The organism is Tardiphaga sp. P9-11 (genome assembly GCF_008329525.1).
Classification (GTDB): Bacteria; Pseudomonadota; Alphaproteobacteria; order Rhizobiales; family Xanthobacteraceae; genus Tardiphaga.
This window is the reverse complement of sequence record NZ_NPKQ01000004.1, coordinates 338559-395732: the sequence shown is the minus strand read 5'-3', so window position 1 is coordinate 395732 and position 57174 is coordinate 338559. Positions and strand designations below refer to the sequence as shown.

55 protein-coding genes (1 of these 55 cut by a window edge) are annotated in these 57174 nt (G+C 61.2%); 26 read left to right on the top strand and 29 right to left on the bottom strand.

The window, feature by feature from the left end:
* From pdxR to CIW50_RS17260, 3 genes are all read left to right on the top strand, one after another.
* Positions 1-739: the 3' end of a MocR-like pyridoxine biosynthesis transcription factor PdxR gene (gene pdxR, locus CIW50_RS17265; protein ID WP_149532432.1), read on the top strand. The gene continues 761 nt to the left of window position 1, outside the view; the window shows 739 of its 1500 coding nt (coding positions 762-1500); the start codon falls outside the window, past its left edge; it ends in the stop codon at positions 737-739.
* 118 nt (positions 740-857) lie between these two features.
* Entirely contained in the window at positions 858-1010 is a 153-nt protein-coding gene (locus CIW50_RS29090; RefSeq protein ID WP_165826841.1) for a hypothetical protein, read from the top strand.
* A 13-nt stretch (positions 1011-1023) separates the two neighbouring features.
* Complete coding sequence (locus CIW50_RS17260; RefSeq protein ID WP_149532431.1) at positions 1024-1269, top strand: DUF6719 family protein; 246 nt, start codon at positions 1024-1026, stop codon at positions 1267-1269.
* A 30-nt stretch (positions 1270-1299) separates the two neighbouring features.
* Here the strand turns inward: CIW50_RS17260 and CIW50_RS17255 are convergent, their stop codons facing one another.
* From CIW50_RS17255 to CIW50_RS17235, 5 genes are all read right to left on the bottom strand, one after another.
* Positions 1300-2130: an SDR family NAD(P)-dependent oxidoreductase gene (locus tag CIW50_RS17255; RefSeq protein WP_149532430.1), complete on the bottom strand. Its 831-nt coding sequence runs from the start codon at positions 2128-2130 to the stop codon at positions 1300-1302.
* Positions 2131-2135: 5 nt separating this feature from the next.
* Entirely contained in the window at positions 2136-2585 is a 450-nt protein-coding gene (locus CIW50_RS17250; RefSeq protein ID WP_149532429.1) for a nuclear transport factor 2 family protein, read from the bottom strand.
* A 177-nt stretch (positions 2586-2762) separates the two neighbouring features.
* Positions 2763-3149 carry a hypothetical protein gene (locus tag CIW50_RS17245; protein WP_149532428.1) on the bottom strand — a complete coding sequence of 129 codons (387 nt, stop codon included), beginning with the start codon at positions 3147-3149 and terminating at the stop codon, positions 2763-2765.
* 47 nt (positions 3150-3196) lie between these two features.
* Positions 3197-3358 carry a hypothetical protein gene (locus CIW50_RS29085; RefSeq protein WP_172980358.1) on the bottom strand — a complete coding sequence of 54 codons (162 nt, stop codon included), beginning with the start codon at positions 3356-3358 and terminating at the stop codon, positions 3197-3199.
* Positions 3359-3956: 598 nt separating this feature from the next.
* Positions 3957-4451, bottom strand: coding sequence for a CreA family protein (locus CIW50_RS17235; protein ID WP_246664331.1), 495 nt, complete (start codon positions 4449-4451; stop codon positions 3957-3959).
* Between the two features lie 346 nt (positions 4452-4797).
* On the opposite strand from CIW50_RS17235, the gene CIW50_RS17230 reads away from it, so the two are divergent.
* The 4 genes from CIW50_RS17230 (at position 4798) to CIW50_RS17215 (ending at position 8677) form a co-directional block, all read left to right on the top strand.
* Positions 4798-6342: a L,D-transpeptidase gene (locus CIW50_RS17230; protein WP_246664330.1), complete on the top strand. Its 1545-nt coding sequence runs from the start codon at positions 4798-4800 to the stop codon at positions 6340-6342.
* 96 nt (positions 6343-6438) lie between these two features.
* On the top strand, positions 6439-7014 hold the full coding sequence (locus CIW50_RS17225) for a glutathione peroxidase (RefSeq protein ID WP_149532522.1): 576 nt from the start codon (positions 6439-6441) through the stop codon (positions 7012-7014).
* Positions 7015-7164: 150 nt separating this feature from the next.
* Positions 7165-8097 (top strand): polysaccharide deacetylase family protein, encoded by a 933-nt coding sequence (locus tag CIW50_RS17220; RefSeq protein ID WP_149532425.1) that lies wholly within the window; start codon positions 7165-7167, stop codon positions 8095-8097.
* Positions 8098-8167: 70 nt separating this feature from the next.
* Positions 8168-8677: a dihydrofolate reductase gene (locus CIW50_RS17215; protein ID WP_246664305.1), complete on the top strand. Its 510-nt coding sequence runs from the start codon at positions 8168-8170 to the stop codon at positions 8675-8677.
* A 7-nt stretch (positions 8678-8684) separates the two neighbouring features.
* Here the strand turns inward: CIW50_RS17215 and CIW50_RS17210 are convergent, their stop codons facing one another.
* The 3 genes from CIW50_RS17210 to aspS all read right to left on the bottom strand — a co-directional run bounded on the left by CIW50_RS17210 (position 8685) and on the right by aspS (position 13485).
* Positions 8685-9140: a DoxX family protein gene (locus tag CIW50_RS17210; protein ID WP_149532423.1), complete on the bottom strand. Its 456-nt coding sequence runs from the start codon at positions 9138-9140 to the stop codon at positions 8685-8687.
* Between the two features lie 198 nt (positions 9141-9338).
* Positions 9339-11648, bottom strand: a complete 2310-nt coding sequence (locus CIW50_RS17205) for an NADP-dependent malic enzyme (protein WP_149532422.1) — start codon at positions 11646-11648, stop codon at positions 9339-9341.
* Between the two features lie 64 nt (positions 11649-11712).
* On the bottom strand, positions 11713-13485 hold the full coding sequence (gene aspS / locus CIW50_RS17200; RefSeq protein ID WP_149532421.1) for an aspartate--tRNA ligase: 1773 nt from the start codon (positions 13483-13485) through the stop codon (positions 11713-11715).
* A gap of 507 nt (positions 13486-13992) precedes the next feature.
* Between aspS and CIW50_RS17195 the strand changes: the two genes are divergently transcribed.
* The 3 genes from CIW50_RS17195 (at position 13993) to rnd (ending at position 18448) form a co-directional block, all read left to right on the top strand.
* The gene (locus tag CIW50_RS17195) at positions 13993-15672 is read left to right on the top strand and encodes a methyl-accepting chemotaxis protein (RefSeq protein WP_153280260.1); all 1680 of its coding nucleotides are present in this window, start codon (positions 13993-13995) and stop codon (positions 15670-15672) included.
* Between the two features lie 50 nt (positions 15673-15722).
* Entirely contained in the window at positions 15723-17198 is a 1476-nt protein-coding gene (locus CIW50_RS17190; protein WP_149532419.1) for a protein adenylyltransferase SelO, read from the top strand.
* Positions 17199-17299: 101 nt separating this feature from the next.
* The gene (gene rnd, locus CIW50_RS17185) at positions 17300-18448 is read left to right on the top strand and encodes a ribonuclease D (protein ID WP_149532418.1); all 1149 of its coding nucleotides are present in this window, start codon (positions 17300-17302) and stop codon (positions 18446-18448) included.
* A 94-nt stretch (positions 18449-18542) separates the two neighbouring features.
* On the opposite strand, the gene CIW50_RS17180 is transcribed toward rnd, so the two are convergent.
* From CIW50_RS17180 to CIW50_RS17160, 5 genes are all read right to left on the bottom strand, one after another.
* Positions 18543-18836, bottom strand: a complete 294-nt coding sequence (locus CIW50_RS17180) for a hypothetical protein (RefSeq protein WP_089263970.1) — start codon at positions 18834-18836, stop codon at positions 18543-18545.
* A gap of 132 nt (positions 18837-18968) precedes the next feature.
* Positions 18969-20474, bottom strand: a complete 1506-nt coding sequence (gene ppx / locus CIW50_RS17175; protein ID WP_149532417.1) for an exopolyphosphatase — start codon at positions 20472-20474, stop codon at positions 18969-18971.
* Between the two features lie 12 nt (positions 20475-20486).
* Entirely contained in the window at positions 20487-22688 is a 2202-nt protein-coding gene (locus CIW50_RS17170; protein WP_149532416.1) for an RNA degradosome polyphosphate kinase, read from the bottom strand.
* 154 nt (positions 22689-22842) lie between these two features.
* Positions 22843-23520 (bottom strand): P-loop NTPase family protein, encoded by a 678-nt coding sequence (locus CIW50_RS17165; RefSeq protein WP_149532415.1) that lies wholly within the window; start codon positions 23518-23520, stop codon positions 22843-22845.
* Positions 23521-23578: 58 nt separating this feature from the next.
* Positions 23579-24133, bottom strand: coding sequence for a CDP-alcohol phosphatidyltransferase family protein (locus CIW50_RS17160; RefSeq protein ID WP_149532414.1), 555 nt, complete (start codon positions 24131-24133; stop codon positions 23579-23581).
* Between the two features lie 180 nt (positions 24134-24313).
* Between CIW50_RS17160 and purM the strand changes: the two genes are divergently transcribed.
* Positions 24314-25387, top strand: a complete 1074-nt coding sequence (gene purM / locus CIW50_RS17155) for a phosphoribosylformylglycinamidine cyclo-ligase (RefSeq protein ID WP_149532413.1) — start codon at positions 24314-24316, stop codon at positions 25385-25387.
* Positions 25388-25391: 4 nt separating this feature from the next.
* On the top strand, positions 25392-26045 hold the full coding sequence (gene purN / locus CIW50_RS17150) for a phosphoribosylglycinamide formyltransferase (RefSeq protein ID WP_172980357.1): 654 nt from the start codon (positions 25392-25394) through the stop codon (positions 26043-26045).
* A 57-nt stretch (positions 26046-26102) separates the two neighbouring features.
* On the opposite strand, the gene CIW50_RS17145 is transcribed toward purN, so the two are convergent.
* The gene (locus CIW50_RS17145; RefSeq protein ID WP_149532411.1) at positions 26103-26927 is read right to left on the bottom strand and encodes an alpha/beta fold hydrolase; all 825 of its coding nucleotides are present in this window, start codon (positions 26925-26927) and stop codon (positions 26103-26105) included.
* Positions 26928-27262: 335 nt separating this feature from the next.
* On the opposite strand from CIW50_RS17145, the gene CIW50_RS17140 reads away from it, so the two are divergent.
* Together CIW50_RS17140 and CIW50_RS17135 are read left to right on the top strand one after the other, a co-directional pair.
* Positions 27263-28300, top strand: coding sequence for an alpha/beta fold hydrolase (locus tag CIW50_RS17140; protein WP_149532410.1), 1038 nt, complete (start codon positions 27263-27265; stop codon positions 28298-28300).
* Between the two features lie 19 nt (positions 28301-28319).
* Positions 28320-29270, top strand: a complete 951-nt coding sequence (locus tag CIW50_RS17135) for a fatty acid desaturase (RefSeq protein WP_149532409.1) — start codon at positions 28320-28322, stop codon at positions 29268-29270.
* On the opposite strand, the gene CIW50_RS17130 is transcribed toward CIW50_RS17135, so the two are convergent.
* Both CIW50_RS17130 and CIW50_RS17125 read right to left on the bottom strand, forming a co-directional pair.
* Positions 29271-29861, bottom strand: coding sequence for a TetR/AcrR family transcriptional regulator (locus tag CIW50_RS17130; protein WP_149532408.1), 591 nt, complete (start codon positions 29859-29861; stop codon positions 29271-29273).
* 93 nt (positions 29862-29954) lie between these two features.
* Positions 29955-31877, bottom strand: a complete 1923-nt coding sequence (locus tag CIW50_RS17125) for an adenylate/guanylate cyclase domain-containing protein (protein WP_149532407.1) — start codon at positions 31875-31877, stop codon at positions 29955-29957.
* 316 nt (positions 31878-32193) lie between these two features.
* Here CIW50_RS17125 and CIW50_RS17120 point away from each other — a divergent pair, with 316 nt between their 5' ends.
* Positions 32194-32568, top strand: coding sequence for a hypothetical protein (locus CIW50_RS17120; protein ID WP_149532406.1), 375 nt, complete (start codon positions 32194-32196; stop codon positions 32566-32568).
* A 120-nt stretch (positions 32569-32688) separates the two neighbouring features.
* Here the strand turns inward: CIW50_RS17120 and CIW50_RS17115 are convergent, their stop codons facing one another.
* Positions 32689-32892 carry a cold-shock protein gene (locus tag CIW50_RS17115; protein WP_068731081.1) on the bottom strand — a complete coding sequence of 68 codons (204 nt, stop codon included), beginning with the start codon at positions 32890-32892 and terminating at the stop codon, positions 32689-32691.
* A gap of 463 nt (positions 32893-33355) precedes the next feature.
* Here CIW50_RS17115 and CIW50_RS17110 point away from each other — a divergent pair, with 463 nt between their 5' ends.
* Positions 33356-34522: an autotransporter outer membrane beta-barrel domain-containing protein gene (locus tag CIW50_RS17110; RefSeq protein ID WP_149532405.1), complete on the top strand. Its 1167-nt coding sequence runs from the start codon at positions 33356-33358 to the stop codon at positions 34520-34522.
* A 74-nt stretch (positions 34523-34596) separates the two neighbouring features.
* On the opposite strand, the gene CIW50_RS17105 is transcribed toward CIW50_RS17110, so the two are convergent.
* Positions 34597-35430, bottom strand: a complete 834-nt coding sequence (locus tag CIW50_RS17105; RefSeq protein ID WP_149532404.1) for a TerC family protein — start codon at positions 35428-35430, stop codon at positions 34597-34599.
* A 101-nt stretch (positions 35431-35531) separates the two neighbouring features.
* Complete coding sequence (gene ndk / locus CIW50_RS17100; protein WP_068731078.1) at positions 35532-35954, bottom strand: nucleoside-diphosphate kinase; 423 nt, start codon at positions 35952-35954, stop codon at positions 35532-35534.
* Between the two features lie 279 nt (positions 35955-36233).
* Between ndk and CIW50_RS17095 the strand changes: the two genes are divergently transcribed.
* From CIW50_RS17095 to CIW50_RS17085, 3 genes are all read left to right on the top strand, one after another.
* The gene (locus CIW50_RS17095; protein WP_149532403.1) at positions 36234-36497 is read left to right on the top strand and encodes a sulfur globule protein precursor; all 264 of its coding nucleotides are present in this window, start codon (positions 36234-36236) and stop codon (positions 36495-36497) included.
* Between the two features lie 176 nt (positions 36498-36673).
* A complete protein-coding gene (locus CIW50_RS17090; protein ID WP_149532402.1) occupies positions 36674-36859 on the top strand; it encodes a hypothetical protein in 186 nt (61 codons plus the stop codon).
* Positions 36860-36937: 78 nt separating this feature from the next.
* Complete coding sequence (locus CIW50_RS17085) at positions 36938-38800, top strand: ABC-F family ATP-binding cassette domain-containing protein (RefSeq protein ID WP_149532401.1); 1863 nt, start codon at positions 36938-36940, stop codon at positions 38798-38800.
* Positions 38801-38839: 39 nt separating this feature from the next.
* Here the strand turns inward: CIW50_RS17085 and CIW50_RS17080 are convergent, their stop codons facing one another.
* From CIW50_RS17080 to CIW50_RS17070, 3 genes are all read right to left on the bottom strand, one after another.
* Complete coding sequence (locus CIW50_RS17080; RefSeq protein ID WP_246664304.1) at positions 38840-39433, bottom strand: hypothetical protein; 594 nt, start codon at positions 39431-39433, stop codon at positions 38840-38842.
* An 84-nt stretch (positions 39434-39517) separates the two neighbouring features.
* A complete protein-coding gene (locus tag CIW50_RS17075; RefSeq protein ID WP_093758304.1) occupies positions 39518-39970 on the bottom strand; it encodes a DNA polymerase III subunit chi in 453 nt (150 codons plus the stop codon).
* 9 nt (positions 39971-39979) lie between these two features.
* Positions 39980-41482: a leucyl aminopeptidase gene (locus CIW50_RS17070; RefSeq protein WP_149532400.1), complete on the bottom strand. Its 1503-nt coding sequence runs from the start codon at positions 41480-41482 to the stop codon at positions 39980-39982.
* A 515-nt stretch (positions 41483-41997) separates the two neighbouring features.
* On the opposite strand from CIW50_RS17070, the gene lptF reads away from it, so the two are divergent.
* From lptF to CIW50_RS17035, 7 genes are all read left to right on the top strand, one after another.
* Positions 41998-43167, top strand: coding sequence for an LPS export ABC transporter permease LptF (lptF, locus tag CIW50_RS17065; protein WP_149532399.1), 1170 nt, complete (start codon positions 41998-42000; stop codon positions 43165-43167).
* Positions 43164-44261, top strand: a complete 1098-nt coding sequence (gene lptG, locus CIW50_RS17060) for an LPS export ABC transporter permease LptG (RefSeq protein WP_149532398.1) — start codon at positions 43164-43166, stop codon at positions 44259-44261. Before lptF ends, lptG begins: the two co-directional genes overlap by 4 nt.
* A gap of 104 nt (positions 44262-44365) precedes the next feature.
* The gene (locus CIW50_RS17055) at positions 44366-46747 is read left to right on the top strand and encodes an LPS-assembly protein LptD (RefSeq protein ID WP_246664329.1); all 2382 of its coding nucleotides are present in this window, start codon (positions 44366-44368) and stop codon (positions 46745-46747) included.
* Between the two features lie 91 nt (positions 46748-46838).
* Positions 46839-47771 carry a SurA N-terminal domain-containing protein gene (locus tag CIW50_RS17050; RefSeq protein WP_149532397.1) on the top strand — a complete coding sequence of 311 codons (933 nt, stop codon included), beginning with the start codon at positions 46839-46841 and terminating at the stop codon, positions 47769-47771.
* Positions 47772-47812: 41 nt separating this feature from the next.
* Positions 47813-48817, top strand: a complete 1005-nt coding sequence (gene pdxA / locus CIW50_RS17045) for a 4-hydroxythreonine-4-phosphate dehydrogenase PdxA (RefSeq protein ID WP_149532396.1) — start codon at positions 47813-47815, stop codon at positions 48815-48817.
* Positions 48814-49686 (top strand): 16S rRNA (adenine(1518)-N(6)/adenine(1519)-N(6))-dimethyltransferase RsmA, encoded by an 873-nt coding sequence (gene rsmA / locus CIW50_RS17040; RefSeq protein WP_149532395.1) that lies wholly within the window; start codon positions 48814-48816, stop codon positions 49684-49686. The genes pdxA and rsmA overlap by 4 nt, the downstream gene beginning before the upstream one ends.
* Before the next feature lie 230 nt (positions 49687-49916).
* A complete protein-coding gene (locus tag CIW50_RS17035; RefSeq protein ID WP_149532394.1) occupies positions 49917-50975 on the top strand; it encodes an alcohol dehydrogenase in 1059 nt (352 codons plus the stop codon).
* Positions 50976-50999: 24 nt separating this feature from the next.
* Here CIW50_RS17035 and CIW50_RS17030 read toward each other — a convergent pair whose 3' ends face one another.
* From CIW50_RS17030 to CIW50_RS17000, 7 genes are all read right to left on the bottom strand, one after another.
* On the bottom strand, positions 51000-51824 hold the full coding sequence (locus CIW50_RS17030; protein WP_246664302.1) for an ABC transporter permease: 825 nt from the start codon (positions 51822-51824) through the stop codon (positions 51000-51002).
* Between the two features lie 72 nt (positions 51825-51896).
* The gene (locus CIW50_RS17025) at positions 51897-52976 is read right to left on the bottom strand and encodes an extracellular solute-binding protein (protein ID WP_149532393.1); all 1080 of its coding nucleotides are present in this window, start codon (positions 52974-52976) and stop codon (positions 51897-51899) included.
* A gap of 11 nt (positions 52977-52987) precedes the next feature.
* A complete protein-coding gene (locus CIW50_RS17020; RefSeq protein WP_149532392.1) occupies positions 52988-54028 on the bottom strand; it encodes an ABC transporter ATP-binding protein in 1041 nt (346 codons plus the stop codon).
* Positions 54025-54813 (bottom strand): ABC transporter permease, encoded by a 789-nt coding sequence (locus tag CIW50_RS17015; protein ID WP_149532391.1) that lies wholly within the window; start codon positions 54811-54813, stop codon positions 54025-54027. The genes CIW50_RS17020 and CIW50_RS17015 overlap by 4 nt, the downstream gene beginning before the upstream one ends.
* A gap of 85 nt (positions 54814-54898) precedes the next feature.
* On the bottom strand, positions 54899-55522 hold the full coding sequence (locus CIW50_RS17010) for a TIGR00725 family protein (RefSeq protein ID WP_149532390.1): 624 nt from the start codon (positions 55520-55522) through the stop codon (positions 54899-54901).
* 4 nt (positions 55523-55526) lie between these two features.
* On the bottom strand, positions 55527-56201 hold the full coding sequence (gene gmk / locus CIW50_RS17005; protein ID WP_149532389.1) for a guanylate kinase: 675 nt from the start codon (positions 56199-56201) through the stop codon (positions 55527-55529).
* 2 nt (positions 56202-56203) lie between these two features.
* Positions 56204-57091, bottom strand: coding sequence for a YicC/YloC family endoribonuclease (locus tag CIW50_RS17000; protein WP_149532388.1), 888 nt, complete (start codon positions 57089-57091; stop codon positions 56204-56206).
* Positions 57092-57174: the final 83 nt, after the last annotated feature.

Below are 57174 nucleotides of genomic sequence, written 5' to 3'. Positions count from 1 at the left end.
CTATGTGACCCCATCGCATCAGTTTCCATTGGGCGTGCAGATGGCGATGCCACGTCGGCTCGAACTGCTCGATTGGGCACGCGAAGCAAATGCCTTTGTGTTCGAAGACGATTACGACAGCGAGTTTCGCTATGACGGCGCGCCGCTGCTGTCGCTGGCCGGCATCGATCATTTGCAGCGCGTGATCTATATGGGCACCTTCGCAAAGACGCTGTTTCCCGGCCTGCGCATAGGCTACTGCGCCCTGCCCGAGCGTCTGATCGGTCCGGTCACGACGGCGCGCGCGGCGATGGATCGCTTTCCCGGTACACTGATGGAAGGCGCAGTCGCGGATATGCTGAATTCAGGTGCCTTCGCAGCCAACCTGCGCAAGATGCGCGGCGTCTATCGCGAGGCGCGCGATGCGCTGGCCGCGACGTTGACGCAGGCTTCGGACGGCCGGCTGTCAGTACCCGTGCCGTCGCAGGGCCTGCATCTGGTCGCGAAATTTGCGCCAACAACGCCGCTTGAGGTAGCTGCCAAAGCCAAGGCCGCTGCCGGCGTCGAAGGCTGGCTCCTGGCCGACACTTATCTGCGCGCTCGCCCAGCCCCGGGATTTGTGCTCGGCTTCGCCGGCCATCCCATTCGTGAGCTTGTCACATCGGCGGAAAGACTGGCGAAAGCCACAGCGGCGAGTTTGCGCGCGGACCGCAAGCCTGCGGCAAAGACGCGTGGAACCCACACAGGGTCTAGAACTTGAGGCTGGCTGGCACTCAATGCCGGCAACCGCTGCGCTTCTAGAATCGGATGCACATCCCTACAATCAAGGCAGACAGAATGCCCGGCAGGCAGATCTGCCCCCAACGGAGACCCGCTTGATGTCCGGCAATCGCAACGTGCTCTATCTGATTATCGGCGCGCTGATCGTCGGCATTGGCGTGCTCGGCTACAATCTCTACCAGACCAAGAAGGAACCGAGCGGGCTGCAGATCAATGTCGGTCCCGACGGCCTCAAGATCCAGAACAAGTAACAAAGGTCGCACGATGCGTTCGGCACTCTGGCTATCAGGAATTCTGGCTTCGCTTGCGCTGACAACGCCGGCGCTGGCGATCGATCAGGTCAGTCGCGAACAGGACATTGTCGGTCTCCGCCTCGGCCAGCGCATTCAGGTCGATGACGGCTCTTGCCCGACCGGCCAGATCAAGGAAGTTTCCGGCACGACACTGAGCACGTCTGGTGTCACACGAGTTCGGAAATGCGTTCCCCGCGCAGGCACCAAGACGCGGTAGTCCAAGATATGCGAGTCCAAAACATTCTCATCAGTGCCGCAGCGGCTCGCTTGGCGGCACCGGTGAACCGGTCTGGCCCACACTCGCACCGCCATCGATCGCCAGCGTGATCCCTGTGATCCAGCGCGCCTCGTCGCTGGCAAGAAACAGAACACCATACCCGATATCCCAGCCGGTCCCTTCGGTGCCCAGTAGTGTGCCAGCTGCGCGCGCCTTGCGCATCTCATCGCTCATGCCACGCGACGCCACCATCGGTGTATAGACCGTGCCGGGAGCGATGCAGTTGACGCGAATGCCATCGCGGCCGTGATGTGCCGCCATCGCTCTGGTGAGACCGATCACCGCCGATTTCGACGTCGGATACAGCAGGCTCGGATGGCCACCGCGCAGGCCGGCGATCGACGTCAGATTGATGATCGAGCCGCCGCCGGACTTGATCATTTCCGGAATGGCATATTTCGCCATCAGCATCATCGAGGCGACGTTAACCCGCATGGCACTGTCCCAGGCGAGATCATCGACCTCGATGGCATCGCCGCGCGGCCCGGTGAGGCCGACATTGTTGACGAGGATGTCCAGCCGTCCGAAGCCTTCGACGGTGCGTTCGACGATCGCTTCGCACGACGCGCGGTCGCTGACATCGCCATCATAGATCTGCGTGACGCCGCCCTCCGCAGCGATCAAACGCGCCGTTTCCTCGGCGGCGTCTACGTCGGTATCGACCAGCGCGACACGCGCGCCGTGCCGCGCAAGCAGCACCGCTGCGGCGCGTCCGTTGCCGATACCGTCTCCGCGGGACCCCGCGCCGGTAATGATGGCAACCTTGCCTTCCAATCGATCGTCACGCTGGGGCCGGGCCATGTCCATCAGAACATGCCGTTGCTGTTGGCGGACTTTTCCGGGATCGGTTGAACGGCATCCCAATGCTCGACGATCTTGCCGTTCTCCAGCTTGAAGATGTCGATGATGGCGTTGCCTCGCGTGCCCTTCTCGCGCACGGCGTGGACATGCAGGATCACATAGTCGCCGTCGGCGAACACCTGCTTGATCTCGCTATGCGAGTCCGGGAATTTCTCCCGCAGGAAACCGATGAAGCCTTTGAAGCCCTCGATGCCGTCAGCCGCATTGGGATTATGCTGAACATAGCGCGGACCGAAATATCTGGATGCCGCCTCGAAGTCTTTTTGATTGAGGCCCTTTTCGTAGAATTCGACGACAACCTTCTTGTTAGTTTCCTGGGTGCTGGTGTCTGCGGCCAGTGCCGCGCCGGTCAGAAATATTGATACACAAGAAAAACAGATCAGAACAAATCGCATAAAAATCCCTCGGTTCCCGCCGGCCCAATTTATAGCGAATCCCCCTCACCCAACGATGGTGAGGCAAAACGCTATCATCGGCCGTAACGGGATGACGAGAGGGAAAGATAGAAATCCGCGATCATTTTGGCGCGACGGGACGGCGCAAAAAGATCTCGCGAGCATTAACTAACCGGTTCAATCCAGCGGCGCCGGATCATACATGCATTGCAGGGTCGGCTTGGCGATCTGCGTGAAGGTCGCGCTGATCATCGACTGCTTCGATGCCGGAATCCAATCTTTCTCGATGGTTGGCACGCCGCGCTCGCTGATGCCGCGCAGCAGCGCCTCGCGCAAATCAGTGTCTTCCACCGTTGCCACGGCGTGGTCGTGCAGGCAGCCGCAAACTTCTTCCGGATGCGCCCAGCGCCCAACCATATGCGGCGAACACAGACGGACGAACTCACCACGCTGGTCCGGTAGTTTTCGCCACGACCAGATCTGCGCCTGCGCCGCACTTCCCGTAACGGAGCCTGCAAGGCTGGCGGCAACAGCGATAACGGTCAGAAGACGTGGTCGAGTCATTTCAAAACTTTTCTTGTTGTTTCTCAGGTGTCCATCCGCGATCGAAATCAGCGTGCGTAGGCCACAGCCATCGGCGCAGCTGCACTGATCACGGGCGAACCGGTAAAGGCGAAGGTGCCGATACCCGGCAAGTTGCCATCGGTGGAACCGGCCATCGACGGGCCTGCCAGGAAGAAGACGAAAGCGAGGATGAAGCTGATGGTGCGCATCTGACGTCTCCGGGTTGGCAGCGCTGTCCGCCATGTCGTTGGCAAATGGATAGCCAATGGCGGTTTCGGCACGTCTGCGGCCCAAGAGGAAAATGGTTTCGTCCCCTGCTGAATTATTTCGTGACGCCCATGCCGACGACACAATCCGGGCGGCAAATCTGCAAACGCCTTGGAAAGGATGTCTTGAAAGTTCGTCTGGCTGTCGCACGCCTTTAACAAAATTGAACTGAAACGGAGCTAAAGCGACTTCAGGAGAGCGTATGCAACCTTTTCAGGCGACTGCGCGTTTCTGTTCACCTCGAAGAGAAGGAATGCAGTCGTGGGAACTGGCAACAACGACGTTGGCAAGGATACCCCGATCAGCGCATCCGGACGGCCACTCATCTCCACGGTCCGCCCGCGCGCAACATGCCAGGGCGCCATGTCGCAGCAAGGCTACGGCTCGCACGGCAACGAATGCTATCCGCAGAAGCTTGTGCAGCTCGTGGGCCACCGCGACCCGCAGTCCCGACAGTCCTGGGACCGTCTTCGTACGAAGCGCACAATGACTCACCCGGTCGAATAGCGGCAGCCTATCGATCCTGATCGACTGATGCCGCTATTTGATGAAGTCGCCGCATTTCTCGATGGCATCCGCCTGCCCCCAAGGCATGATCGGAACCGATGACGTCGAGTTCTTCGGCGAACCTTCGATGATCCTGTCCGAGTACACCATATAGACCAGCACGTTTCGCTTGGCGTCGCAGCCGCGGACGATCTGCATCTTCTTGAAGAAGAGCGACCGGCGCTGCCGGAACATGTCCTCACCTTGATCGCTCTTGGCCTTGAACTTGATCGGGCCGATCTGCCGACAGGCCAGCGATATGTCCGAGACCTCCTCGGCCAGACCAAGCCATCCCTTGAAGCCGCCCTTTTCAGGCACCGTGAAGTGACAGGCGACACCCTCGACCTCGGGATCGTCGACGCCGTACGTCGCCAGCTTGTCGTTGGGACTGATCCATTTGAACACGGTGGAGCGCCGGAAGATCAGATCCGGCTCATCCGCAGCCTGGGCCGGGATAGAAGCGAACACTGCCAGTGCCGAAAGCGCCATAACGCTGCGCCGCAGCGCCTTGGTCAGCGCGCCAGATCCATTAAACGTCATGCAACTCTCCGTGAGCGATTTGAAATATGTAGGCATTCCAACCGGATTCGGAAGCCGCGATCGGCTGCCGTTAATTCAATGTGAGGCTTTTTTGCTACCCTAGTCCCGACTCAGCGGTAGCCAGATCAGTCGTGCTGGTGAACCCATCTCGCGTCTGCGAGACTAATGTTTTCAGATGGATTCGAGGATACCGGGCGTGGGTGCATTTCAGTTGTCGCGTGAACCGGCGGACAAGAGCCGTTTTCTGAGCAGCACGATTTTCTCCAGCAGTTTCTTGCGAATCGCGCTCGTCGCCATGGCCGGTTTGGCCGCGGCGACACCTGCCAGTGCTGCAGTGTTCTGGACCGACGAAAACCCGATGATCATGCGGGAGATCGAACCGCCGGCGCCGCAGCCGCAGCAGCGCCAGAAAAAGCTGAAGCGCCTTGGCGCCAAACTCGAGAAACAGGTCAAGGAACACGCCAAGCCGGTCGGGCCGCTGGTGATCAACATCTCGATCGAGCGGCAAACGCTGCGGGTGTTTGATGCCAATGGCCTGTTCGCGGAAACGCCGGTCTCGACGGGCATGCGTGGCCATTCGACACCGATGGGCGTGTTCAGCATCATCCAGAAGAACAAATGGCATAAATCAAACATCTATAGCGGCGCGCCGATGCCTTACATGCAGCGGATCACCTGGTCGGGCATCGCTCTGCATGCTGGCGCATTGCCGGGCTATCCAGCCTCCCATGGCTGCATCCGCATGCCGATGGCCTTTGCCACCAGGATCTGGGGATGGACCCGCATGGGAGCCCGCGTGATCATCACTCCCGGCGAAATCTCGCCCGCGGAATTTTCGCACCCCCTCCTCGCTGCTCAGAAGCCAGCGCCGGTTCCGGTCGCCGCGGCAGCGCCTCAGGATGTCCAAGCGACACCGAAGGCCGACAAGGTCTCTGCGGATGCCAAGCCCGAGAATCTCGGCCTGAAGACGTCGGCCACCGAGCGCGCCAAGATCCAGGACAAGACCCAGACCGCCGACGCCAGCAACGCGATGACGCCGCCAGCGCCAAAGACCGTAATGTCTGACGCTGCCCCCGCAAAGATCGAGAGCGCCATCAAAACGGCGGAGCCCGAAATCATGACGCGCCGCGATCTCGACGCCGCGATTGCCAAAGTCGTCGAATTGCCGACACCCGAGGTCAAATCGGTTGAGACCGTCGCGGAAGCACCAGCCAAGATTGAGGTTGCCAAGACGGAAGCACCGAAGTCTGAAGTTGCAAAGGCAGACGTCTTAAAGCCTGGCGCGACACCGATCACTGCCCCCATGCTCGACACCAAAAAGGACGAAACGCGCCCCGCCGATTCAGCCAAGGCCGAGATGCCTGCGGCGCCTGCTGCCGATGCGACGCCGAAGCGTATCGGCCAGATCGCCGTGCTGGTCAGCGGCAAGGACGGCAAGCTCTATGTGCGACAGAATTTCGCGCCGCTGTTCGAGACGCCGATCGCTATCAAGCCCAGCGATCGCCCGCTCGGCACTCACATCTTTACCGCCCGCACCGACAAGGATGACGCCAAGGCGTTTCACTGGACCGCCGTGTCGTTGCCTGCCGTCCCGCGTCGCGCCGACGAGGACGACAATGTCTCGCGCCGCCGCAAATCCACCGGTGCGGTTGAAGTGAAAACCCGGCCGCTGCCAAACAGCGCCGCCGAAGCGCTCGACCGCCTGAGCATTCCGGCGGATGCCATGGCCCAGATCACCGACGCGCTCGCGAGTGGCGGCTCCATCGTGGTCTCCGATCAGGGCATCGCTGCCGGCGGCGAAACCGGTCAGGGCACAGAATTCGTGGTGCCACTACGCTAACCTCGTTAGCCCAGGCCTTGTAACAGCTTGTTGAGTGCGTCATCCGAGAGATGACGCTACTCTGCAGGCGCAACAGGCTGGACTACGACGATGGCGATGATCGATCGCAGGCAAATACTGACAACGATACTCGGCGCAGCAGCTGTCGCTGCATTGCCACGTCGGGCATCGGCGCAAGGCGCCGTAAGCCGCATGACCGCCTATGGCTTCTCGTTTCCCGGCCTCAAAGGCGGCGACATAAAACTTACCGATTACGCGGGGCGCCCGATCATGGTGGTCAACACCGCATCGCAATGCGGCTTCACGCCACAATATGCCGGGCTGCAAACGCTGTGGACCGAGTTCCGCGAGCGTGGGTTGATGATCATCGGCGTGCCTTCCAACGACTTTGGTGGGCAGGAGCCGGGCGGCGCAAAGGAGATCGCCGACATTACCGAGGGACATTTCGGTATCGGCTTCCCGATAGCCGCCAAGACCGTCGTGAAGGGACCGAACGCGCATCCGTTTTACAAATGGGCGGCAGAGGCACGGCCGCGCGACCTGCCGCGCTGGAATTTTCATAAATATCTGGTTGGCCGCGATGGCTACCTCACCGACTCCTTTGCCTCCGAATTCGAACCGACCGATACACGCATCAAGACCGCCGTCGGACGCGCCCTTACCGCCGCTTGAGCGGTTCAATGTCGATCCCGGCGCTGACTGGGGATAAAGGCCGTTGCCATAGCGGTACCGCCTGAAATCGCGCTAGAATTGTGGTCACAACCATCTGGATCAGCCCGGCTACCTCGCTGACGACGTTGGTCGCAGGTCAAGGGGAACGAGATGCGCAGTGCGGCAGGTCTGATTTTTGCGAGCGCGGTTTCATTGTGGGCAGCAAGCGCACAGGCGCAGGCGCCCAAGGCCGCTGTTGGAGCCCCGGCGGCAATACCCGCGCCGGCCCCCGCGGCCGCGCCTGTTCCCGCCAAATCCACCTGCGCCAATCCCGATGCACTCGGCATCAGCCGCACTGTCGAGATCGACACGACGGGTGGTCCAGGCTTCGGCTTCGAGCATTTCAAACAGCTCGACTTCCTGCGTGACAAGGAAGTGGTGCTGACCTTCGACGACGGCCCATGGCCGGTAAACACGCCTGCAGTGCTGAAAGCGTTGGCCGACGAATGCACCAAGGGCGTGTTCTTCCCGATCGGCAAGCATGCGACCTACCATCCGGAAATCCTCAAGCAGGTCGCGGCCGCCGGCCATACCGTCGGTGGACACACTTGGGCCCATATCGCGCTGACCAGCAAGAAGCTGACCGAGCAGCAGCGCATCGATGAAATCGAAAAGGGCTTCAGCGCCGTGAAATGGGCGCTCGGCAGTGCACCTGCACCGTTCTTCCGCGCGCCGGCGCTGCAGCATCCGCCGGAAATCGTGACCTATCTCGGCACCCGTAACATGGCGATCTTCTCCTGCGACATCGACTCCTTCGACTTCAAGACGCGCAAGTCCGAACAGGTCATCACCAATGTGATGACCAAGCTCGACAAGCTCGGCAAGGGCATCATCCTGATGCACGACTTCCAGAAGCACACCGCCGAGGCGCTGCCGACCCTGCTGCGCAAGCTCAAGGCCGGTGGCTACAAGGTCGTGCATATGCGCGCCAAGGCCCCCGTCCAAACCATCGCCTCCTATGACGAAGCCATCGTCAAGGACGCCAAGCTGCCGACCGTGAGCTCACGCCCTGTCAACAGCGTCGTTCAGACGGTCGCGGAATAATCAGGATTCGTCTGCACCTCCAATGCCCGCATTTCGATTCAACGGTTACGTCATTGTCTCGGCGGACGGCATGCTCGCCGACGCCAGCGGGGTGATGCCCGATACCCTCAAATTTCCCGGCGACCTCGCCTTTTTCACCGCCGGTCTCGACCGCGCCGACCTTATCGTACACGGGAAACATTCATTCGAGGATCAGCCAAACTCACCAAAGCGGAAGCGCATCATCGTCAGCCGCAGCATCGCTGCTGTAGAGCCCGATCCCACGAACAACAAAGCCACGCTGTGGAATCCAGTCGGTGCATCCTTCGAAGACGCTTGCGCACACGCGAACATTCATGCCGGTACCGTCGCCATCATCGGCGGCCCCAGCGTGTTCGAGATGTTCTTTGACCGTATCGACGTATTCTGGTTGTCGCAGGCCCCGCATGTCCGCCTGCCCGGCGGCGAAGGATGTTTCCCTGGCGTCCCCGAACGATCGCCGCAGGACATTCTCTCCGGTCACGGCCTGCAAGCGAGCGAGGTTCAGATCCTCGACGCCGCACATGAAGTCACAGTAACGGCCTGGCGGCGAGTAACCTGAACGAGGACTACACTTCGTTGTAGCCACCCGGCAGCCGCGCGCTGCGGCCGATACCGGCGATCATGAAGAGGCCACCGATCAGCGACAGGTTCTTCAGCGCGTGGATCATCTGGTTCTTGGCCTCAGGACCGGTCAGGTTCCAGAAGTCGTGGAAGTAGAACGTCGCGGCCATCACGAACAGCACCAGCACCAGGGCGAAGAAGCGCGCGCCCAGGTTCAGCGCGACGAAGATACCGCCAATCAGTTCCAGTGTTGCAATGGCGATCGCGAGAATCTGTTTCAATTCCATGCCCGCCAACCCCTCGAGCTGCGTCGCATAGGGCGTCACCATCGCGGGGATCGTCGGGATAACCTTGTTCGCGATCGCATCTGCCGTTGCGCTGAGGTCGAGAAACTTGGATGCCCCGGACGCAATGAAGATCACGGCAAAGAGAATGCGCCCGAAAGTAATAAACGCTGGCATTGGTCGGCCTCGCTGGACTGCAATGAATACTTGTCGAAATACGTGACGAGTATGATCATTCCACCACATTTTTCAAACGAACAAATGGATGACCTCGTTGGCGTCATCCATTTGTCGCGATGCTTTTCAGATCGGCGAACTATCCAAAAGCGCAATGGCCGGGTAAGCATCCAGCCAGCGCGAGGCTGACTGAACGCGCTAGCCGAACAGGCTCGCCTGCGGACGCCCTGCCCGCTCCTGCGCTTCAACGGCGGCCACGGCTGTCATGTTGAGGATACCACGCGCTGTCACCCCCGGCGTCAGGATATGCGCCGGACGCGCCGGGCCGATCAGGATCGGGCCGACCGGGAGCGCATCGCCCAGCGTCTTGATCATCTGATAGGCGACATTGGCGGCATCGAGCGTCGGCATGATGAGGACATTCGCCGAGCCTTCGAGCTTCGAATGCGGGAGCACGATCTTGCGGGCCGCTTCCGACAGCGCGGTGTCGCCCTGCATTTCGCCATCGGACTCGATTTCCGGATGCTTCTCACGCAGCAATGCCGCGGCGCGGCGCATCTTGCGCGAAGAGTCCGTGTCGTAGCTGCCGAAGTCAGAATGCGACACGAAAGCGATCTTCGGCTTCATGGCGAAGCGTTGCACGTGGTTCGCAGCGAGCGCCGCGATTTCCGCGAGTTCTTCCGCGCTCGGATTCGGTCGCACCTGCGTATCGGCGATGAAATGCGCACCCTTGCTGGTGATCATCAGCGACAGCGCTGCAAAATCGCTGACGCCCGGCAGGAAGCCGACGATCTCGCGCACATGGCGCAGATGGCTCATGTAGCGGCCTTCGACGCCGCAGATCATGGCATCCGCCTCGCCGCGGATCACGGCGAGCGCGGCGATCACCGTCGCATTGGTGCGGACGACCGTGCGTGCCGCATCCGGCGTCACGCCGCGACGGCCGGCGACATCGATATAGGACTGCACGTAGGAACGATAGCGCGGATCGTCCTCAGGATTGATGAGGTCAAAATCCTGCCCTGGCTTGATCGACAGGCCAAAGCGCTTGATGCGCGCTTCCACGACCGACGGGCGACCAACGAGAATCGGGCGCGCCAGCTTCTCCTCCAGCACGACCTGCACGGCGCGCAACACGCGCTCGTCTTCGCCTTCGGCATAGATCACGCGCACCGGCTGGGTCTTTGCCTTCGCAAAGACCGGCTTCATCACCAGACCGGAGCGGAATGCGAAACGCTCGAGACCTGCGGTGTATTCCTCGAAATTGGCGATCGGGCGCGAGGCCACGCCGGATTCCATCGCCGCTTTGGCGACCGCAGGCGCGATACGAAGGATCAGACGCGGATCGAACGGGCTCGGGATCAGCGAGCCCGGGCCGAAACCTTGGGTCTCGTTGTCGAAGCCGGCGGTCACAGCATCCGACGGCGGGTCTTGCGCAAGCTGCGCGATGGCATCGACGGCAGCGATCTTCATCGCCTCATTGATCGCCGTCGCCCCGCAATCGAGTGCGCCGCGGAAGATGAACGGGAAACAGAGGACGTTGTTGACCTGGTTCGGAAAGTCCGACCGGCCGGTGCAGATCATCGCGTCCGGGCGCGCCTTGCGCGCTTCGTCCGGCATGATCTCCGGCGTCGGATTGGCCAGTGCCATCACCAGCGGCTTGTCAGCCATCGCCTTGACCATCTCGGGCTTCAGCACTCCCGGAGCTGAGACGCCCAGGAAAATATCGGCGCCGGCGATGACATCGCCCAGCACGCGCGCATCAGTCTTCTGCGCATAGACCGCCTTCCAGCGATCCATCAGCGTGTTGCGGCCTTCATGCACGACACCGTCGATATCGCAGACCCAGATGTTCTTTTTCTGCGCGCCGAGCGACACCAGAAGATTGAGACAGGCGATCGCTGCAGCGCCAGCACCAGAGCAGACGATCTTGACGTTCTTGATATCCTTGCCGTTCAGCAGCAACGCATTCTTGATTGCGGCGCCAACGATGATGGCCGTGCCATGCTGGTCGTCGTGGAACACCGGGATCTTCATGCGCTCCTTGAGTTGCGCCTCAATCTCGAAACACTCCGGACCCTTGATGTCCTCAAGGTTGATGCCACCGAAGGTCGGCTCCAGCGCCGAGACGACCTCGACCACGCGCTCGATGGTGTCGGCGGCGATTTCGATGTCAAACACATCAATGCCGGCGAATTTCTTGAACAGGACCGCCTTGCCTTCCATCACCGGCTTCGAGGCCAGCGGTCCGATATTGCCGAGACCAAGCACGGCCGTGCCGTTGGAGACGACAGCCACGAGATTGGCGCGTGAGGTCAGCGACGCCGCTTCATTGGGGTCGGCAGCAATCGCGAGACACGGCGCCGCCACGCCCGGCGAATAGGCCAGCGCCAGATCGCGCTGGTTAGCGAGCGGCTTGGTGGCCTGGATTTCGAGCTTACCCGGCCTGGGAAGGCGATGATAGGCAAGCGCCGCGCGCGAGAGATCGTCAGAAGATGAAGAAGACATACGTGCTCCCGCGCGTCATAAAACAAGAGTTAGGTAGAAGAGCGTTTCTTGTTGGTTTTATAGATCACTTGTCTTGCAGATTGAGACGGATATGCGCTTCACGCAACTGCTTCGGCGAAGCCTCTGACGGAGCGCCCATCAACAAATCTTCAGCACGCTGGTTCATCGGGAAGAGCGAGATTTCGCGCAGGTTGTTGGTGCCGCAGAGCAGCATCACGATGCGATCGACGCCCGCCGCCATGCCACCATGCGGAGGCGCACCGTACTGGAAAGCGCGATACATGCCGCCGAAGCGCTCGACCACCGTCTCCTCGCCATAGCCGGCGATCTCGAACGCCTTCACCATCGCTTCGGGCTTGTGGTTGCGAATGCCACCCGAGGCGATCTCGTAGCCGTTGCAGGTGATGTCGTACTGGAACGCCTTGATGGTCAGCGGATCCTGCCCGACCAGCGCATCCATGCCGCCCTGCGGCATCGAGAACGGGTTGTGCGAGAAGTCGACCTTCTTGTCGTCCTCGTTGTATTCGTACATCGGGAAATCGACGATCCAGGCCAGCGCAAAGCGCTCCTTGTCGATCAGGTTCAATTCCTCGCCGACCTTGGTGCGTGCGAGCCCGGCGAACTTGTAGAACTTCTCGGGATCACCCGCGACGAAGAACGCCGCATCGCCGGCCTTCAGGCCGAGCTGCTGACGGATCGCTTCGGTACGCTCCGGTCCAATGTTGTTGGCCAAGGGACCAGCGCCCTCGCCGCCCTCGCGCCACATGATGTAACCAAGGCCCGGCTGGCCTTCGCCCTGCGCCCAGGAATTCATGCGATCGCAGAATGCACGGCTGCCGCCACCGGGGCCGGGGATCGCCCAGACCTGGTTCTTGTCGTCTTCGAGCATGCGCGCGAACACCTTGAAGCCGGAGCCGCGGAAGTGCTCTGCCGTGTTCTGCATCTCGATCGGATTGCGGAGGTCCGGCTTGTCGGTGCCGTATTTGCGGAGCGACTCCGCATAAGGGATCTTCGGCCAGTCCTTGTTGACCGGCTTGCCCTTGGCAAACTCCTCGAACACCCCCGTGATGACAGGCTGCACGGCCGCGAACACATCTTCCTGCTCGACGAAGCTCATTTCGAGATCGAGCTGATAGAACTCGCCCGGCAGACGATCGGCGCGCGGATCTTCGTCGCGGAAACAGGGCGCGATCTGGAAATAGCGGTCGAAGCCCGACATCATCAGCAGTTGCTTGTACTGCTGCGGCGCCTGCGGCAGCGCGTAGAACTTGCCGGGATGGATGCGCGACGGCACCAGGAAGTCGCGCGCGCCTTCAGGCGACGACGCGGTGAGGATCGGTGTCTGGAATTCGAAGAAGCCCTGCTCCTTCATCCGCTTGCGCATCGAATCGACGATGGCGCCGCGGGTCATGATGTTCTGGTGCAGCTTCTCGCGACGCAGGTCGAGGAAGCGGTACTTCAGCCGGATGTCTTCCGGATAGTCCTGATCGCCGAACACCGGCAGCGGCAGTTCGGCCGCGGGGCCAAGCACCTCGATGGCATCGATATAGATCTCGACATCGCCAGTCGGCAGCTCGGCATTCTCGGTGCCACCGGGACGGCGACGCACCTTGCCGTCGATCTTCACGACCCATTCGGAACGCAGCGTCTCGGCGACCTTGAAAGCCGGCGAGTCCGGGTCGGCGACGCATTGGGTCAAGCCGTAATGGTCGCGCAAATCGATGAAGAGCACACCGCCATGGTCGCGGATACGATGGCACCACCCCGACAGGCGAACGGTCTGGTCGATATGGCTGTCGCGGAGCGCGCCGCAGGTGTGAGACCGGTAGCGATGCATGGGTATCCTGGAAATACGTCAGAGGGCGGAATCGGGTTCGCGATCAAGCGCGAAGCGCAGGGTTTACCCGACCGTACCCGACGCGGCAACCAAAGCTCGGCGATCAGATCGCCCGAATTTGCGACCCGCCACTGCGTCATCGGCGGGGGCCAGACGAGAAATTTGAGATCCTCATTTCGAATCGCAATCAGGCGATAAGAAAATCTCCCGCAATGCGGGAACTGCATGATTGTACAAGAAATAATCATCTACCTGAGATCGCATACGACGGGTAACCAAGTGTGCGCCGTCGGTATTTCAGCACCAAACTCAATCACTTAAGGTGGTATTTGTTGCAAAATTTACTGAACGTTGACGACCGCCCTTCACTGTCGTGTCGTGAACCCTGCTCGTTTTGAAGGCAGGCCCTTCAACTGGAAATTGCCGCTTGCAGCCCAGCCGCAACCCAAGGCAGCCACCATTTAGGCTGACCGGCGTCGCAGCCTTAGAACCACCGAGGATATGTTCGTGCTCGCCAGATATTCGATCAGCACCAAGCTCTTTGTCATTGTCGCCTTTCTCTTCGTCGTGATTGCAGGCATCGGCACCCTCGCATTCATGCAGATGCGAGCCATCAACGCAGCAACCCAGGACATCCAGACGCAATGGCTCCCGAGTGTCCGCTGGATCGGCGAGATGCGCGTCCAGTCGGCGCGGTACCGCGCTGTGCTGCGCGACCACCTGATCGTGGCCGATGCTGACCGTCCGGATGTCGACAAGAATCTCGCCGCCCGCAAGTCGGATTTCGACAAGGCCGCGAAGGCTTACGCCCCGCTGGTATCGTCGCCGGCCGAACGCGAACTGGCCGACAAGCTTAATGCGGAATGGAAGGCCTTCATCGCCGCGGGCAACGACGTCCAGGCCCTCGCCAACAAGGGCGACGTGGCGGCAGCCAAAGAGATCAACGCCAAGAAGGTGGTTCCGACCGGCCGCACTATGGACGGCACGCTGGCGAAGCTCGTCGAGTTGAACGACAAGGGCGCCGAAGCTGCCGGCCACAACGCCAACGCCACCTATTCCGGCGCCATCTGGATGATGATCGCTATCCTCGGCACATCCGTCGTCCTCGGCCTCGGCGCTGCCGTGTATCTGGTGCGCGACATCTCAGGCGGCATCGCCTCGATCCTGAAGCCGATGGGCCAACTGACCGATGGCCAGCTGGAGGCCGTTATCCCGCATCAGGGCGAGAGCACCGAGATCGGACGCATCGCCAGTGCGTTGCAGATATTCAAGGACGCCCTCATCGCCAAGCGTGCGGCAGATCAGGCAGCCGGCGCCGAAGCCGCCATCAAGGCTGCGCGTGCGGAAACGATCACGAAGGCAACCAGCAACTTCGAGTCGATGATCAGCGAACTGGTTAGTTCGCTGTCTTCCGCCTCGACCGAACTCGAAGCCTCTGCCACCACACTGACCCGTACGTCGGATATCACCATGAGCCTCTCCGGTTCGGCCGCATCCGCATCGCACGTCGTGTCGAACAACGTGCAGTCGGTGGCTGCCGCAACGGAAGAGATCACGTCCTCAGTCAATGAAATCGGCCGCCAGGTCCATGAGTCCAACCGCATCGCCTCGACCGCCGTGCTGCAGGCCGAGAAGACCAATGAGAGCATCGCCAAGCTCTCGCAGGCCACCGCACGCATCGATGACGTCGTGAAGCTCATCACCGCCGTTGCCGAACAGACCAACCTGCTCGCGCTCAATGCCACCATCGAAGCAGCGCGTGCCGGTGAAGCCGGTCGTGGCTTCGCCGTTGTCGCCGCCGAGGTGAAGGCGCTGGCGTCGCAGACCGCGAAGGCCACCGACGAAATCAGCATGCAGATCGCCGGCATGCAGGCGGCCAGCGCGGAGACCGTCGAGACCATCAAGGAGATCGGTTCGACGATCACGTTGATCTCAGAGGTCTCGTCGGCCATCGCAGCGGCCGTCGAAGAACAGGGAGCCGCGACGCAGGAAATCGCGCGCAACGTCCAGCAGTCGGCCCAGCTCTCGACCCAGGTTGCGAGTGAAGTCACCGAGGTCAATCGCGGCGCCAGCGAGACCGGTTCCGCATCAACTCAGGTGTTGGCCGCAGCGCAGTCGCTGTCGCTCGAGAGCAATCGCCTGAAGGGCGAAGTCGACCGGTTCCTCGACACGGTTCGTGCCGCCTGAGGTCACTTTCAGCGGTTGCCTAACACGTCATGGCCCCCCATCTTGGGGCCATGACAGTCCACTTTCCGTTCGACAACAGCTATGCCGCCCTGCCAGCGAATTTCTTTGCCCGCGTCGCGCCGACGCCGGTGGCGGCGCCGCGGCTGATCAAGCTAAACCGCGCACTGGCCGACCAACTCCGCATCGATTCCGATTGGCTGGCCAGTCCCGAGGGTGTCGAGGTCCTTGCCGGCAAGCGTGTGCCGGATGGCGCGGATCCCCTGGCGATGGCCTATGCCGGACATCAGTTCGGACATTTCGTGGCCCAGCTCGGCGATGGTCGCGCGATCCTGCTTGGCGAGGTCATCGACCGCAACGGCGTACGCCGCGACATCCAGCTCAAAGGCTCCGGTCCGACACCATTCTCGCGCCGTGGCGATGGCCGCGCTGCGCTTGGTCCGGTGATCCGGGAATACATCGTCAGCGAAGCCATGGCGGCCTTGGGCATTCCGACCACGCGCTCCCTCGCCGCAGTCGTTACCGGCGAACGGGTTCAGCGCGAGACAATGCTGCCCGGCGCCGTACTGACGCGCGTGGCTTCGAGCCATATCCGGGTCGGCACGTTTCAGTTTTTCGCCGCACGCGAGGATATCGCCGGGGTGAAACAACTCGCCGATCATGTGATCGCCCGGCACTATCCCGACGCAGCCAAAGTCGAACATCCCATTCGCGCGCTGCTCGATGCGGTGATCCGTCGTCAGGCCGAACTTGTCGCACGCTGGCTGCATGTCGGCTTCATCCACGGCGTGATGAACACCGACAACTGCTCGGTATCCGGTGAGACCATCGATTACGGCCCCTGCGCCTTCATGGACGCCTACGATCCCGCGACAGTGTACAGCTCAATCGACGAGATGGGCCGCTACGCCTATGCGAACCAGCCGCGCATCGCGCTGTGGAATCTGACGCGCTTCGCCGAGACGCTGCTGCCTCTGATCGACAGCGACGAGAAGACCGCCATCGAGATCGCGCAGGCCGCATTGGGCGAATTCTCCGATATTTTCGACACGGCCTATCAGGCCGGTCTGCGTCGGAAGCTCGGGCTGCTCACCAGTCAGCCGGATGATGCTGCATTGGCGCAGGATCTGCTGACCGCCATGACCGCCAATCAGGCCGATTTCACCCTGACCTTCCGCCGCCTCGGCGCCGCCGCGGTTGACGCAGACAACGACGAAGCCGTGCGCGGCCTGTTCATCGATCCGACGGCGTTCGATGCCTGGGCGGTGAACTGGCGGCAGCGACTCGGCCAGGAGTCGCAGGACGCGGACACCCGCTATCAGGCCATGCAGACCATCAATCCAGCCTTCATTCCCCGCAATCATCGCGTCGAGGCGGTGATCCAGGCGGCGCTGGCCGACGACTACGCGCCGTTCGAGAAATTGCTGGCCGTGCTGGCGAAACCCTATGAAGATCAACCGGAGATGGCGGAGTACGCCGAGCCGCCGGAGCCGGATCAGCGTGTATTGAAGACCTTTTGCGGCACCTAAACACCCTCATTCTGCCGGAGCAGACCTCCAGTCTGCCCGAAACACCTTGACTCAACAGGTTTTTCGGCCGAACGCCTTGGCTAAAGCGTTATGGACCGTCCATGGAACTGATCACCACCACTGCCCAGCTGACCGCCGCCTGCGAGCGTCTCGCCAAGCACCCTGTCATTACCGTCGATACGGAATTCCTCCGCGAGACCACCTATTACCCGCTGCTCTGCGTGGTTCAGATGGCCAGCGCGGAAGATGCCGTGGTGGTGGACACGCTGGCCGAGGGCATCGACCTCGCGTCGTTCTTCGCGCTGATGGCCAACGAGGCCGTGCTGAAGGTCTTCCATGCTGCACGGCAGGACATCGAAATCATCGTGCACCGCGCCGGCGTGGTTCCCCATCCGATCTTCGACACCCAGGTCGCGGCCATGGTGCTCGGCTATGGCGACAGCATTGCTTACGACCAGCTCGTCGAGCGGGTCACCGGCCATCGCCCCGACAAGACCCACCGTTTCACCGACTGGTCGCGCCGCCCGCTGACCGAAGAGCAGCTGCATTACGCCGTCTCGGACGTCACCCATCTGCGCGATGTGTTCGCGGCACTGGATGCCGATCTGAAGAAGCGCGGGCGTAGCGACTGGGTCAGCGAGGAGATGGAAGTTCTCACCTCGCCCAAGACCTACGATTTCCATCCCGAGCGCGCCTGGGAGCGGCTGAAGACCCGCGTCCGCAAGCCGAAGGAGCTCGCGGTGCTCATGGAAGTCGCCGCGTGGCGTGAACAGGAAGCCCAGAGCCGCGACGTGCCGCGCTCGCGCGTGCTCAAGGACGATGCGGTCGGCGACATCGCGACCCACGCGCCGACTTCGCTGGAGAAGCTTGCCAATTTGCGCTCGCTGCCGAAGGGCTTTGATCGCTCCAAGTGGGGCAGCGACATTGTCGCCGCCGTCCAGCGCGGCGTCGCCCGCGACCCCAACACGTTACCAAAGATCGAGAAGCCGCGCGGCAATTCCAACGGTGCCGCCACCGTCGAACTGCTGAAGGTGTTGCTGCGGATGACCTCTGAACGTCACGCCGTCGCCAGCAAGGTCATCGCCACCGTCGATGATCTCGAACAGATCGCCACCGACGACAATGCCGATGTCGGCGCCCTGCACGGCTGGCGCCGCGAGCTGTTCGGCGAAGCCGCGCTCGCGCTCAAACACGGCCGTCTCGCTTTGGCGATGGAAAAAGGCCGGGTGATCCGGGTCGACCGCGCGTAGGCTGCGTCGTCCAAAGTAGCGTTCTAATTGCCTGTCGCGAACAGCAGGACGGGGCGTACCATACCTCGCCCTGCGAGACGCAATGATGATCGCTTTACGCCGCCGATCTGTTCTTGATGGCTCCGACGATTGCCGTCAGCACCGCACCCGCGACACCGCCTCCGGCCACCTGACCTATCAGCGAACCGATATCGGTGGTCGCCGATGCGTTTGAAAGCATAGGAATCAGCATTCCGAGAATTTGACCGCCAACGCCGCCACCTATTGCACCTGCGATCGTGTTGCCGATTGTACCAAGATCGACAGACTTCGATGCACCGCCGGCAACATTTCCGCCAATCGCGCCGCCAATCAGTTGAACGATAAGGTTGATCAGAAGGGCTGACATTTCGACTCTCCCGGTCCGGAAATCGTATGTACTTGCCGCGTGGACCAAAACGGCCGCACGGGAAAATAGTATACGCACGGAAACCGAGAGTCACGCCGCGCTGCAATCAGTAGTAACATTCGGAATGAGCAGTTATCGCCTGACGATCGAACCTGACTTCCCGACCAATCGCGCGAGCTGCTTGAAGCGGCTGCCGACCCGGTCGGCAACGAGATCGACCATGCGATGCTCGAAGACGAGCATCATCTTGCGATCCTTGGTGGCGAAATGCGTGGCGGGCAGTACGCCCGGCCGCGCCGCCGAAATGAGATGCGCGACCCTGAACAGCGCACCGAGCAAACGGGCGCGTTCGACCTGTGCCGGCGAGACAAGCGCGCGGACCAGCTCCGGCGGCTCGTTCTCGGCGCCGAATCCTGCGTAGCGGTAGTACACACAGAGCGCGAGGAACGCGCGACCGTGATGATCGACCGAGCCGAAATTTCCGTTCGTGATCAGACTGAGCGTCTGCTCGCCGCGATGATCCGGATGGACGCGCCAGCCGATATCGGACAACAGACACGCCACGCGGCGTAACCGACGATCCTCGTCGGTCTCTTTGAGCTTGGCGACACGGGCGAACCGATCACTCCAGTCACTCAGCTCCTGCGCGTGGCGGGCCGAACGCGACAGCAACTCGTTCATGGTCTGCGCGGCGCCGACCAGGCCATCTTGCATGCGCTGCGCTTGCGGCAGCATTTCGTACAGCAGGCCTTCACGGACGCCATAGGTCGAGAACACGATGGTTTTCGGCTTGGCAGTACGAATGACATATTCAAGCACGAGCGCAGCGTAGACCAGCAGCGGCTGGCGCTGTTCGGCGATGGATTCGATATTGGCAAGAATGTTGGCTGTTGCGAGCCGGCGCAAGCGGCGCACGAAATCGAGCGCCTCGTTGGCCGGGATCGAATAGCCGTGCATCACTCGTAGCGGGTAGCCGCTCTGGATGATGTGCAGCCGCGCCAATGCACGCCAGGTGCCGCCGACCGCATAAAAATTGCGACCCACACCCGCCTTGAGCTGCGCGACGTCGGCCAGCGCCAGCTTGACGATGCGTTCTGCCTTTTTCGGTGATTTCTGTGAGGCGTCCTGCAATGCGAGACTACCGAGCGGCAGCGTCACACCCTGCCGGACAGCATTGCCTTTGACATCGATTAGTTCGAGCGAACCGCCCCCGAGATCGCCAACCAGACCATCCGGCTTATGCACGCCCGAAATCACACCCAACGCCGAGAGCTTCGCCTCCCGCGGCCCCGATATGATCTGGATCTCGCAACCGCAGATTTTCTCGGCTGCCGCGATGAAGGCGGGGCCGTTGCTCGCATCACGCGCCGCGGCGGTCGCGATCGCATAGACCCGGCCGACTTTCATGACCTTGCACAGCGCATGGAAGCGCCGAAGTGCCGTCAGTGCCTTGTCGACGGCGTCCTTGGCCAGCAGCCCCGTGCTCTGCACTTCTCGGCCGAGACCGCACAGCGCCTTTTCATTGAAGAGCGTGACGAGGCTTCGCGTCAGCGACTCGTAAACAACGAGACGCACCGAGTTGGAACCAATATCGATGACGGCGACGCTGGTCGCGCGTTGATTGGCACGCGCTACCACGCAGCTGGTTCCTTACGAGGATTGGTGACGTTCCGAACGGCGGGTGAGCCGGCGCGGGGATGATTTCTCAAGCGACTTTCCACGGCCAGACAGACTCGGATTCGTCATGAAGTAATTGTGCACATTGAAGGGTTCCTCGCCCTTCGCTGCCTTCATACGCGTTGACGACCCATCCGGCAACAATTGCCAGCTCTGTTCGGTGTCCTTGAGATTTGCCACCATGATCTGCTCGAGCACCTGGGTATGCACCGTGGGGTTCTGCAGCGGGCACAGAACCTCGACGCGGCGATCCAGATTGCGCGGCATCATGTCAGCCGACGAGATATATACCGCCGCCTTCGGGCTTGGCAGGCCATTGCCCATGCCGAAGCAGTAAATTCGACCGTGTTCGAGGAAGCGGCCGATGATCGACTTGACGCGGATATTCTCGGACAGGCCGGGCACTCCGGGCCGCAAGCAGCAGATACCACGCACGACCAGTTCGACAGAAACGCCGGCATTCGATGCTTCATAGAGCGCATCGATAATTTCCGGATCGACCAGCGAATTCATCTTGAGCCAGATCGCGCCGGGCTTGCCGTTGCGGGCAAACGCCGCCTCACCGCGGATGTGTTCGAGCATGCGTCTGCGCAAGGTCAGCGGCGACACGGCCATCTTCTCGATGTCGCTGGGCTCGGCATAGCCGGTGATGTAGTTGAAGACGCGCGCAGCATCGCGACCGATGATCGGATCGGATGTGAAATATGACAGATCGGTGTAGATGCGCGCTGTGACCGGATGATAGTTGCCGGTGCCGGTGTGGACATAGGTCGTGAGCGAACCGCCCTCGCGGCGCACCACCAGCGACAGCTTGGCGTGGGTCTTCAATTCCAGGAAGCCATAGACCACCTGGACACCGGCACGTTCGAGATCGCGAGCCCAGCGGATATTGGCCTCTTCGTCGAACCGCGCACGTAGCTCGACCAGCGCCGTCACCGACTTTCCGGCTTCGGCAGCCTCGACCAGCGTGCGGACGATCGGCGAGTTGTTGGAGGTGCGATACAGCGTCTGCTTGATCGCCACGACATCCGGATCGCGCGCGGCCTGCTGCAGGAACTGCACGACGACGTCGAAAGACTCGTAGGGGTGATGGACGACCAGGTCCTTCTGGCGGATCGCGGCGAAGATATCGCCGCCATGGTCGCGGACTCGCTCGGGGTGTCGTGGCACGTAAGGCACGAATTCGAGATCAGGTCGATCAAGGCGTGTCAGCTGCGAGACCTCGTTCATGGCGAGAATGCCATCGACGAGCAGGATTTCGTCGTCAGAGGTTGCCAGCGCGCGCTGCACAAAGGCACGGAGTTCTGCCGGCATGCTGGCCTCGATTTCGAGGCGGATCACCGACCCTCTGCGGCGACGCTTCAGCGCGGTCTCGAACAAGCGGACCAGATCCTCGGCCTCTTCTTCGACTTCCAACTCGCTGTCGCGGATGATGCGGAAGGCACCCTGCCCCTGCACGGTGTAGCCCGGGAACAGCCGGGCGATGAACAGGCCGGTGGCCTGTTCCAAAGTGATCAGGCGGACCGCGCCGTCCTTGCCGGGGGTCGGCAGACGGATGAAGCGATCTATCTTGCCGGGCATGCGGATCAGCGCGTTCATCATCTTGCCGTCGGACACCCGCGAGAGATGCAGCGCGATGGTGAAGCCTAGGCTTGGAATGAACGGGAATGGATGCGCCGGATCGATCGCCAGCGGCGTCAACAGCGGGAAAATGTTGTGGAGGAAATGATCTTCGATCCAGGTCCGGTCGGCCTTGCTGACCTCCTTGCCGTCGAGCAGCACGATGCCGACATCGGCCAGCATACCGCGCTGGTCACGCCAGATCGCCTGCTGATCGGACCCAAGCTTGGAGACCGCGCTGTTGATCAACACCAGCTGCTCAGCCGGGGTTAGCCCGTCCGGACTGCGCTCCGTGATTCCCTCGCGGACCTGCGCCTTGATACCCGCAACGCGGACCATGAAGAATTCATCAAGGTTGTTTGCGGAAATCGACAGGAAGCGAACGCGCTCCAGCGCCGGGTGCCCCAGATTGACGGACTCTTCGAGGACACGACGATTGAAGTGCAGCCAGGACAGCTCGCGATTAATGAAGCGCTCGGGACCTGATGCTACCACCTCCGCAGGTTTCGCTTCGCCCTTTTTCTCTTCAATAACAATCTCTTCCGCGGAGTCCATGAGACAGCAATCCATCCAGTTCAAGCAGCGCTATAGTGCCGGCAAATCACAGCGGACATTGCGTCAGTTACGTGACACTTCAATGACATTGAGGAACCTGCCCATCGCGCCGTCAAGGCACAGTTTGATGCGCCTCTTGGGCTCAGAGGCTAAGTCAGGCGTCGCGCAGGAGTTCCGCGGCCAATGCGCGGGTCACCGGGCGCCCAAGCCGGAGCGCCTCGCTATCCAGCAGTTCCACCGTCTGGCGGGCGGCGGCGAATGACCGCTCGATACGACTGGCGATATAGCTGACCACGCTCTCATCGATGCTGAGCTGGCGGTCAGCGCAGAATTTGACGATCAGCGCTCGAAACAGCCCGTCATCAGGCGGCATCAAATTGACCACCGGGATTGCTCGGAGCCGCGACCGTAGATCGCGCAATTCGACCTCCATCGCGGCCGGGGCGACCCGTGCCGTGATCAGCACATAGGCGTTGTCCTGACGTGCCAGGTTGAGAAGGTGGAACATCGCCCGCTCATCGAAGGCACCGGCGTTAAGATCCTCGACCACCAGCGCGTTGGTCACCAGTTCGGCGGGGACCGTCGCGGCGCCAAGACTGCGGGCCATGGTGGAGCGCGCCCCGGCCTCCTCGGCCCAGATCGCCGCCAGATGGCTCTTGCCGGAGCCCTCGGGGCCCTCCAGCAGCATCACCCGGTTCGGCCAGTCCGGCCAGCAGTCAATCAGTCCCAGCGCCTTGGCATTGGCTGGACCCTCAAGGAAATTGTCGCGGGACAGACTCTCCGCATGGGGCAGCGCGAACGCCAATTGACGGGGTTGGACGCGGGCGACCACGCAAATACTCCTGCCGGCTCGGCCGGCGAACGTTACGAATACAAGTTACTTGTACTGGTTACCTGGACTCTTGGCCGGGTTCGATGGTGCTCATGTGACGCATCCACTCGACGAGATAGAAGGACACCGAGAGCAACGTCAAGATGGTCACAAAACCCATTAAAATCAAATCGTAAGGCGAAGATCTGAAACCAAATCCGAGGGCAGCAAGGACCAAGGCCGCGAAGGCCACCTGCGCCACCGTATTGAGCTTCGATACCATCAGCGGCTTCATCGGAATCGGCTTGCCGAACAACCACGACACAATGACGGCGCCGACGATCATGATATCCCGCGACACCACGAGAATCACGATCCAACGTGGAACTGCCCCCCATATCCCCAGGGAGACATAGATCGAGACCAGCAGTGCCTTGTCGGCCAAGGGGTCCAGCAGCGCACCGAGTTCGCTGGCCATGTTGAAACGCTTGGCGAGAAAGCCGTCCACGGCATCGCTGACCCCCGCAATCACGAAGATTGCAAAGGCGATTTCCATCTGGTTCGAGGCAATCGCCCAGACGATCACGGGCACCAGCAGGATGCGCCCAAGGGTGATTAAATTGGGGATACTCACGCGGCGCTTCCCGGCTCCGGCCTGTTTCGCAATCCGAGCCGAAAGATCGGAGCTGGGGCTCCAACCGGCTTACCGCCTACATAGTAATCGGGATAGCGTTTACGAGCCATTGCGCAGGCGGAGATTCCGACGTAACCAGCCGAAAATACACAGTTTCGCAGCTTCGCCAGGATACCCGGCATGACCGACCAGAAAAAAGGCCTCACTTACGCGGACGCAGGCGTCGATATCGATGCCGGCAACCGTCTGGTGGACCTCATCAAGCCGATGGTTCGCGCAACTGCCCGTGCCGGCGCTGACGCCGAGATCGGCGGTTTCGGCGGTTTGTTCGATCTCAAGGCCGCCGGCTTCAAGGACCCCGTTCTCGTCGCTGCGACCGATGGCGTCGGCACCAAAGTGAAGATCGCCATCGAGGCCGGCGTCCATAACGGCATCGGCATCGACCTTGTGGCCATGTCCGTCAATGATCTCGTCGTCCAGGGCGCCGAACCGCTGTTCTTCCTCGACTATTTTGCCTGCGGCAAGCTCGACCCGGAGGCCGCGGCCTCGATCGTTGCGGGCGTTGCCGAGGGCTGCCGTGAATCCGGCTGCGCCCTCATCGGCGGCGAGACCGCCGAGATGCCCGGTCTCTACAAGGATGGCGACTACGACCTCGCCGGCTTCGCGGTCGGCGCCGCCGAACGCGGGACACTGCTGCCGACCAAGGACATCGGCCCCGGTGATGCGGTGATCGGCATGGCCTCCTCTGGCGTGCACTCCAACGGCTTTTCGCTGGTCCGCAAGATCGTCGAGCGCACCGGCTTGTCTTATGCCGACAAGGCGCCGTTCTCGCCCGTCATGACACTGGGCGGCGCGCTGCTGACCCCGACCCGCCTCTATGTGAAGTCGTGCCTGCGCGCGATCCGCGAGACCGGCGCCGTGAAGGGCCTCGCCCATATCACCGGCGGCGGCTTCACCGACAACATCCCGCGCGTGCTGCCGAAGAACCTCGGCGTCCGCATCGACCTGCCGGCCCTTACCGTTCTGCCGGTGTTCAAGTGGCTGGCCGCCGAAGGCGATATCGCGGAACTCGAACTGCTGCGCACCTTCAACTGTGGCGTCGGCATGATCGCCATCGTCAAACGCGAGGCCGTGCAGGAGGTAATGGACATCCTGCGCGAGGGCGGCGAGACCGTGTCGCTGCTCGGCGACGTCATAGAGGCCACAGGTGACGAGCGCGTCGTCTATGACGGGCATCTCGAACTCAAACTGTGAGGCCGTGATGCGTCGCGTTGCCATCCTGATTTCCGGGCGCGGATCGAACATGACCGCGCTGATCGAGGCGGCCGCAGCCGACAGCTTCCCCGCCGAAATCGCCCTCGTGATGTCCAACAAGGCCGACGCGCCGGGCCTCGCCATCGCGCAGGCCAATAGCGTCAAGACTCTGGTGATCGAAAGCAAGCCGTTCGGCCAGGACCGCGCCGGCTTCGAGAAGCTGCTGCAAGCCGCCCTCGACGAGCACAAGATCGAGCTGATTTGCCTCGGCGGCTTCATGCGCCTGTTCACGGCGGAGTTCGTTCAGCACTGGTATGGCCGGATGCTGAATATCCACCCGTCGCTGCTGCCGTCCTTCCCCGGCCTCGATCCGCATGGCCAGGCCCTGCGCGCAGGCGTGAAGATTTCCGGCGCCACGGTTCATTTCGTGATTCCGGAGACCGATGCCGGCCCAATCGTGATGCAGGGTGCCGTGCCGGTCTCCGATGACGATACGCCGGACACGCTCGCGGCCCGCGTGCTTGGCATCGAGCACAAGATCTATCCGCAGGCACTGCGATTGCTGGCGACTTCAGGCGTTCAGATCGTGGGTGAAGCGACCCGGAGTAGCGCCGGCGTCTGCAGCGATGACAATCTCATCGCGCCGTCGGTAATCTAGTCACCTACCGGGATATAGCGGACGAGGCCTTCGCCTCGCCCGCCATGACACAGTCGATCAGCTCTTCACGAAAGCCAGCAGATCCGGATTGAGCACATCCGCATGGGTGGTCAGCATGCCGTGCGGAAAGCCTGGATAGGTCTTCAACGTGCCGTTTTTCACCAGCTTCGCTGACAGCGGGCCGGAATCCGCATAGGGCACGATCTGGTCATCGTCACCATGCATGACAAGCACCGGCACATCGATCGCCTTCAGGTCGTCGGTGAAATCGGTTTCCGAGAAGGCCTTGATGCAATCATAATGCGCCTTGGCGCCGCCCATCATGCCCTGGCGCCACCAGTTGTCGATAACGCCCTGATAGACTTTCGCGCCCGAGCGGTTGAAGCCGTAGAATGGCCCGGCCGGGACATCGACATAGAACTGCGCGCGGTTGGCAACAAGCGCAGAACGGAAGCCGTCGAATACTTCAAGCGGCAGGCCGCCGGGGTTGTTCTCGGTCTTGAGCATGATCGGCGGCACGGCGCTGACCAGCACGGCCTTGGCGACGCGCCCCTTCTTGGCACGCGCGACGTAACGCGCAACTTCACCGCCTCCGGTCGAGTGGCCGATATGGACAGCGTCTTTCAGGTCGAGTGCGTCGGTCAGTTCAGCGACGTCGGCCGCATAGGTGTCCATCTCGTTGCCGGTCGCAGTCTGGCTGGAGCGGCCATGGCCGCGGCGGTCATGTGCGATGACGCGATAGCCATTGTTCCGAAAGAACATCATCTGGGCATCCCAATCGTCCGCGCTCAGCGGCCAACCATGGTGGAACACGATCGGCTGCCCGGTGCCCCAATCCTTGTAGAAAATCTCGGTGCCGTCCTTGGTGGTGATGGTTCCCATGATCCAGACTCCTTTGAGTGGGTTGCGGGCAAATGATGTCGAGTGCACAGCGGGGAATGTGGATAACCGATCCGCCTATCCACCACCGCGCCGATGACTGGCTGATGCATAGACCAGCGTGAAGCAAATCTCTTGTACGTTTCGAATACAAAACCGTGATGTCGCCCCGCCACAAATAAATGGCGGCAACTGCACGTTATTCGGGCGGCAATGCCGAAGTTTCGGCATTGCGCTGCCCCTAATTTAATGTACCATTAGTACAGTTATTTAATTCTGTCGAGTGGGTTGCTTGTCGTATCGTCGGCAAGTGTCGAATGATCTTCCGGAGTTCCTGCATGAACGCGTCGAGCGACTACCAGATATTCGAGGCCGGAGAGGTGCTGCTGCAGTCCGGCGACCGACACCCTCGCCTGCAACTGGCCTACAAGACCTATGGCGCACTCAATGCTGCCAAGGACAACGTCATCCTCTATCCGACCTCGTTCGCCGCACAACATTACGATACCGAATGGCTGATTGCGCCGGGTGCGGCGCTCGATCCGGAGCGCTACTTCATCGTCATCCCCAATCTGTTCGGGAACGGGCTGTCGTCGTCTCCCTCGAATTCTTTGGAAGCCCTGGCTGGCGCTCCCTATCCGAACATCAGCTATCACGACGCAATTTCGATCCAGCATCGCCTGTTGACCGAGCAGTTCGGCGTTACCCGTCTGGCACTGGTCTATGGCTGGTCGATGGGAGGCATGCAGGCCTATCACTGGGCCGCCCGCTATCCGGACATGGTGGCGCGCGCTGCAGTCGTCTGCGGCAGCGCCCGATGTTCGCCGTTCAACGCCGTATTTCTTGAAAGTGTGCGGGCCGCTTTGATCACCGACCCGGCCTTTGTCGACGGCCGCTTTGTTTCGAAACCATCTGCCGGTCTTCGCGCCGTGGGGCGTGTCTATGCAGGCTGGGCGATGTCTCATGGCTTTTACCGCGACGAAATCTGGCGTGAGGCCGGCTTCACCTCGCTGGAAGATTATCTGACACGATCATGGGATGTCGCGTTTGCGCATCGTGATGCCAATAATCTACTGGCCCAACTTTGGACCTGGCAGAATGGCGACATCAGCCGCTGCGACGCTTTCGGCGGCGACTTCCGCAAGGCTATGGCTGCGATCACCGCGCGCGTTCTCCTGATGCCCGGACAAACCGACAACTATTTCCAGGTCGGTGACAACGAAGACGAACTCCCTCTGCTGACCAGCGCACGCACGGCCGAACTGTGTCCGATCCCTTCGCTGCACGGACACCGCGCCGGCAATCCGGTCAAGATTCCCGCCGACGCAGCCTTCATCAATGCGCAGGTCTCGGCGCTGCTGGCAGCTCACGACTGAACCGAAAGAGAATGACCAGATGACGATAGATGCTATTGGCCATGGCAAGATTGAAACCCGTGCCTTGACGCCTGCACAATTGAAGGACCTGTCGGTTCGGGCCAATCTTCCGGGGGTCATTCGCGCGCTTAGCCACTATGCCCTGATCGCTTTGGTCGGAACGCTGATCTGGCAGGTCGCTACTCGATATGGCGTCATGTGGACCATCCCACTGATCGTCATCCAGGGCTATCTCATCGCTTTTCTGTTTATGGCGGTGCATGAAGCCGCGCACAAGACCGTGTTTACCAGCCGTCGGCTGAACGAGGCCCTCGGCCATGTCTCGTCGCTGATGATCGTGCTGCCCTATGAGCACTATGCGCTGTTTCACTGGGACCATCATCGCTTTACGCAAGATCCCGACCGCGACCCGGAGCTCGTCACCGCGACGATCCCCTCGTCCGACACCAGACTCGCTATTGCCTATACCGGCATCGTGCAGCTCACCAACCGGATCCGCCTGCTGGTCCGGCGTGCTCTGACCGGGCATGCTGTGGCACCGTGGATCCCGGAGGCCAAGCAAGGCATGGTAGTGCGGGAGGCACGCATCTATGCCCTCGTCTATCTCGCGCTGCTGATCGCTTCCATCGCCTTCGCGAGCGCGCTGCTGCTGTGGTGCTGGCTCGTCCCGCTCTATGTCGGCCAGCTATTCCTGCGGCCCTATCTCTATGCCGAACATACCGGCTGCGAGCGCACCCGCAGTGCCTATGAGAACACACGCACGACCTACACCGACAGGCTGACCAAGTGGTTCACATGGAACATGCCATTTCATGTCGAGCATCATGCCTATCCGTCGGTGCCCTTCCACGCGCTGCCCAAGCTTAATACGATCATCGACGCGCGCATTGCGCATCGCGGCCTGGGCTACCGAGCGGTCACGCGGGAGACATGGCGCTGGTTTCGCCGTGCGCGGCAAAGCGGCATCTGACTATCGCGCCGACAGCACGGATTTGACGAGTTTGCGCGCATGGTCGGCCGTCAACGGCCGGAATCTAAAAACATACTCATAGAACAAGGTACCGTAGATCCGGTCATAGAGATCGCCGGCAGGTTCCGTAGCATTGATGCTGCCATCCTTCTGACCATCCTTGATGATCGCCAGCGATATGTCCCGGCGGATTGCGAGATAGCGCTCGGAGAAAATCTTTGCCGAGCCGGTACGCGCGATACATTCGGCAATGACAGCGAGCTGCACCTTGCCGAAATCGCCGTTCAGCGCCATGACATAGGCGGCGGCATGCTTGGTCACGCGCGTCAGTGGATCGCCGCTCTCGGAAAGCGGCAGCATGGTCGACGCCTGCCGCAGGAATGCGTCGATCAGCACTGCCTCACGCGACGGCCACCATTTGTAGATCGTCATCTTGGAGACGCCGGAATCCCGCGCGATCGCATCGATGGTCGTGGCGGCGAGCCCCTCGGCGGCCATCATGCGATAGGCGCTTTCCAGGATTGCATCCTCGGTCTCGACCGATCGAGGACGACCTCGCCGCACCGGCTTCGCTTCAGTCATCGTCGTCATTTTTCTCTATCGGCTGCTATTCGTCCACTATATCGCGACCCCCGATGATCGGACAAAGAAATCGGCACGTCGATCGGGCGACGCGACGAAATGTCAGCTTCGCGCCCCGAGCAGCTCGTAGACCTGAACCTCTGCGGCGAACCCCTTGGGCTTGATCAGGGCGACACTGCGAAACAGGAACAACGAGTCTACCCGCTGCTTGACGGCCTCGCTGACCAGAACGCTCGTCCCGTAGTCCTTGTTGAGCGTCTCCAGTCGCGAAGCGAGATTCACGGTAGCTCCGAGCGCCGTGTAGTTCATACGATCGGGTGACCCGATATTGCCGATCATGACATCGCCCACATGCAGGCCAAACCGGGTTTTGTAGACCGGCCAGCCCTCGCGCTCGAATTCCTCGTTGAGCTTCCGATTGGCTTCGACGCAATCGAGCACGGCGGCGCAAGCCTGTGCCACGTGGTTCGTATGTTCGATCGGCGCGTTCCAAAGCCCCATGACGGCGTCGCCGATATATTTGTCGACTGTTCCCTGGTGGGTAGCGATGACGTCCGAAATCGCTGCGAAGTAGCGCGACGTGTAGAGCATCACCCGTGTCGGATCTTCGTTCTCCGTCATCCCCGTAAAATTCTCGACATCCGTGAACAGGATGGTCGCCTCCCGGCGCTCTCCGCCCAATTGCATGGCGGTTCCGGTTTCCACCAGTTGCTGAACCAGGCGCTTGGGGACGAAATTCGAGAATGTCTGCACCAATGTGCGCATGGTGAAGACGGATCGCCCGAGATCGTCGATTTCGCGGATCGGCGAATGCAGCTGCGGCATGGACGAAAACCGGAAATTCTGGATGCGATCGACCTCGCGCGCCAGAATCCGCAGGGATAGCGACAGCTTGTTGCCGATCCAGAACGCGATCGGCACGGCGGCGATGACGAAGCAAAATGCGAGAATGAAAAGCGTGCGTTTCTCCTGCTCTATCTCGGCATAGAATTCATCGAGCGGAGCGAAGAAGCCAACACGAAGATTGGCCGATCCAGCCATCTCTACGGGCCTGAATGCGGCTGCATAGGCGCGCCCCGTGCTGTCAGCGAAGAACTGTTGCTCAATGCCGGTCTGGCGCCACGCCTTGATAGCCGCAGTTGCGCCGATCGTATCGACATCGCTCAGTCGCGGCAGCTCCGACAGTTTGTTCGGCACGCTCGTGGCTTCAAGCCACCGGGACATCTCGGGATGCGCCAGCACCCGGTCGGCATCGTCGAACAGGTAGGCTACACCCGAATGGCCAAGCTGCTGCTTGCGCAGCATGGTCTCGGCTTCACTGAGCAGAATATCACCAGCCACAACGCCCTGCTGGCCTCCTGCGATCGGCATCCGCAGCGTGTAGCCGATGTCGCCGGTCTCATAGAAAATATAGGGCTCGGTCAGCAGACTGGTATTGGCCTCGAAGGCTCCGCGATACCACGGCCGGGTGCGAGGATCGAAATCGACAGGACCGGACAGACTTGCCAGGGGTTGCAGCGCATCGTCGAGAAACGTCGTTGTCGTCTGAAGCGGCCCGAAATCGCCCGCCTTCACGATCGTAAACAGGCGAAATCTGGCTCCGTCCGGTGCCCCGAAACGGGCCTTCACCTCGGCTCCCGTTCGGTCGATCAGGTCCATTTCGAGGAATGAGCCGTCCTCATATCCCATATACAGGCCGTAGAGCTGCTTGTTGTTACGCAGCATCGACGCCAGCAGGATGTTTAGCCGCGGATTATTCTTGAGCTCGGCGGACTGGACCGACGTGATGCCGCGCAGGATATCCAGATTGTCGTGAACGCTCTTGAGCTGCGCATCGATGCGATCGGTCGCGGATTGCGCGACCACACTGAGATACGACGATGCCGCCGTCCGGATGATCGTATTCACTCTGCTGAAGCTGAGATAGACCAGCGCCAGGCCGACCGTGAGGACGACGCCGACGAACAACGCAATGATCGACGTCCTGAAGCCAATCCGGAAACGCGATCTCGCCGGCACGGTCATCGCAGGATGCTCCACACGCCAGCCAATCTGGCACCGCATATCGACAGGCCGGATCTGGCTGCGCCGGACGGGAAGTCTCGCGGTATCATGATTCCGTCACGCAAGCGCAATTGGCGAGTATCTTTACGGTAAAGAAACCGGATCCGTGCTTACGACATGCCGTACTAAACCTGCTCGTTCAGTACGCCTACAAGAGCCGCGCGATCTGGCAATTGCCAGCCCGCGGTCACTGCGCCGCAAAGATTTGCAATGCCTCCATGGCAACTGCATAATTGAAACAATTGACTATTCTGGCTGTCACTTAAGGAAATCAAGTATGACGGGCGCCGATCTGGATGTGATCATCCGGCAGACTGCTAAACAGCAAAACAAGACACTGATGGCAGCCGTCAAGGCACGACGCGATCGCTATGCTGGCCTGGCCGCCAAGGCAAAGGACAAGGCTGCCAAGGATCGTTTCAAGCAACTGGCAAAGGACGCGACGGAGCAAGGCATGGCCGCCGCCAAGCGGCTTCAGATGTCTGCCGACAACGCCGCGGATAGTTATGCACGATCGATGCGCAAGGCCGTTGAAGCTCTTCAGATCGCAGAAGCCACCCAAGCGATGAAGGCTCAGATCGCCAAGAAGGACAAGGCGCCCAAGAAGGCTGCGCCAGCCAAGAAATCGGCCAAGAAGCCGAAGAAGCGCTGACCCGGCACAGCCCTCCTGCTCGGCTCGGCGCGCCCCGCACCCGAGTGACAAAAAAGCCGGTTCGCACCGCGATTGCATCAGTCGGCCGGCCCATATCCGGGCCGGCAGAGCAAAGCTCAGTTATGAGATTTTGAGGTTCTCGGCCGACGCCTTGCCGCGATTCTCGACCAGATCGTATTCGATCGTTTGGTTTTCATTGAGGGTACTGAGGCCTGCGCGCTCGACAGCGGAGATGTGCACGAAGACATCCTTGTCGCCGACGGTCGGTTTGATGAAGCCGTAGCCCTTGGTGGGGTTGAACCACTTGACGGTGCCCTTTTGCATCGTCTCTCTCCCGATTTAGATACAAAAAAGACGCGGCCACGCATCATGCGTGCCACGCCACAAGCGGGCTTTCCGAAGTCTACTGAATGTCCTGCTCACAAAACGCACAGTCGAACGGCCTAAATCCGATTGCGCGAGAATTCCAACATGAAAATTTCAGCTACGCAAGCCTCGGACTTTCTGCAGCTGACGTTTGATACCAGCGGCGCAGCGACGTTGGCCGCACTCATCGAAAGCCGCAGACCGGGTCTTCCGCGGCCGTGTCGGAATGAGGCATCGTCGACCATCCTGCGCAATTGGTCATAACGCGATGAAAAACGACAGGAATCCGCTGTGGCAATCACACAACAACACGCGTCAATCGCCACTGGAGGCGCTCCATGCGCAGCGGCAACGCTGACGGGATCGCGTATGCTCCGCCGCAGCCGAGCCGCCTGCTGCGGCAACTTCGAAAAGAGCCATGATGCGCGATCCATCGCGATACGCCCGAACGGACAGGTGTCCGGCTGCCAGCCGGCAACGTCGGACTATCGTACTCGGCCTCGCAACCGCGCTCATTGTCGCGCCCTCGCTCGCATCTGCTCAGGTCGCGCCGCCGCCTACCGCGCCGCCCCCAACCACAGCTCCGCCAACACCGTCGCTGCCAGTTGCACCGGTGCCGTCGTCGACGGACTTCAATGCCGGGCAATCCGCCGGCATTGCCGTTAGCGATCTCGGCAGCCAGTTCCTGCGCCGCCTCGGGGATCAGGCGAGCTACGGCTTCAGCAGGGCGTCGCGCACCAATCCCGGCGGCGGCGGCGCATCGGAAGCCGCCGAAACACCGCGCTTCCGGAGTTGGGCTGAATTTTACGGCGTCGGCGCGCATACCAGCACGATCGGTGATTTTGTCGGCGACAAGCGCCGAATCGTCGGCGGCGTCGCCGGGATCGGCGCGCGACTGATGCCCGGCGTCAATGTCGGTCTGTCGGTCGACCAGAGCCACACCACGATCGATGTCCCGCTCGCACTGCAATCTGCGACGCTCGACCTCACGCAGATCGGCGTCAATGCATCGGTGGACCAGGGCGCATGGACCTGGGCAATCGCATTGGTGCATGGCTTCGGCGACATCAACTCGCACCGCGACACTGGTCTCGGGCTGGCCAGCGCCGGCTACAATGCGCGGATTGACGGCGCCCTCACTGAGCTGAGCTATTACTGGAGTTATGAGCAGGCGCGGATCGTACCAAAGGCTGCCTTCGAATACACCCGCGCCACAACCGGATCGATGCAAGAGTTTGGCGGACTCAACCCTGTCAATGCGAGCGGTGCCTCGGCCGAGCGCGCGCGTATCCTGATTGGCGCCGAAGTCGGCCGTTACTGGATATTCGACCAGAAGATTCTGGATCTGTCCGGCTATGCCAAATTCGTCGACAACGTGCACCAGCGCTTCAGCGCCGTAACTGTCAGCCTCGGTGCCGAAAGCATCACCGTCCAGGGCATCGGCGAAAGCCAGTACGGCGCAGACGCCGGTGCATCGGCGTCGCTGAGCCTCAGCAACACCGCCCGTCTCTATCTCAACTACGATGGCAAGTTCCGCGCCTATTCGCAGTCCCATCAGGGGACGGTAGGCGTCGAATTCAAATTCTAGAAACGACCGAGTTCTGGAAACAGAAAAGTGGGCGAAAGGCAGATGCCCCTCGCCCACCCTGCGCTTTTATTGAATTAGGCTGCCTGTTCGGCGTGCCCTGCCATGCTGCGACGGCGCCATAGCGTTCCGACAGCGAGCACCACAGCGACACCGATCAGACCGCAGACGATCTCGCCGCCGTGACCACCGCCGGCGAAACGAACGCCAAGGCCCAGCGAGGACATCAGGCTGTCGAGGCCAGTGCCGAGCGAGCCGCTGAAGAAGCTGTGCAGCAGTGGCAGGATCGCAGGATCGGTCGCGATGACTTCGCCAGCAACCCAGCCCAGCAGGGCAGCACCGAGCCAGACCAGAACCGGCAGACGGGTGAGCAGCGCCATGATGAGCGCAGCGCCAGCAACGATCAACGGCACGCTGATGGCGAGGCCAAGGATCAGTAGCGGCACGCTGCCATTGGCTGCGGCGGCCACAGCGATGACATTGTCCAGGCTCATGACGATGTCGGCGACGACGACGATTTGAACAGCAGCCCACAGATGCGAGGCAGCCTTGACGCCGTCCTCTTCTTCCTGCTCGGGAACCAGCAGCTTGGCCGCGATCACGATCAGCGCGAGACCGCCCACCAGCTTGAGGTAGGGCAGTTCCATCAACGTGGCAACGATGCCGGTGAAAATGATACGGAGAATAACCGCGGCGGCGGCGCCGAGGATCATGCCCCACATGCGCTGCTTCGGCTCAAGGCCGCGGCAGGCCAGCGCGATCACCAGCGCATTATCGCCGGACAATAGCACGTTGATCCAGATAATCTTGCCGACGGCGAGCCAGAACGCAGGTTGCTGCATTTCAAGCTGGAACTGAGCGAAGACCGATTTGATCGTCGCCGGATCGAAAATTTGCAGCATCCAGTCCACAGCGTGCCCCGTCTAATGTTTGTGATGGTTCATCCGGCCTTGGCCGGCTTGGTTGCGGCGCGCCCCCGCGCCCCGCAACCTTGTCGAAGTGTCAGCTTGATTTAGCCGACGATCTCGTTGCCCGAGAAGAACTGTGCGATCTCGATCGCTGCAGTTTCCGGAGCGTCCGAACCGTGCACCGAGTTCTCGCCGATCGACTTGGCGTGAAGCTTGCGGATGGTACCGTCAGCGGCCTTCGACGGGTCGGTTGCGCCCATCACGTCGCGATGCTTGAGGACAGCGTTCTCGCCTTCCAGCACCTGCACGACGACAGGACCCGAGGTCATGAAGTCCACCAGTTCGCCGAAGAAGGGGCGTTCCTTGTGAACGGCGTAGAAGGTGCCGGCCTGTTCGCGGGTCATGCGAATGCGCTTTTGCGCGACGATCCGCAGTCCGGCCTTTTCGATCAGCGCGTTGATCGCACCGGTCAGATTGCGCTCGGTCGCGTCGGGCTTCAGAATCGAAAAGGTACGCTCGATAGCCATGATTTATCCTTGAATAACAGTCGCTGGAAGATGGCGGCTTATATCGACGCTATCCGGGAACGGCAAGCGATCCGTCCAAATGTCGCAGGCCCCATTTTGGCAGATCCGGCGCTCGAAATTACCGAGATGTCATCGACATGAACCATTCCTGACAGGGCTGGCGCGATCCGGTTCAGCTTTCCCCTCCTAGACTGCCTGCAATGACCCCGGCCAACGGCATTTGCCCCCGGCGCCATGTTCACGGCAGGCGCAACACGCGCCGAACCAGAGGAGATGAAAATGTTCCGCAAGATCGCACTGACTTTGGTTGCAGCGGCCTCATTGGGCGCCGCCGCGCTGGCTCCGACCTCGGCTTCCGCCTGGGGTGGCCACGGCGGATGGCACGGTGGAGGTTGGCATGGTGGCGGGTGGCACCGCGGCTGGGGTGGCCCACGCTTCGTCGGCGGACCCGTTTACGGCTATGGCGGTGGCGGATGTGTCGTTCGCCGGGTTGTTCCGACCCCATGGGGACCGCGGTGGCGGCTCATCAATCGCTGCTACTGACGCGCCCATCAGCAGATAAAATACCGCCCGGCCGCTCCCACGGCCGGGCTTTCCGTGGATCTACGGGATTCATTGAATTTTCACTCAAACAACCTCAAATGCATAAATCTTGAAACAATTTCGGCCTGCGCGACTTGCCCTAGTGTCATTCAACTGCCACGAGCACCGGTAAGACAATGCAAAACCAGTTCACCAATGATGGCGACGAGCACATCGACCGCCCCACCAGCGCGGCGATCTGCAATGCCATCGGCGAACGGCTGCGCCGGGACATCGGTCCAGACGACGACGCCCTGCCCTCCCATCTGCAGATACTGATCGACCAGATGCGGCAGCAGGATGAAAACACCGGCAGCCGTTAACGGCAGAATTGATCTTCTGCGCACCATTAGCGACCAAATCGGGGTTGCCTTTGTGCGTCGCAGCGGTGACAACCCCGCATGCTTTCCATCACAGACATTTCGATCCGGATTGCCGGACGCCTGCTCATTGACGAGAGCACGGTACAGATTGCGCCGGGAGCCCGCGTGGGCTTCGTCGGGCGCAACGGCGTCGGCAAATCGACCCTTTTTCATGCCATCCGTGGCGATCTGGCCACCGAAACCGGAAGTATTTCGATTCCGCCGCGCTGGCGTATCGGCAGCCTCGCCCAGGAAGCACCGGACGGTCCCGAGAGCCTGATCTCGGTCGTGTTGAAAGCCGATCTTGAGCGCGACGCGCTGCTGAAGGAAGCCGACACGGCTACCGATCCGGAGCGCATCTCCGATATCCAGACCCGCCTTGTCGATATCGATGCCCATTCCGCGCCCGCCCGCGCCGCGGCGATTCTGAGCGGCCTCGGCTTCTCGGCTGAAGCCCAGTTGCGCTCCTGCTCAGAATTCTCCGGCGGCTGGCGCATGCGCGTGGCGCTTGCGGCGACCCTGTTCTCCGCGCCGGACCTGCTGCTGCTGGACGAGCCGACCAACTATCTCGATCTGGAAGGCACGCTGTGGCTCGAGGACCATCTCGCCAACTATCCGCGCACGGTCATCGTCATCAGCCATGACCGCGACCTGCTCGATACATCGGTAAACGAGATCCTGCATCTCGACCGCGGCAAGCTCGTGCATTATCGCGGGACCTATTCGAACTACGAAGAGTTCCGCGCCAACAAGGAGGCGCTCGACGCCAAGAACGTCAAGCGTCAGGAAGCCGAGCGCAAACGGCTGCAGGACTTCGTCGATCGCTTCAAGGCCAAGGCCTCCAAGGCGCGTCAGGCACAATCACGCGTGAAGATGCTTGAGCGCATGAAGCCAATCTCGGCGCTGGTGACGCAAGACGTGCGCGAGATCGTTTTCCCTGCGCCCGAGAAGATCCTGTCGCCGCCGATCCTTGCGGTGGACAATGTGTCGGTTGGCTATGAGCCCGGTAAACCCGTCCTCAATCAGGTGACGCTCCGCATCGACACCGAGGATCGTATCGCCCTGCTCGGCTCCAACGGCAACGGTAAGTCGACGCTGGTCAAGCTGCTGGCGAACAAGCTGCAGCCGTTTTCGGGATCGATCACCCGCGCCGACAAGCTTTCGATAGCCTACTTTGCCCAACATCAGCTTGACGAGCTGGTGATGGACAACTCCGTCTATGATCATGTGCGGAAGCTGATGCCGGACATGCCGGAATCGAAAATTCGCGCGCGCGCTGGCAATATCGGCTTTTCGGGCAAGGCCGCGGATACGGTCGTGAAAAGCCTGTCCGGCGGCGAGAAGGCGCGGCTGCTATTAGGGCTCGCGACCTTCTACGGTCCGAACATGATCATCCTCGACGAACCGACCAACCATCTCGACATCGACAGCCGCGCTGCGTTGGCCGAGGCGATCAATGAATTCCCCGGCGCGGTGATCATGGTCTCCCACGATCGCTACCTTATCGAGGCCTGCGCCGACCAACTCTGGGTCGTGGCCGATCGTACGGTTACCAACTTCGATGGCGATCTCGACGACTATCGCAAGGTTGTCATGCAAGCCCGCGGCATGCGCACGACAACGCGTGACCGCGTCAGCACAGACCGCGAAAAACTCGCGAAGCCCAAAGAGAAGAAAGTCCCGCTCAAGCAGCAGGTCGCCGAAGCGGAAGCCGAGATGGAGCGGATTACGGGCATTATCGCCAAAATCGATACCGCGCTGGCATTGCCCGATCTCTTCAAGAAGGATCCGAAGCAGGCCACACAACTCAGCAAAGCGCGCGCGGCTGCAGCGGGCGCATTGCAACGCGCCGAAGAGCAATGGCTCACGGCAAGTTCGTTGCATGAAGAAGCGAACGGCTGACACCACGGCCGTCGCTTCGTTCTAAATATTCAATAAAGATCAGGTCGCAGCGCGCTTCTTCGGCTTCGGACGCGCCGCCTTCGGCTGCTCAACTTCCGGCCCGCGTTCGACCACAGTCAAACGACCTGAAGTGAACGTGTAGATGCCGGCGCGTGGACCGCGCAGATAGGTCAGCACGGCAACGCGATCGCCGCGCGGGTTTGTCGAGAGACTTACATTGTCGGGCGCGCCTGCACCGCGCGCCACGTCGCATTCGGTATGGCCGAGCGCCACGACACCAGTTTGAACCGGCGCACCTGCACCACCATCGGCGAGCGCGTTGGCATCACGCGGCGCCATGCCCGGGCACGCGCCGTCAGCGCTAATGAGATCCTGCGGGCTGACGGCCTGCTCAGGCGACAGCGGTGGCGTTTCGATCGACACGTTCTTGACGAATACGCGGCCGGGTTTGGAGAACCAGTCGGCATCCTTGGACAACAGATCCGTGGAGAATGCGTCACCACCCACGCCGGCGCAGCCAGCAAGCAATGGCGCAGCAAGCAGCAGCACGAGCAGACCGTTTCGATGAAGCTTTTCTTGTCGCACGATTACGCAACCCCAAGACAGGCGATAAGCGCCTGTAACATCATTCATTTGCGGCACCACCATGACACAGCGGTGGATACCGGTGAGGAAATCTACAATTATCATTAATTGCTGCAGATCGCCAATCGCCAGCTAATTCTTGCGCTGCCACCGACCACGTTCATCGGTTTGCCAGTAAGTGGCGGTAAAGCCCCTCGCCTTGCAGTCAGTCCAGGCTGCTCGCGCTGCAGCGAGCGCATCGGCATCATCGCCGTTGAATACCAGCACCATGCGTTCATAGCCGTCGGCATCCGCCGGCACCGCCGCGCTGTCCACAAGGAACCGGACCTGGGCACGATTGGGATTGCCCTCTTCGATCGCGAGAATGATCGGCTGATCCGCCGCGTCTGCCACACGCCAGGTGGCGTGCGGCAGAAATGAATCATCACGATAGGTCCACAGATGCGCATCGAGCGCATCGGCGCGTTCTTCTGATGTGGATTGCACGACGACACGCCAGCCGCGCTCAAGCGACTTCTCGAGCAGCGGCGGCAGTACGCTCTCCAGCGTCATGTTCTGCAGATGATAGAACAGAACCTCGGTCATCGTGTCGGACTACTTCTTCGCCTCGTAATAGTCGGCGACAAGCCGATCCAGCAGCCGCACGCCGTAACCCGAGCCCCAGCTCTGATTGATCTCGGTCTTCGGCGCACCCATGGCGGTGCCGGCGATATCGAGATGCGCCCACGGCGTATCGTCGACGAAGCGCTGCAGGAACTGCGCCGCAGTGATCGAGCCGCCATTGCGCGTGCCGGTGTTCTTCATATCGGCGAATTGCGAGTCGATTTGCTTGTCGTATTCCGGACCGAGTGGCATCCGCCAGACACGTTCACCGGTTGCCTGTCCGACGGTGGACAGACGCTCTGCGAGTTCGTCATTATTGGAGAACATACCGGCGTATTCGGTACCGAGCGCGACCATGATCGCACCGGTCAACGTCGCCAGATCCACCATGAATTTCGGCTTGAACTTCTTCGCCACATACCAAAGCACATCGGCCAGTACGAGGCGGCCTTCAGCGTCGGTGTTGATGATTTCGATGGTCTGACCGGACATCGACGTCACGATATCGCCCGGACGCTGCGCGTTACCGTCCGGCATGTTTTCGACGATGCCGATGGCGCCGACCACATTGACCTTGGCCTTGCGGCCCGCGAGTGCATGCATCAGGCCAACGACGCAGGCTGCGCCGCCCATATCGCCCTTCATGTCTTCCATACTGCCGGCCGGCTTGATCGAGATACCACCGGTATCGAAGGTCACGCCTTTGCCGATGAAGGCGACGGGCTGCTCGCCCTTCTTGCCACCGTTCCAGCGCATCACCACCATACGGCCGGGACGCACAGACCCCTGGGACACGCCGAGCAGCGCGCCCATGCCAAGCTTGGTCATCGCCTTGACGTCGAGCACTTCGACCGTAACGCCGAGTTTCCTTAACTCACCGGCGCGGCGCGCGAATTCGGCTGGAAACAGCACGTTCGGCGGCTCATTCACGAGCTCGCGGGCCAGCACGACGCCGTTGACGATATGATTGCCCGGCGCGAACGCCTTCTTGGCTGCGGCGACATCGCTGACGGCCAACGAAACTGCGAGATTGCCGGACGCCTCGTCGGCATCTTTCTTCTTGGTCTTGTAACGATCGAATTTGTAGGCGCGCAACAATACACCGGAGGCGACCGATGCCGCCTGCTCTGGCGTCATCGCGCCTGAAGCCAACTCCGCGATGACGGTCACCGCTTCATTGCTGCTGCCCGCCTTCCCGGCGAGCACGCCGCCAAATTTCAGCAGATCGGTCTCCTTCAGATCGGACGGCTTGCCGGTGCCGATCACGATGAGACGCGACGCCTTGATGCCGTCCGGGGCCAGGATATCGAGCGTCGACGCGCTCTTGCCCTTGAATTTGCTGGTTGCCGCCGCGCGTTTCACAGTTGCCGCTGCGTCCCCGAGGGCTTTGGTAGCGGCTGGACCGAATTTCAACGCTTCGTCACAGAACACCACGAGAGCACCGCGCACGGCAGTGGCAAACGGAACGAAGCCGACCTTGACGGCGTCGGGCATGGCAAATTCCTCCAGAAAGATCAGGGCTGTCGCAGGGGTCGGCGCGGAATCCGGTCGGTGCGGCGGGGCTCAAGTGTTTTGTTGTCGTCACAGCGTGAACGTCAAGACAGGTTCTGACCGAAACCGCCGAAGATCGATAGTTTTATCGATAGTTTTCTTGTGTCTCCCCGGAGGAACCAAGCAGCCCTGACACTGCCGATTCGGACAATTCCCTGTGTCCGAATGTGTCGGCTGCACCCTTACGTGCCGACCTTGCCAACGAACGCACCCCGCCAGCTACGCTGTTTCCGCCGTCGCCCATGCCGGCAGCCCCTTATCAGTGGCCCAAGGGCCACATCGGGCACATAATTAACCATATCCTGAGCGAGCCATCGCCCGGCCATTTTGTTGACCAATCAAAGGGATGCTAAGTGAGAGGGTGAGCTTCTGAAGATCGCAGCATGTCCTCGGGGGTCCCGTTGCGGGATTGGGCATGCGGGCGGCTTTAACGGCCGGAATGGGGATTGATCGGACCGATGGGGTCTATCGACAAGTATATTTTCCGCACGACGCTAGCGTCGTTTGCGGTGGTTCTGGTCAGCCTGACAGGCGTGATCTGGATCACGCAAGCGTTGCGCGGAATCGACCTGATGACGAGCCAGGGTCAGACCATTCTGACCTTCCTCGGCGTCACCAGCCTTGCGATTCCCGTTCTCGTTCTGATCATTGCTCCTATCGCCCTGATGATCGCGGTGTCCCACACCCTGACCAAGCTCGCGACCGACTCCGAAATCATCGTGATGAATGCCGCCGGCCTGTCGCCGCGACGGCTGTTTCGTCCCTTCCTGTTCGCCACGATTGTCGTTTCGCTGCTCGTGGCCTTCATCGGCTCATACCTGGCACCGGATGGTATGCGCCGGCTGAAGCGCTGGGACGCCGAGATCACGGCGGACGTTCTAGCGAATATCCTGCAGCCAGGCCGCTTCGCGCAGCTCGACCAGAACCTGACTATCCGCGTCCGCGAACGTCAGCCCGGCGGATTACTGGTCGGAATTTTCGTTGACGATCGTCGCGATCCCAAAGAGCGCGTCACCATCATTGCCGACCATGGGACGGTGCTGAAGAACAAGGATGGTTCGTTCCTGATTCTGGAAGACGGCAACCTGCAGCGCTTCGAGACGGGCAAGACCGACCCCGCGATGGTAGCGTTCGGCCGCTATGCTTTCGATATGTCGAAATTCTCCAACCGCAGCCAGGACGTCACCTACGGAATTCGTGAACGGTATCTCTGGGAATTGATGGTGCCGCCTGTGGATGATCCGCTTTACAAGCAGGTGCCGCGGCAGTTCAGCGCCGAGATGCACGACCGCTTGATGGCGCCGATCTATCCACTGGCCTTTGCCGCCTTGACCTTTGCATTCCTGGGCTCGCCACGGACTACGCGACAGAGCCGCAATTTCTCGATGGGCAGCGCGATTGCCGCGGTGTTCGGCCTGCGCATGGCGGGCTTCGCCTGCTCCGTCGTGGCAGCAAAATCGGACTTCGCCGCGCCGCTTCAATATGCGTTGCTGGCGACAGCGATCGGCGTCAGCTTCTGGATCATCTCAGCCGGGATTGTGGTGGAGCCGCCGGCGAAGCTGGTGGAAGCAATCAACAGATCCAACGAGCGGTTGTTGCGCCTCTTCCGACGGCCCGCCGCCGCATGAGCATGATCACCAACACCATCGGCAGGTATTTCGCCGGCCGCTTCCTGGTGGCAGCCTTGGGCGTGTTCATCAGTATTTTCATGCTGCTGGTGCTGGTTGACTACATCGAGATGGTCAGGCGCACCTCCGGGCTGGCCTCGGCCTCCGCTCTGATGGTGGCGCAAACATCGCTGTACCGGGTGCCCCAGTTGCTTGAGAAGATGATGCCTTTTTGCATCCTGATCGGCGCCATGACCTGTTATCTCGCGCTGTCGCGGCGGCTCGAACTGGTGGTCGCCCGCGCCGCGGGCGTCTCGGCCTGGCAGTTTATCTCCCCAGCACTGGCCAGCGCTCTCATCCTGGGCGTGCTGGCGACGGTGGGCTACAACCCGCTGTCGGCCAACCTGCGCGAGGAATCGAAGCGGATGGAGGCCCAGATGTTCGGCGATGCGCCGGGCGGCGGCGTCCAGGACGCCTCCGGCTTCTGGATCAACCAGGTCAACCGCGAAGGCCAGGCCATCATCAATGCTGCCCGCAGCGAGCAGCAGGGCGTCCGCCTGACCGGCCTGACCGTTTTCCGGTTCGACACCGAATCCCAGTTCAAGGAGCGGGTCGAGGCCCGCGAGGCCTCGTTGGAGCCCGGTCGCTGGCTGTTCAAGGGGGTGCGCCGCTACACCCTCGATTCGCCTGTGGTCGAGCAGGACAGCATGTACATGGCTACAACCCTGACCCCATTGCAGGTCAGAAACAGTTTTTCGACCCCCGAGACAGTGTCATTTTGGCAACTTCCTTCGTATATCAAATCGTCCGAGAGTTCGGGGTTCGCGACGGCGGGGTATCGCTTGCAGTATCATAAGCTTATCGCACAGCCATTTTTGCTGGTTGCGATGGTGATGTTGGCTGCTTCCGTGAGCCTCCGGTTCTTTCGGATGGGCGGTGTCCAGAAGATGGTTTTGAGTGGCGTGGGCGCGGGCTTTCTGCTCTACGTTCTGTCGAAAGTTACGGAAGATTTGAGCAAGGCTGAGTTGATGCATCCGATTGCTGCGGCGTGGCTGCCTGTGTGTGTGGGCGGTCTCACCGGCTTTTTGGCCTTGTTGTACCAGGAGGACGGGTAGTGGCTGTGTTTGCCGCCCTCCGCGCGCGGAAAATGACCTCGAAACTGCATATTTGCGCAGATTGCGGACGCACGTCTCGCGCGATCACGTCGATCGCGGCAACGATGATGTGTGTCGCCGTGACGCTTGGCGCCGCTACGACGACGCCTGTCCATGCCCAGAGCTTCACCTATAACCGCCCGGCCACCCGGCCGAAGCCGCCGCCGGCCGCCCAGACCGGGCAGATGCTGGTGCAGGCCACCGAGGTCAATTACGACTATAACAACTCGCGCGTCGCCGCTGTCGGTAATGTGCAGATGTATTACAACGGAACCTCGGTCGAGGCCGACAAGGTCATCTACGACCAGAAGACCAAGCGCCTGCATGCCGAAGGCAATGTCCGGATGACGGACGCCGACGGCAAGATCACCTACGCCAACCTGCTCGACCTCAGCGACGACTACCGCGACGGTTTCGTGGATTCGCTCCGTGTTGATACCGCGGATGCGACGCGCATGGCCGCGACACGCGCCGAGCGCACCGCCGGCAACTACACCGTGTTCCAGAACGGTGTCTACACTGCCTGCGCCGCCTGTAAGGAAGATCCGAAGAAGCCGCCGCTGTGGCAGGTCAAGGGTGCCCGCGTCATCCACGACCAGACCGAAAAGATGATGTATTTCGAGGACGCCCGGATCGAGTTCTTCGGCGTGCCCCTCGCCTATGTCCCGTATTTCTCGACGCCCGATCCAACGGTGAAGCGCAAGACCGGCTTCCTGATGCCGATGCCGTCGCAGAACACCAATTACGGCTTCGGTGTCGAAACCCCGTTCTACTGGGCGATCGCCCCCGACTACGACGCGACGTTCTCGCCGCGCTACACCAGCAAGCAGGGCTTGTTGATGCAGGGCGAATTCCGTCAGCGGCTGATAGACGGCTCCTACCAGATCCGCGCCTATGGCATTAACCAGCAGGATCGAAATGCATACGCCAACACGGTTGGCGACAAGGACTGGCGCGGCGGTGTGGAATCCAAAGGCCAGTTCGCGCTGAACGACAAATGGGTCTGGGGTTGGGATGCAGTCGCGCTCAGCGACTACAATTTTCTGCAGGATTACCGGCTATCGATGTACCGGGATCCCTATGCCTCGTTCCTGAACCTGCAGACGGAAGCCGTTTCGCAGCTCTACCTGACGGGCGTCGGCAAACGCAGCTTCTTCGATGCGCGGACGATCTATTATCTGAGCTTCTCCGGCAACCAAAGCCAGGTCCCGGTCATTCATCCGGTGATCGATTACAACAACGTCTTGAACCAGAACGTTCTCGGCGGCGAGTTCAGCTACAAGTTCAACATGACCAGCCTGAGCCGTGATCAGGCGTCGTTTACGCCGATCACATCACTCGCCAATACCAACGGACTGTGCAATCTGACGTCGGCAGATCCGCTCGCGAGAGCGCCAGCCAACTGCCTCATGAATGGCATTCCGGGTACCTATACCCGCGTCACCGGCGAAGCGCAGTGGCGTCGATCCTATACGGACTCGTTCGGCCAGATCTTCACGCCGTTTGCGATCCTGCGCGTTGATGCTATCGATGCCTCGATCTCTAACCAGCCCGGCGTCTCCAACTTCCTGCCAACCGGCGATACGACCGCGCTGCGGGTGATGCCGACCGTAGGCCTCGAATATCGCTATCCATTCATCAACGTTCAGCCATGGGGCACCACGACGCTCGAACCCATTGCGCAGGTGATCATTCGCCCGAATGAAACCTATGCCGGTAAGTTGCCGAACGAAGACGCGCAGAGCATGAGCTTCGATGCGAGCAATCTGTTCAGCGTCAACAAGTTCTCCGGTTACGACCGTATCGAAGGCGGCGGTCGCGCCAATGTGGGCGTGCAGGCTACCACGCAGTTCGACCGTGGCGGCTCCGTCAAAGTCCTGTTCGGTCAGTCCTATCAACTTTTCGGCCTGAACTCGTTCGCAGTCGCCGATACGACCAACACCGGTGTCGACTCCGGACTGGCTACCTCGCGGTCAGACTATGTCGCCAGCCTCGCTTATTCGCCGAACCGGACCTACACGGTCAGCACGCGTGCGCGGATCGACGAGGCGACCGGTAACGTGTCGCGCTTTGAGGCGGAGGGTCGCGCAAGCTTCGATCGCTGGTCGGTCAGCCTGATGTACGGCAACTACGCGCCGCAGGCGGAATTGGGCTATCTCACACGCCGCGAAGGCCTCCTCGGTACCGGTTCGATCAAGCTGGCATCGAATTGGGTGGTCACCGGTGGTGCGCGCTGGGATCTCGAGGCTAACAAGATCAACCAGTACACGGTCGGTGCTGGCTATGTGGACGATTGTTTCGTGCTCGGCGTCAATTATGTCACGTCCTACAACTACGTGACTAACCTGAGCACGCCGCCCGTTCTGAGCCATTCTGTCATGTTCCAAATTGGCCTGCGGACGATCGGCAATACCACATCTGCAAGCGGAACCGGCGGCACTTACTAGTATCACGTGCCCGTGCCGTGAAATCTCCGTTTTCCATCGTGATGTATGCGACTTCTGCTTTCCTGAGAGCTTGAACACTGCGGTTTTGACAATGACGGGCACAATGATTTCCGGACGCGTTCTGCAAGCCACTATGGCGATGGCAGTCACCCTTTTCATTTGTGCGGGATCGCCGGCACGGGCCCAGTCCGTTGCCGTCATGGTCAATGGCGAGCCCATCACCAATTTCGATATCGAACAGCGCACCAAGTTGAATGCTCTGTCGGGCGCGAAAACAAACAGTCGCCAGGACGTGATCGACGAGCTGATCAACGAGAAGGTCAAGATCAAGGAAGGCAAGAAATATAGCGTCGATCCGAGCGCCTCGGAAGTCGACGGTTCATTTCAAACCATGAGCTCGCGCATGCGCCTCACGCCGGATCAATTGGTGCAGTCGCTGGCGTCCAAGGGCATCCGCCCGGACACCCTGAAAAGCCGCCTGAAGGCCGACATGGTCTGGAACGCGATCGTCCGCGGCCGCTTCAAGCAGAGCCTGCAGGTCGGCGAAAAGGAAGTCGATGCAGCCGTCCAGAGCGCCGGCGGCGATGCCACGACCGAAGCGTTCGAATATCAGATGCGACCGGTTGTGCTGGTCGTGCCCCGCGGTGCGGCGTCCGGCATCATGGAAGCGCGGCACAAGGAAGCCGAAGGGCTGCGCGAGCGCATCCAGAGCTGCGAAGACGCCAACCGCACCTTCAAGTCGATGCAGAATGCGACGATCCGCGATACTGTCGTGAAAACCTCCGCCGATCTGCCGCCGTCTTTGCGGGAATTGCTCGACAAGACCCCGATCGGCCGTCTCACGCCGCCGGAAGTGACCCGCCAAGGCGTCGAAATGGTGGCCTTGTGCGCGCGCAAGCCAACCAAGGTCGATACGCCGAAGAAACGTGAAGTCCGAGACAAGATGTTTGCCGAGAAATTCGAGGCGAAGTCGAAGTCCTACCTGCAGGATTTGCGCAAGGCGGCGATGATCGAATATCGCTAGTTCCGATCCGGCTTAGGCCGCGACTGGCTTAGGGCGGCACCATGACCAAACCTCTTGCGCTGACATTGGGCGAACCGGCTGGCATCGGCCCGGATATCGCTATTGCCGCCTGGCTGCGCCGGCGTGAACTCGACCTGCCCCCGTTCTATTTGCGTGGTGACCGCGACTTCATGGCCGACCGCGCCAGGACGCTCGGCGTCGAGGTCAAGCTAGCCGATGCAACGCCCGCCAGTGCCGCTGAGACATTCGCTGACGCATTGCCGGTGGTGTCGATCGGGCAGAGCATCACCGCGCCGCCTCGTCGTCCTGACGCCTCCAGCGCCCCTGCTGCCATCGCCTCTATCCGCCAGGCTGTCGCGGATGTCGAAGCCGGCCACGCCCGCGCCGTCGTCACCAATCCGATCGCCAAGAGTGTGCTCTACCGCGCCGGTTTCACCCACCCCGGCCACACCGAATTTCTCGCCGAACTCGCCGCCCGCGACGGCAAGGTGCCGCTGCCAGTCATGCTACTGTGGTCACCGGAGCTGGCCGTGGTGCCGGTCACGATCCATGTCTCGCTCCGCGATGCCATCGCACAATTGACCGGCCCGTTGATCACTGCCACCGCGCGTATTGTCGTCAACGACATGAAGGCCCGCTTCGGAATCCATCGCCCGCGGCTGGCCATCTCCGGCCTCAATCCGCACGCCGGCGAAGACGGATCGTTGGGCACCGAGGAACAGACCATCATCATGCATGCGATCACGGTGCTGCAGAACGAGGGCATCGACGTGCGCGGTCCGCTCCCGGCCGATACGATGTTTCATCCCGCGGCCCGCGCGACGTACGACTGCGCTATCTGCATGTATCACGACCAGGCCCTGATCCCGATCAAGACCATCGCCTTCGACGAGGGTGTCAATGTCACGCTCGGCCTGCCCTTCATCCGCACCTCGCCGGATCACGGCACCGCGTTCGACATCGCCGGCACCGGCAAGGCCAATCCGTCAAGCCTGATTGCGGCACTCAAACTCGCAGCCCGCATGGCAGCGACGCAATCCACATGAGCGGGATCGACGATCTGCCGCCGCTGCGTGACGTCATCAAACGTTTCGATCTGCAGGCGCGCAAATCGCTCGGCCAGAATTTTCTGCTCGATCTTAATCTCACCGCACGCATCGCACGCGCCGCCGGCCCGCTAGACGATTGCACGGTCATCGAGGTTGGTCCCGGCCCCGGCGGCCTCACCCGTGCATTGCTGGCGACGGGCGCCAAACGCGTTATCGCAGTCGAACGTGACGAGCGTGCACTCGGCCCGCTCAAGGAAATCGCCGCGCACTATCCTGGTCGGCTCGAGATCGTGATCGGCGATGCCCAGACCTTCGATCCCCGCCCGATGCTATCAGGCGAGCGCGCCAAGATCGTCGCCAACCTGCCCTATAATATCGGCACGCAGCTCCTGATCGACTGGCTGTGTACCGAGCCGTGGCCGCCCTGGTACGACATGATGGTGCTGATGTTCCAGCGCGAGGTCGCCGAGCGCATCGTTGCCGTCGAAGATGACGAGGCCTATGGTCGGCTCGGCGTGCTGTCTAACTGGCGTGCCGAAACTAAAATCTTGTTCGACATCTCGCCGGCCGCGTTCACACCGCCGCCGAAAGTGACGTCATCGGTCGTGCGGCTCGTTCCCCGCGCGGCCCCTGAGGTCTGCGAACGTCGCCTGCTGGAACAGGTGGCGGCCGCCGCGTTCAATCAGCGCCGCAAGATGCTACGGCAGAGCCTGAAAGCACTTGGCGTCGATCCGCAACGACTGACTGCCGCCGCCGGTGTCGACGTCACACGGCGCGCCGAGACGGTTCCGGTGTCAGGCTTCGTCGCGATGGCGCGCGAATTGTCAGAGATCAGAAAGACAAAGAGCATCACGCCGGCGCCTTGATGCCCAACGCAGGACTGCTGATCGCCGTCCGTGCCGGAGTAGACCGCCCCGGACTGGTCGCGCCTCAGACGGCTCAAACATCCGCCGAGCGGCACGACCCGCATGCGCGCGACATGAGCTTCCACACATGGCGATCTGGACGCCGGGTGCGAAGCAGCGCCTTCTCTCACCCTTGAACTCGCTCCCATCCTGTGATTGCTAGGATGCAACGAAGTCTAGGGAAAAACAAAATGGCCATGATGAAGCGCCAGTCACTGGTGAAATTCGACGCTCCGCTCTGCGAAACCATCATCGACACGCCGAAGCCGCAAGGCAAGGAAGTGCTGGTCCGCATCGAATGCTGCGGGCTCTGTCATTCAGATTTACACATCCAGGACGGCTATGCAGATCTCGGCGGCGGCAAGAAGCTCGACACCACGCGCGGCATGACCTTGCCCTTCACCCTCGGCCACGAGATAGCGGGAATCGTCGATGAAGTCGGCCCCGATGGCGATCAGTCGCTGATCGGCAAGAAGAAGGCTGTCTTCCCGTGGATCGGTTGCGGCAAATGCCGCGACTGTCTTGCGAGCGATGAGAACCTCTGCGCCAAGAACCGCTTCCTCGGCGTGTCACTCGACGGCGGTTTCGCAACGCATGTCCTTGTGCCGGACGAGAAGTATCTGCTCGATTACGATCCGCTGCCGATCAATATGGCGGCGACATTGATGTGCTCGGGCATTACCGCTTACGGCGCACTGAAGCGCCTCGTCGATCGTCCGCGGCAGCGTAACCTGCTGCTCGTCGGTCTCGGCGGAGTCGGCATGGCTGGCCTTGCGCTCGCGCAAGCAATGTTCAAGCAGCCGATCTCCGTGGCCGATCTCAATCCCGCCGCGCGCGAAGCCGCGCTGAAGAACGGCGCAGCATTCGCCTACGACCCCTCCGAGCCGGACGTTGCCAAGCGCATGGTCAAGGAAAATGACGGCGGCTTCGATGGCGTTATCGACTTCGCCGGCAACGACAAGTCCATGAACTTCGCAGTGGCAACTGTAGCTCGCGGCGGCAAGATTGTGGTGTCCGGCCTGATGGGCGGTAATTTCAGCCTGCCCATGGTGCAGTGGATCTACAAGCGCATGACCATCGAAGGCTTCATGGTCGGCACGCTCGAAGAGGCAAAAGAGCTGATGGCGCTAGCGCGCGCCGGCAAGCTCAAGCCGACCCCCATGAAAGCAGAGCCGATGGGCGATGCCCAGAAGTGGATCGACGAATTGCGCGCCGGCAAGGTCGTCGGCCGGATCATGCTGACCAACTGACGGCAATTACGCAGCGCAACGGGACTACCGGTTGCGCTGCGGACGCATCGCCTCACCGATCGCCACGACGACGGCGCAGATCGCGACCAGAACGATGGATGCAGCCGACGCTGCCGGCAGATCCGTCCCCGTCTCCGAGATCTTGCTGTAGAGCACCAACGGCAGGATATTGACCTGCGTACCGGCCAGCGCCAGCGCCGTACCATAGGCGCCGACTGCAACTGCCGCCGTCAGGCAATAGGCTGCAATAAGGCTCGGCAGAATCTGCGGCAGCATTACCTCGATCAACGTACGGAAACTCCCCGCGCCGAGGGAACGCGAAGCCAGCATTTGATTGCGATCGAAATTGCTGATCGCCGGCAATACGATGAGCACGACCCGTGGCACCAGATAATAGGAATAGGCCAGACCGAGACCCACCGGTGAAAAGATGAAGCCTCCGATGACAGCCGGATCGAAGCCAAGTTTGGCGAGCAGCAGCGTCACGAAACCGGCACGACCGAGCAGAAGGATAAAGCCGTAGGCGACGATCAAGCCGGAAAATGTCAGCGGCAGCGAAATCGCAATCAGCGCTGCGGTACGCAGACCCGGCGCGAAACGCGCCAGCGCGAGCGCCACGCAGAAGCCGACAACGAGCGAGAACAACGGCGCGACAGTCCCCAGCACCATTGTGCCGCGCAGACCGTTCCAGAACACCGGATCGTTTGCCAGACGGCCGAAGGCGCTACCGCCATCCGCAAAGGCGCCGACCAGCACCGCGCAGACGGGGATCAGGAAGAACAGCCCCAGCACCACGCTGCCAGGCACGGCAAACGTAGCGAGCATGGATGTCGGAACGCGCGCGCTCATCGTGATCCTTGTTGCAGCATGACAAAGACGCGATCCCCGCGCTGACGCGGGGATCGCTTTGGTGAGTTCGGTTTACTGACCGAGAACGGCCTTGGCCCAGCCGGCGTCGATCTCCGCCCTCTTCGCGGTCGCCTTGGCGATATCCATCGCCTGCACCTGCGGCGCGGCGGGCATCTTGTCGGCGACGCTCGGCGGCAGGCTGACGCCGGGTACAGCCGGACGCACATAGCCCTCGGCGAAGATCTTCTGGCCTTCATCGCTCATGATGAAGTTGAGCCAGAGCTTGCCGGCATTCGGGTTCGGGCCGTTCTTCACCAGCGAGATGGCGTAAGGCGCCGCGGCAGAGGCTTCCTTCGGAATAACGACGGACACGCCGTCGCCGAGACCGTCGATGAACTTGGCCTTCAGGCCATCGTTTTCGTAACCGATCCAGATCGGGATTTCGCCCTTCAAAAACTGCGCGTAAGGCGTGGTACCGACGGTGCGCAGCACATTGCCGGCCTTGGTCAGCTTGCCCAGATAGTCGATACCCGGCGTGACATTGTCCATGCTGCCGCCATTGCCGAAGGCTGCGGCGAAAGCCACCACCTGGCCCTGCCCCGTCGAACGCGGATCCTGATACACGATGGCGTTCTTGTATTCCGGCTTCAGGAGATCCGCCCAGCTCTGCGGCACGGTCTTGACCAGCTTGGTGTTAACGAGGAACGCGACGCTGAGCGTGTGGATGGTGAACCAGCGCCCATCGCTCTCGCGCAGCGGATCGGCGAGCTTGTCGAAATTCACCGGTTTGAAGCCATCAACGACGCCGGCCTTTACTGCGTCCAGAGCGGACGCTGCAAAGTAATAGGCCGTATCGGCCTGCGGGCGATTGCGCGCCTTGTCGAGAGCGACGACGGTCGCCGCCGAGCCGAGGTCGTTATAGACCATCTCGACGCCGGGATAGCGCTTCTGAAAGGCCTTGAACTGGTTGGCCCAGTTTGCCCAGGTCGGTCCGGTATCGAACGATACGACCAAGCCTTCCTTACGTGCGGCTTCATACAGCGTCTTCTCGCCGGCGTAGAACTCTGCGCCTTCGAAAGCCCATGCGGCCTGGCTGATGCTGATGGCCAGGGAAACCGCGGCAACGCCGCTCAGAAACTTACGTCGGTTCATGTCGATCTCCATTATGACGTCGGGGGCAAAAGGCGAATGGCATCGTTCGGGATCGTCACGCCGGTGATCGGCCCACGCAAATGGGTCTCAAGACGAATGGCACCGCCGGCGACGGCCATATCGATCCGTCTGACTGGGCCGAGATAACGATCGGCCGACATAGTACCGGCAAAACAACATGGATTGCTCGCATCGACCGGGCCGGTGATCGGCTCAACCCGCTCGGGGCGCACGAACACAGTGACCCTCGTGCCACCGCTCTTGCTCTGCGTGTCGCAGGCCAGCACACCAATTGGCGTTGTCACCATGCCCTCGCCGGAGACGCTGCCGGGCCACAGATTGGACTGACCGACAAAGGCCGCGACGCTGGCATCGGCCGGTGTCTCATACAATTCTCGCGGAGTACCTATCTGCACGATCCGGCCATCGCGCATCATCACCACCTTGTCGGCGATCGAAAGTGCTTCTTCCTGATCATGCGTCACCAGCAGTGTCGCAATGCCGGCCTGACGCTGCACACGCAGGATCTCGTCGCGCATCTCCAGCCGCAATCCGGCATCGAGCGCCGACAGCGGTTCGTCGAGCAGCAGGCCTTGCGGCTCGAACACCAGCGCACGCGCCAGCGCGACGCGCTGCTGCTGGCCGCCCGACAATTCCGCTGGGTAATCTTCCGCACGCTTGCCCATACCGACACGTCCGAGCATCTCGATGGCCCGCGCGCGCCGCGCCGGTCTGGCGATGCCGCGCACTTTCAGCGGGTAGGCGATGTTTTCCCAGAGCCGCATATGCGGGAACAACGCATAGTTCTGAAACACGACACCCAGACGACGCGCTTCGGGTAATGAAGCGCCGACATCCTTGCCATTGATCAGGATGCGGCCGGCGTCAGGCTTGAGGAAGCCCGCCAGCAGTTTCAGGATCGTCGACTTGCCCGACCCCGACGCGCCGATGATCGCCAGCAATTCGCCGCGGCCGATCTCCAGCGAAATGTCGAATACACCGGTGCCCGCGCCCGGATAGGTGTAGCTTACTTGGTCGTATCGCAGCGTCACGCGCCCGCTCCTACTTTACGCCGGCCGGTGACCCGCGCCGTCAGCCCGCTGGTCAGCGATGCGATCATCGCAAGCCCAAGCAATACGACAGTGGCCGCGCAAGCAAAGCCGGTCGCGCCGTAGAAGGCTTGCAGCAGCACCACAGGATAGGTGCGCGACAGAAAGCCCGAGACCAGATTGGATAATTGAAACTCACCGATCGACAACGCCGCCACCGTCAGCATGCAGGACAGCAGGCTCGTATGCAGCTGCGGAAGTGTGACGTCCCACATACGTGCCGGAAACGATGCGCCGAGCGTTGCGGCTGCGTGCTCATATTCGGCGAGCCCGAGCTGATCCATATCGGCAACAAGAGCCGTCACCGTATAGGGCAGCGTCAACACGAGATGACCCGCCGCCAGTAGCCAGAAACTGCCGAGCCACGGCAATGCATCCGACGAGAAGACGAGAATGAATCCGAAGGCGAGAACCAGTTCGGGCACGGCAATCGGCATCAGCGTGACGATCCGCGCCGCGAGACGGATACCACCGCGCGCGCCTGCATGAATCGCGTAAGCGAGCGGAAGTCCGATCAGGATGTTGAGGATGCAGGTGGTCGCGACGATCTTCAGGCTGGTGGTGAAGGCGCGGCGAAAACTGGGATCGCCCGCGACTTCCTGATACCAGCGCCAGGTAAAACCCGACGGCAGCAGCGTGCCGCTCCAGACTTCTCCGAAAGAGCCGACGAATAGCAACAGAACTGGCGCCGCGAGAAAAATCAGATAGGCGATCGCGACGAACGGCACGAGCCATGTCCCCTGTCAAATGTGATGCTGAAGTCTGCGCCTCAGTATAACGGCGGCATATCAGTTTTATGACAGGGTGACAAAGTTATGCGTTTGCGAGAATACGTGCTGCAATGCGAGCGATGACGCTATCGACATCAGCAACGCGTTCGACGGTATTCACCTCTGGCGCATCGGCCATCGCCAACACCAGACGATTGAATTGTAGTCCGAGCGCCATCTCCGAGAGTGTGCCGACACCGCCACCAATCGCGACCAGCACGAGACATGCCCGTGCGATGATTGCATTGCGCGCAGGACCAATCCCCGTCGCGATGGGAATGGCGACATAGGGATTGGCCGCGTGCCACTCCTCATCCGGCAGCAGCCCGACAGGCATGCCGCCCTCCTGCGCATGCCCCTTGCACGCCGCTTCCATCACGCCGTTCTTGCCGCCGCACAACAGTTGCAGGCCATGGCGGGCCAATGCTGCGCCCATCTGTTCGGCGAGATCGTATTGCGCATGTGTCGCGTCTCGCGGCCCGATGATGCCGATGGGCACACGGCGCAGCTTGCGCGTTGCTGCGAGCCGCAGCAACGCCTCGGAACCCGTCACAGCTTCTCCACCCTGCTCCACGGCATCATCACGCCACGTGAGCGCCAGCAGATCGAACACCCGTGCACCATCGCTGAGCTGCTGCGTGCGCTCATTCCAGAACAATGCCTGCATGGTATTAGCCTTCGAGTTCTTGCTGCAATCCGCGCACAAAGGACGTCAGTCCGGTACGGCGCTCGCGCTTCAGGCGTTCGGCCTTGAGGATCGACTGCACCTCGCTATAGGCCTCCTCTACATTGTGGTTGATGACAATGTAGTCGTATTCCGCCCAGTGGCTCATTTCATGGCTGGCGCGGCTCATGCGGCCGCGGATCACCTCGTCAGAGTCCTGCGCGCGCGTGTGCAAGCGCTTTTCCAGATCGGCGGCCGAGGGTGGCAGGATGAAAACACTGACCACGTCGGCACGGGCCTTCTCGCGCAATTGCTGGGTGCCCTGCCAGTCAATGTCGAACAGCACGTCATTGCCGGCAGAGAGGGCTGCTTCCACCGGCGCACGCGGCGTGCCGTAGCGGTTGTCGAACACGGTAGCCCATTCGAGCAGTTCGTTGCTCTTGGCCATTGTCTCAAAGCGCGGCTTGTCGACGAACATGTAGTCCTTGCCGTCGACTTCGCCAGGCCGCATCGGGCGCGTCGTGGCCGATACCGACAATTGGAGTCCCGGCATCCGGTCGATCAGCAGCCGCGTCAGCGTCGTCTTGCCGGCACCGGATGGCGATGACAGCACGAACATCAGTCCGCGCCGTTCGACTCCGTCAAAGCCAGCTTCACCAGAATTTCGGCTGCCCCCGGACATGGTCACTCCAGATTCTGTACCTGTTCACGGAATTGCTCGACCACGTTCTTCATTTCGAGGCCGGTGCTGGTCAATTCCAGATCATTGGATTTCGAGCAGCAGGTGTTGACCTCGCGGTTGAACTCCTGCGACAGGAAATCCAGCCGGCGCCCCACGGGCCCGCCCTTCTTGATCATCTCGCGCGACTGCGAAATGTGAGACGCGATACGATCCAGTTCTTCGCGAATGTCGGCCTTGGTCGCCATCATCAGCGCCTCCTGGCTCAGCCGATCGCTATCGAAACGATCCGAGGTTTCCAGCAGCGTGGCGATCTGTTCGGCGAGCCGTGCACGAATGGCTTCGGGCTTGCGGCCCGGTGCAGCCTCGGCCTTCTTCGACAGCGTCTCGATCTCATCGAGGCGCTGCGACAGGATATCCCCGAGCGTCGTCCCCTCGCGCTTCCGCATCGCGACCAGCGCGGTGAGCGCCTCTTCGAACGCCGCAGCAACGGCAGCCTTCGCCACCTTGTCCTCGGCTTCATCAGCCTCGGGCTCGACCACTTCGATGACGCCCTTGATATTCATCAGGCCGTCGACGCTCGGCGCAACGGCATCGATCTTGCTGGCCAATTCGGCGGCAATACGCAGCACCGAATTCAACACCTCTTCGTTGATCCGCACGCTCGAGGCCGCATTGCTGCGCTTCACGGTGAGGTTGGCGTAAACTGTGCCGCGCGACAACATTTCAGTCGCACGCTTGCGGGCGACCGCCTCAACCTCGTCGAAGCCCGGCGGCATCCGCATGCGCAGGTCGAAGCCCTTGGCGTTGACGGACTTCAGCTCCCACTCGAAGCTGTAAGGCCCGCTGGTGCCGTGGCTTCGCGCAAAGCCGGTCATGCTCGACAACGCCATCGCGGAAGGTCTCCAAGTAATACGAGTAAGATTCGCAAAAGCGCGAACCGGATCAGGTTAGGGCCTTTTCAGGCCAAGCGAAA

What these genes read in the sequence shown, in the direction of transcription:
- CIW50_RS17255 (WP_149532430.1), bottom strand. Translation starts at nt 2,130, where the DNA reads ATGGCCCGGCCCCAGCGTGACGATCGATTGGAAGGCAAGGTTGCCATC.
- CIW50_RS17120 (WP_149532406.1), top strand. Translation starts at nt 32,194, where the DNA reads ATGACGGGCGCCGATCTGGATGTGATCATCCGGCAGACTGCTAAACAG.
- CIW50_RS17055 (WP_246664329.1), top strand. Translation starts at nt 44,366, where the DNA reads ATGATGTGTGTCGCCGTGACGCTTGGCGCCGCTACGACGACGCCTGTC.
- CIW50_RS17095 (WP_149532403.1), top strand. Translation starts at nt 36,234, where the DNA reads ATGTTCCGCAAGATCGCACTGACTTTGGTTGCAGCGGCCTCATTGGGC.
- CIW50_RS17070 (WP_149532400.1), bottom strand. Translation starts at nt 41,482, where the DNA reads ATGCCCGACGCCGTCAAGGTCGGCTTCGTTCCGTTTGCCACTGCCGTG.
- CIW50_RS17250 (WP_149532429.1), bottom strand. Translation starts at nt 2,585, where the DNA reads ATGCGATTTGTTCTGATCTGTTTTTCTTGTGTATCAATATTTCTGACC.
- CIW50_RS17180 (WP_089263970.1), bottom strand. Translation starts at nt 18,836, where the DNA reads ATGTCAGCCCTTCTGATCAACCTTATCGTTCAACTGATTGGCGGCGCG.
- CIW50_RS17190 (WP_149532419.1), top strand. Translation starts at nt 15,723, where the DNA reads ATGACAGTCCACTTTCCGTTCGACAACAGCTATGCCGCCCTGCCAGCG.
- CIW50_RS17130 (WP_149532408.1), bottom strand. Translation starts at nt 29,861, where the DNA reads ATGACGACGATGACTGAAGCGAAGCCGGTGCGGCGAGGTCGTCCTCGA.
- CIW50_RS17115 (WP_068731081.1), bottom strand. Translation starts at nt 32,892, where the DNA reads ATGCAAAAGGGCACCGTCAAGTGGTTCAACCCCACCAAGGGCTACGGC.
- CIW50_RS17030 (WP_246664302.1), bottom strand. Translation starts at nt 51,824, where the DNA reads ATGAGCGCGCGCGTTCCGACATCCATGCTCGCTACGTTTGCCGTGCCT.
- CIW50_RS17225 (WP_149532522.1), top strand. Translation starts at nt 6,439, where the DNA reads ATGATCGATCGCAGGCAAATACTGACAACGATACTCGGCGCAGCAGCT.
- CIW50_RS17145 (WP_149532411.1), bottom strand. Translation starts at nt 26,927, where the DNA reads ATGGGAACCATCACCACCAAGGACGGCACCGAGATTTTCTACAAGGAT.
- CIW50_RS17170 (WP_149532416.1), bottom strand. Translation starts at nt 22,688, where the DNA reads ATGGACTCCGCGGAAGAGATTGTTATTGAAGAGAAAAAGGGCGAAGCG.
- pdxA (WP_149532396.1), top strand. Translation starts at nt 47,813, where the DNA reads ATGACCAAACCTCTTGCGCTGACATTGGGCGAACCGGCTGGCATCGGC.
- CIW50_RS17050 (WP_149532397.1), top strand. Translation starts at nt 46,839, where the DNA reads ATGACGGGCACAATGATTTCCGGACGCGTTCTGCAAGCCACTATGGCG.
- CIW50_RS17025 (WP_149532393.1), bottom strand. Translation starts at nt 52,976, where the DNA reads ATGAACCGACGTAAGTTTCTGAGCGGCGTTGCCGCGGTTTCCCTGGCC.
- CIW50_RS17035 (WP_149532394.1), top strand. Translation starts at nt 49,917, where the DNA reads ATGGCCATGATGAAGCGCCAGTCACTGGTGAAATTCGACGCTCCGCTC.
- CIW50_RS17220 (WP_149532425.1), top strand. Translation starts at nt 7,165, where the DNA reads ATGCGCAGTGCGGCAGGTCTGATTTTTGCGAGCGCGGTTTCATTGTGG.
- CIW50_RS17135 (WP_149532409.1), top strand. Translation starts at nt 28,320, where the DNA reads ATGACGATAGATGCTATTGGCCATGGCAAGATTGAAACCCGTGCCTTG.
- CIW50_RS17000 (WP_149532388.1), bottom strand. Translation starts at nt 57,091, where the DNA reads ATGGCGTTGTCGAGCATGACCGGCTTTGCGCGAAGCCACGGCACCAGC.
- CIW50_RS17235 (WP_246664331.1), bottom strand. Translation starts at nt 4,451, where the DNA reads ATGGCGCTTTCGGCACTGGCAGTGTTCGCTTCTATCCCGGCCCAGGCT.
- CIW50_RS29085 (WP_172980358.1), bottom strand. Translation starts at nt 3,358, where the DNA reads ATGCGCACCATCAGCTTCATCCTCGCTTTCGTCTTCTTCCTGGCAGGC.
- CIW50_RS17085 (WP_149532401.1), top strand. Translation starts at nt 36,938, where the DNA reads ATGCTTTCCATCACAGACATTTCGATCCGGATTGCCGGACGCCTGCTC.
- lptF (WP_149532399.1), top strand. Translation starts at nt 41,998, where the DNA reads ATGGGGTCTATCGACAAGTATATTTTCCGCACGACGCTAGCGTCGTTT.
- purM (WP_149532413.1), top strand. Translation starts at nt 24,314, where the DNA reads ATGACCGACCAGAAAAAAGGCCTCACTTACGCGGACGCAGGCGTCGAT.
- lptG (WP_149532398.1), top strand. Translation starts at nt 43,164, where the DNA reads ATGAGCATGATCACCAACACCATCGGCAGGTATTTCGCCGGCCGCTTC.
- CIW50_RS17215 (WP_246664305.1), top strand. Translation starts at nt 8,168, where the DNA reads ATGCTCGCCGACGCCAGCGGGGTGATGCCCGATACCCTCAAATTTCCC.
- CIW50_RS17010 (WP_149532390.1), bottom strand. Translation starts at nt 55,522, where the DNA reads ATGCAGGCATTGTTCTGGAATGAGCGCACGCAGCAGCTCAGCGATGGT.
- aspS (WP_149532421.1), bottom strand. Translation starts at nt 13,485, where the DNA reads ATGCATCGCTACCGGTCTCACACCTGCGGCGCGCTCCGCGACAGCCAT.
- CIW50_RS17205 (WP_149532422.1), bottom strand. Translation starts at nt 11,648, where the DNA reads ATGTCTTCTTCATCTTCTGACGATCTCTCGCGCGCGGCGCTTGCCTAT.
- CIW50_RS17080 (WP_246664304.1), bottom strand. Translation starts at nt 39,433, where the DNA reads ATGAATGATGTTACAGGCGCTTATCGCCTGTCTTGGGGTTGCGTAATC.
- CIW50_RS17230 (WP_246664330.1), top strand. Translation starts at nt 4,798, where the DNA reads ATGGCCGGTTTGGCCGCGGCGACACCTGCCAGTGCTGCAGTGTTCTGG.
- CIW50_RS17110 (WP_149532405.1), top strand. Translation starts at nt 33,356, where the DNA reads ATGCGCGATCCATCGCGATACGCCCGAACGGACAGGTGTCCGGCTGCC.
- rnd (WP_149532418.1), top strand. Translation starts at nt 17,300, where the DNA reads ATGGAACTGATCACCACCACTGCCCAGCTGACCGCCGCCTGCGAGCGT.
- CIW50_RS29090 (WP_165826841.1), top strand. Translation starts at nt 858, where the DNA reads ATGTCCGGCAATCGCAACGTGCTCTATCTGATTATCGGCGCGCTGATC.
- rsmA (WP_149532395.1), top strand. Translation starts at nt 48,814, where the DNA reads ATGAGCGGGATCGACGATCTGCCGCCGCTGCGTGACGTCATCAAACGT.
- gmk (WP_149532389.1), bottom strand. Translation starts at nt 56,201, where the DNA reads ATGTCCGGGGGCAGCCGAAATTCTGGTGAAGCTGGCTTTGACGGAGTC.
- CIW50_RS17210 (WP_149532423.1), bottom strand. Translation starts at nt 9,140, where the DNA reads ATGCCAGCGTTTATTACTTTCGGGCGCATTCTCTTTGCCGTGATCTTC.
- CIW50_RS17260 (WP_149532431.1), top strand. Translation starts at nt 1,024, where the DNA reads ATGCGTTCGGCACTCTGGCTATCAGGAATTCTGGCTTCGCTTGCGCTG.
- CIW50_RS17125 (WP_149532407.1), bottom strand. Translation starts at nt 31,877, where the DNA reads ATGACCGTGCCGGCGAGATCGCGTTTCCGGATTGGCTTCAGGACGTCG.
- CIW50_RS17075 (WP_093758304.1), bottom strand. Translation starts at nt 39,970, where the DNA reads ATGACCGAGGTTCTGTTCTATCATCTGCAGAACATGACGCTGGAGAGC.
- CIW50_RS17090 (WP_149532402.1), top strand. Translation starts at nt 36,674, where the DNA reads ATGCAAAACCAGTTCACCAATGATGGCGACGAGCACATCGACCGCCCC.
- CIW50_RS17140 (WP_149532410.1), top strand. Translation starts at nt 27,263, where the DNA reads ATGAACGCGTCGAGCGACTACCAGATATTCGAGGCCGGAGAGGTGCTG.
- ndk (WP_068731078.1), bottom strand. Translation starts at nt 35,954, where the DNA reads ATGGCTATCGAGCGTACCTTTTCGATTCTGAAGCCCGACGCGACCGAG.
- CIW50_RS17245 (WP_149532428.1), bottom strand. Translation starts at nt 3,149, where the DNA reads ATGACTCGACCACGTCTTCTGACCGTTATCGCTGTTGCCGCCAGCCTT.